Genomic DNA, 57671 nt, shown 5'->3' on the forward strand with positions numbered 1-57671 from the left:
CTAAGGAAAAAGTGCGTCAGATTGCCGCCGAGCATATCGAAGCCATCAAACATTCGGATAAGCGGGATTTCCGCTTCTGAGGAAGTGCTTGTATTTGCTGGGCAAACCTGCTAGAATGGACATTGGATTTCCCTCGTGGGACAAAACAAATAAATAGAACGGGAGCTCGCAGACGGGCTGAGAGGAAGTTGGGCACTTCGACCGCACCTGATTTGGATAATGCCAACGTAGGGAAGATTTTATAGACCGGGAAGGACTTTATTCAAAGTTCTTCCTGGTTTTTATTTTGCAGGAGGGAAGAAAATGAGCAAGACTTACACAACACAGATGGATGCAGCCCGCAAGGGGATTATTACGCAGGAGATGGAAATTGTCGCCCGTAAGGAAAAGATGGCATCCGAAAAACTGCGTCAGCTATTAGCAATGGGACAGGTGGTTATTTGTGCCAATAAGCGGCATAAGGCGTTAGACCCTGAGGGCGTAGGCAGTATGCTGCGAACCAAAATCAATGTGAATCTGGGGGTATCCAGGGATTGTAAGGACTATGATTTGGAAATGCAGAAGGTCATGAGTGCCGTGGATTTGGGCGCCGAATCCATTATGGATTTATCCAGTCATGGTAACACCCAGCCCTTCCGAAAAAAATTGGTGGTCGAATGTCCCGCGATGATTGGTACAGTGCCCATCTACGATAGTGTCATACACTATCAGCGGGATTTGGCAGAACTTACGGCGCAGGATTTTCTTGATGTCATTCGTCTGCATGCCGAGGATGGTGTAGACTTTGTGACCTTGCATTGCGGCATTACGCGGGACACGGTGCGGCAGATTCGGAATCAGTCGCGCAAGATGAATATCGTCAGCCGTGGAGGAAGTCTGGTTTTTGCCTGGATGAGTATGACCGGGGAGGAAAATCCCTTCTATGAATATTTCGATGCGATATTGGATATTTGCGCAGAATATGATGTGACGATATCATTAGGTGATGCCTGTCGTCCCGGATGTCTGGCTGATGCCACGGATAACTGTCAGATTGATGAACTCTCTCGTCTCGGAGAACTTGTGGAGCGGGCTTGGAAGCGCAATGTGCAGGTGATGGTAGAAGGTCCGGGGCATGTGCCGCTCCATCAGATTGCTGCGAATATGGAAATCCAAAAGACACTTTGTCATGGTGCGCCGTTCTATGTGCTAGGGCCGTTGGTTACCGATATTGCACCGGGCTATGACCATATTACCGCAGCCATTGGCGGGGCGGTGGCCGCTATGCATGGCGCGGCCTTCCTTTGTTATGTGACGCCAGCAGAACACTTGGCACTGCCCAATCTTGAGGATGTGCGGCAGGGGATTATCGCCAGCAAAATTGCCGCCCATGCTGCCGATATTGCCAAAGGCTTGCCGGGGGCCAGAGAACAGGATGACAAAATGGCAGCTGCCCGCCGGAGACTGGATTGGGAGGCGCAGTTTGCCTGTGCGTTGGATGTGGAAACCGCACAACACATTCGTCAGAGTCGTCTGCCGGAGGAGGGGCATAGCGAAACCTGCAGCATGTGTGGCAAGTTCTGTGCTGTCCGCAGTATGAACAAAGCGCTAAACCATGAGTATATTGATATACTGTGATGTGTACTTTTCAATATAGTAAGTTACAATTGCGAAAAACTGTAATGACGGCAGGATTTTTTCTCGTAGTTAGCGAATTAGTGTTTGTTAATATTGTTTGCGACCCTAAGGGAGGTATTACGCATGGATTTTATTGAACTGGCGAAAAAGCGTTATTCCTGCAAGAAGTTCCAGTCGGACAAGGCCGTGGAGCAGGAGAAATTGGACAGGATTTTGCTGGCCGGCCAGCTGGCGCCTACAGCCAAGAACAGCCAGCCGCAGCATGTCTATGTGCTGAAATCGGAAGCTGCTTTGCAGCTTGTGGATGGGCTGACACCTTGCCGCTATGGTGCGCCGGTGGTGCTGGCGGTGACCTATAACAAGACGCAGTGCTTCAATTATCCCGGTGATAAATACGATTCCGGTGCGGAAGATGCTTCCATTGTGGCCACGCATATGATGCTGGCGGCCGCAGAGGCGGGCTTGGACAGCTGCTGGCTGAACTACTTTGACCCGGATAAGGCCGCAGAGGCCTTGGAATTGCCTGCAGAGGAAACGCTTGTGATGCTTTTGGATGTGGGCTATGGTGCAGAGGGGGTACGTCCGCTGCCAAACCATGAAAAGACGAAAGCAATGGAAGAATTAGTTACTTACTGCTAATCTTCATTTTGTTTTCAGAGTCAATCATCATATTTTCATTTATTTCTGTTATACTTTGTCTTGTTCAAAGGTTTGCAAGTTTGCAAGACTGGAGGAAACAAGATAATGAATCAGATGAAGAAGATTAGCAAGAACATTAGCAGTAATATGATGAACAAAATGCGTCTGCAGCAGGTTAAGGCCTCGTTGACCAAGCTCACTGCTGTGATGGTTGTGACCATGACCGTACTGGCGCAGAGCCTGATTGCCGAAGCGCAGGAGGCAGAGCCGGACATAACCAGAGATATGCGTGCGCTAGAGCAAAAAGGTGCGTATCTCACTGGCCTAAAACATCGTATCAAGGCTGAGGACAGCCTGATGCAGAAGATTTTGGCCGATGCAGTGAAGGATAATGTGAATCTAGGACAGGCCGCTGACGGTATCAGCGATGTTCTGCGCTATACCCTGGTCATCAAGGACAAGGATTACAGCCGCCGAGTGCCGCAGGCGATGAAGAAACTCACGGACAGCGGTTATGAAGTGGTGAAATTTCATAATGCCTGGGGTGGTAAATTCTATCAGGGGATTAATGTGCAGCTGTTAAGCCCCACGGGCGTCAAGACGGAATTGCAGTTCCACACGCCGCAGTCCTATGCGATTAAGCAGGCATCCCATGGCGTATACGAAATCCGTAGAAATCCCGAATCTACGCCGGAGGAAGTGGCTGATGCTACGGTCAAGAGCATTGCCTATAACAAGCAGGTAAAAATGCCTGCGGGGGCTAAGGATATTGTTTGGGAAGTAACGAAATAAATTGCCAAAAGGCTCGCTGGATAAAAACAGCGAGCCTTTTGGCGTATGGTCTTATGTATGGAGCACAGGCCGTTTAGGCACTGATGCTTTCTTTTTTCTCTCCCGGAATATCCCGGATGGCGTCGTCACCATGCTGGCCGGTGCGGATGCGGACGGCATCTTTGAGTTCGGTGACGAAAATCTTGCCGTCACCGAATTGGCCGGTACGCAGGACGCTTTCACAGGTGGCGAGCACTGTGGGTACGGGGATTTCGGAAACCACGGTTTCTACTTTTATCTTGGGCACGAGTTTTACATCGTATTTCTTGCCGCGGTAGATTTCCTGATGGCCTTTGGAGAGACCACAGCCGAAGACCTGACTCACGGTGATGCCCATGACACCGATGCGGTTGAGGGCGCGCAAGAGTTCATCGAGTTTGGAGGAACGGGTGATGATTTCGATTTTGGTCAACATGGCAATCATCCTTTCTCAGCCATATTCATCTGCATGACGGTATTGGCCAGCATTTCGCTGGAGGTTTCAAAGGAGCCTAAGAGCGGGCTGGAGGTCAGCACACCGCGGGTATAGCCGCGCTCGCCGTGCTCGATGATATCAAGGCCGGTGAGTTCTTCGGCTTCGTCGGCGCGGGTTTCCATAAAGCTGTGTACCAGCTGGTAGAGGACAAAGGAACCGCCGATAGCCAGTGCATAAGCCACGACAATGGAAATGAGCTGTGCGGTAAAGAGGTGCGTGTCACCATAGAACAGGCCGTTGGCACCAGCCGGATTGACTTCCGTGGTGGCCCAAAGCCCCGTGGCAATTGCGCCCCAGGTACCGCCGATGCCATGCACGCCGAAAGCGTCAAGGGAATCGTCATAGCCGAGTTTTTCTTTGAGAACGGCTACGGCAAAATAGCAGATTACGCCGCCAATCAGACCGATGAGTACAGCGGGCATGGGCGTTACGAACCCTGCAGCCGGGGTGATGGCCACAAGACCGGCCACACAGCCGGATACTGCGCCTAAAATGGTGGGCTTGCCATTGAACTTCCATTCCACGAGTACCCAGGAAACGGCGGCAGCGGCAGCGGCTGCCTGACTGGTGATAAAGGCATTGGCGGCAAGAGCATTAGCGCCAAGAGCACTGCCGGCGTTAAAGCCGAACCAGCCAAACCAAAGAAGCGTTGCCCCAAGAACGGTCATGGGCAGGTTATGCGGCAGCATGGCCGTGTGCTGATAGCCATGACGCTTGCCCAAGAGCAGACAGATGGTCAGCCCTGAGACGCCGGAGAGAATATGGATAACAAGACCGCCGGCAAAGTCGAGGGCACCGAGTTCGGCGAGGAAGCCGCCGCCCCATACCCAATGGGCCATGGGATTGTAGATGAAGATGGCCCACAAGAGGATAAATACGGTAAATGCGGCAAATTTCATGCGTTCAGCAAACGCACCGGTGATGAGCGCCGGCGTCAGCGCGGCAAACATGCACTGGAAAGCGACAAACGCCAGTTCGGGGATGGTGCTGCCCTCCAGAACTTTTAACCCAATGCCCGTCAGGCCGATTTTGTCGAGATTGCCGATAAAGCCGTTTACATCCGGGCCAAAGGCCATCGTGTAGCCGATAAGGATAAATTCAACCGAGATAAGCGCGAGGACAAAGAAACTCTGCATAATGGTAGTGAGTACATTCTTGCTCCGCACCATGCCGCCATAGAAGAAGGCAAGACCAGGTGTCATGATAAAAACCAAAGCGGCGCTGATGAGTACCCATGCGGTATCGCCAGTATCAATCATCATAATCAATCCTTTCCCTAACAACAAGAATAAGTCCTGCAAACAGGAAAGGCGCCCATAGCGCAGTAAACCTGCACTACGGACGCCTTTGTCCAAAACGCTATGAACGCACAAATCCCCCATCACCCGGTACCTGGTGATGGGGGACAACGTTGTCCTGTTTGCTTATGACGTCATTATAGACGCTGAAAAAGTGGTTGTCAAGAAGTTCAACACGTGTATACAGAATATTTGTAAGGACAAAAAGCTATTGTTTCCGCAGCATACCAATTTCAATAGGAGATTCTCCCGCTATGCAGTAATAGTAACGATGATTGCGAAATTCGACCACGGCTACATTGCGGATTTGTTGCAGGCGTTCCATATTCTCGGCAGATATGCCATAGAGCCTGCCAACTTCAGCCAGGGTTTGCTGAGGGAAATCTTTACGTCGTTTTTTGCGATGAAAGCGTAACCAATTGTAAAATTGCCAGAGAATTATCAGTAAAATTGATGCGATAACAACGAGTGTCATAATTGTGAGTGTGTGTAACAAACTGGCGTTTGTGTTAACATACAATTTATTGTATAGAGTGATGATGATAAAAAGCCATAAAACAATAGTAAAAGCAAGCGACAAAATATTTTCGATAATGCGGATGAGCAAATGCCGTTTATTTTTTGCTTCATATATTGGGGACTGTTGCTCGCTAATATCCATTTTCTTCAAAACCAATGAACTCCTTTGGTGGTTAATTTTTTATACCCCGGTCAGGGCTGACCCATACTGCTGTAGTGGTCATGTCGCGTTTTAGCCCCACAGGCGTTGCAACCACAGCGGACAGGGCATTGAATATCCAGTAGATAACGGGGTACCATATTACCCAAAAATAAGTTTTGAGCAGCGACCTGTCATAGCGTGAATCAATGAGAATACTGACTAAAAATTGCAACAGACAAGCCAGTGAGATGAGTGATCCCTTCCAGCTTATCAGGGGATTGCCTAAATCCGGCAGCATGGCGGCATAGCTGCTGCCGGTAAAATCAAAGAGCATACGGGCAAGCCATAGAATCCCGCAGATTACAAAGGAATAAGCCCAAAAGATGCCCAAAAAGTAATCCAGATAAATCGGCCAAATACGTCGTTCCTTGTAGTGACGCCATACGTCGATATGGGTGCGGATAACCTCGACTCCGCCTTGTGCCCAGCGTTTTCGCTGTACCCATATTCCTTTCAGGGTTTCTGGTACCAGCATCCAGCAGACCATGTTGGGTTCATAGCGGATATCCCAAAATTTAGTTTCCATTTTCCAGGTCATTTCGATATCATCGGTGATGGCGGTATTGCTCCACATCCCCGCATTGATGATGGCGGTGCGGCGCCATGCAGCCACTACGCCGGATACGGTCATGACCTTGCCGATAATGCGCTGTGTGCGCTTAATGAGTCCGATAACGCTGGCGTATTCAGCTGTCTGAATTTTGGCCAGCAGGCTGGTGCGGTTGCGTACCTTGGGATTGCCTGTAACTGCACCAACACGGGGAAAGTTATTGAAGTGCCATACAGCCCATTCAATGGCATGTTCATCAAGCATGGAATCTGCATCCAGCGTAACAATGATTTCGCCATGGCTCATGGCAAAGGCCAGATTCAGTCCATTGGCCTTGCCGAGGTTTTTTTCCATATGCAGTATTTTGAGGCTGGGATATTCATCCATTAGGCTTTCTAATACCTGTTGGGTATTGTCGGTGCTGGCATCGTTTATGACGATGACTTCGAGATTTTTGTAGTGGTTGGCAAAGATAGAGTGTACGGCATCGGCAATATCCCGTTCCTCATTATGCGCCGGAATGAAAACGGAGACTAGAGGCTTATGGGTGAGTATGGGGGGATTTTTATCCCGGCCACGTTCCCGCCGCCAGTAAAAGCAAATACCGCCAATCATCCATACAAAGCTCATAATGATGGGATAGTAGAATACAAAATCAGCCAGCCATAAAATAAATGCGTAAATCAAAATAAAATTTGTTCCTCCTTGGAAATTTTATTTCTCCCAATGAGCAAAGCCCAATGGGTAATAACCGAGATTTTTCATGCCCGCAGCTTTTAAGATATGCATCTGTCGGCTGAACGTTTTATTGTCCAGCCAGCAATGGTTATCCCAGTCGTAGGTCTGAATTTTTACCAAAGTTTTGCCGGTGCCTTGTTTGTCCTTAATAATCCGGGCAATTTTTTTCAGGTATTCATAAGGCTCGTCCTCTTTATCCATAAAGGGGTAGGCCATTACTACGGTGTAATCGTATTTGGCTAAATAATCATCATAGCTTTGGGCAAGCCAGTTTTCCGAATCTGGATAAAGCAGGGCGCCGGCGTATATATCCCGCATGATTACGGCATGCGGGTGAAGGCTTTTAAACGCATGAATTGCTCCGTCGGCAGCTTTATCCAGGGCCTCCTGTTTCCATTGGGTAAAGGCGGCAAGTTCTGCCTTGTCGGCTGTGTTTATAGCGGATAAATCTTTGCCGAATTTCTGCTGATAGGCTGTTTGCGCCGGAGTGGAGAAATCTTCGTCCTGATTGAGGTATAGGTCATCCTGCAGCAGGATGCCGTCTATTTGTGTGTTGGCAGCTAAATCATAAAATAGTTGGTTGACATGGGATAGCGCATCCTGGTCAAAAGGACTTATACGGTGGTACCATCCTTTTTCGCCACGGGATATTACGGCATTGTCGTCGTTTGCTTTGATTAAGGTCTGATAATTCAACGTGGGCAGCCAGGCTAATACCGTGATAAGCTGCTGCTGCAGGCGGTTGGCAACATCGCCCAAAATGTCTGCCCGCACAGGAATCTGGCTGTTGGCAAAATATACTTCATCCACATTGCCATCGCCGTCCGGGTCAGCGAATGCCTGCAAAGCCACAGTGTTGATGTTATTGTTGGCGAGCTGTGTAAGCAGTTCATTTACATTTTGTTGATATTTGGTTGGGTTTTCATCGTAGATATTGTCCAAATCCGCTTGTGCCATGCGGATACCGGCAGAATCCCAGGTGTCGTGATTGACAGTCAGCAGCTTTTTCAGGCGGTTGGTATCAAAATCGCTTTCCATGATGATGCGTTTGGCATAAAGCAGGGAGTCTTCGCTGGCTTCGTTAACCCCGCCGTCCAATAGGAAGGTCGCCTCCATGCCCGATTGGGCAGCGATTTCTACGGCTTCTTTGGTATAGATGCCGTAAGGCCAAACCATGGCACGCGCCTTATGGCCCAAATGCTCCTGAAAAAGCCGCTGTACTTCCTGAATATCGTTGGTTATCCGTGTATGGTACTCGGCATCGGTTTCATAGCGCCCGGCAAGGTAAAGATGGCTGCCGACAACACCGTTCCGTCCGCCCTGCGGATTAACGTCCTGCTGTTTGTGCATGGCGTGGGTGTGGGAGACTACGGTCACAAGGCCGCTATCCTCCATTTCCTTTAACTCATCCCAGGAGGCAGCATCCCGTACATCGTTGGGTTTTTCCTCATGGTTGGTCCAGGAACTGACGATAGCCAGCATGCCTGGTGCCTGATACTTTTTTAGCAGGGGATAAACTTTGGTATAAAAAGAGCGATAGCCATCATCGAAGGTGATCATCACGCTTTTGTCGGGCAGCTTGAGCTCGCCACGGCAATAGCGTATATATTCGTCAAGACTGGTGAAGTGATAGCCATCATTTTTGAGAAACTTCAGATGTTCTTCCAGACGTTTATGGCTGACCGCAAAGGCGTCTCCGGCCCGGTCTACTTCGTGATAGCAGAGAATCGTCACACTGGCAAAAGCCGCGTGTGTTGGCAGTACACAGGCAGCACACAGGCATAAAATAAGAATCAATTTTTTCAGCATCATTACCACCTCCAATTATAGCTTGCAGAAAATTGACAGCCATTATTACGGCGGTTATTATTGGTGTTTGCCTGACGAAAATACTGGTAAAAAGTCGTTCCCAGCTGCAATTGTTGGTTATGGGGGAAATCCTTGATGTATTCCAGCCGGATATGCGGTGTACATTCCATGCGGTCATCATTGTCGTGTCCCCAGCCCAGACTGGTTTCGCATAGCCAGCTGGTGGAGATTTTGGGATAATTCCATGCTCGCTGCCAGCTGAGTGTATAATCCAGCCGGCGGTTAGGGGAGTCATAAAACCATTCTTCCCGGTCGTAATTGGCATGACTGTAACCCAGGAGCAACCTGTCGCTGAAATTGCGTTTTACCTGCAGCAGCTGATTGATTTCCAGTTCGTATTCTCGGTATTTATTCTGGTCGGCAAGCGTTGCCCAGGTATAGCTGGCATTAAAAGCCGTTTGTGGCGTTAGCTGATGGTTGAGGCTGATGGTTTGGTAATGTTCGCGTATGCCGTTTTTTATCGTGCCCGCATGATTGTGCAGGCGCATACCGTATTCATAACCGATACTGGCCGCATCGCTCAAATCGAATGCGATGGCTAAATTGTAGCCATTTTTGACCTTGGCGCCATTGTAACGAATCCACTCGCCAGCAATTTCGCCCCAGGTGTATTTTTTTCGCAACCCGATAGCGTGCTGCCAATATACCGCATGGGAATCATCATCATTCAGCCAGCTGCGGCGGATTTCACGGGAAAGATAAACATTGTGTCCCCAATAGCTGTCATAGCGGATATCGGCTGACTGCTGCCGGTTGCGTTTATTGTCCAAAGACGTCTCGTAGAATGTAGTGAGACTGTGGAGTGTCTGACTTTCATATGCGTTTTGCACAGATAAAGCACTCATATCGCTGTCATCTTCAGCCAGAAGCTCTTGCAGGCTGGTGCGGGTATCGGCCAAAAGTTCGTTGTTCATTTTGTTGGCAGCCTGTGTAACTTTTGCCTCATGGGCAATTTCTGGATTTTGGCTGTGTTGGAGCTTTCGCAGGATTTTATCTGCTTCGTGGTAATAGCTGCGCTCCTTGAGTCCTTCATCCCGCCTAAAATTGAGGTCTTCATTATTTAGGTCACGACCAGCGTTTACCAGACTTTGTGCATAGAGCAGCTGATAGGATTCTTTTTCGGCTTCATCCTGCCCCAATAGGGCAAACAGTTGGCGGGCAATTCCGAGTTTACCGTCAAGGATAAAGGCCGCGGCATCGCTGACGATGATGTTGTTGTATCGGGGCGCGATATTGGCTGCCTGACGGTAGGCGGCGATAGCTTTGCCTTGCTGTCCCAGGCGTGCCAATGTGTATGCATATCCTAGTTGGACATAGGGAACATTTTCTGGTTTTTCGCGTGAAAGAATTTCTTCATAAATCTTTTTGGCCTGACGGTATTTTCGCTGCCGCAGGCAGACTGCAGCTACATTTTCCAAACCATATACCGGAAATGACCGCCAGTCTTGTACATAGGTATGAAAAGTATCCAAAACTTTTTGCGGTTCATTACACGCACGCAAGGCCTGCAGGTAATCGCTGAGCATAAATTTATCTACACCGGGTTTTATATAGGGACCTAAGATTATTACCGCGCGGCTTGGCTCATTGCTATTTATATACATGGCTGCACGCCGGGCATCCATTTCCCGCAGAAAATCCTGCTGTCCGGCGGCAATGGCTGCTGAACGTGCCTGCTGGAAATATTTTTCCGCCGCGACATAATCGTGCCGTTCAATAGCCTGTTGTCCTTCGCGATTTAGCTGGGCGTAGTCTGATGCTGCTGTGGCAGTTGTCATTTCGCTTAGTGGTGTGGCCTGTCCTGTACCATATAAACTGCTCGCCAGTAATATGCCAGCGAGCAGTTCCCTTTTTTGCCAATTTATGGTCATTGGCATCAATCCTTCCTTTGTTGAACTTAAATGGAAAGTATTTCCATAGCCAACTATTATAGGATAATAAATAGGTACTTTCAATAGGTATTAAGTCCCACCCTATTTAGTGTTGGCTTTGTGCATGTAGGGACCATAAGGTGATGTATCAGCTGCTGGAGAATAAAGGTTTATACTGCGTTAATATAGCGGGTATAGGCGTAAAAAAATGCGACGGAGAATGGCATAGTGTGACCAGCTGTACAGGTGGATATTGAATATTAAACAAAAATTATACGAAAATTAAATGAGGATTAAAAATAACGTTTTTTTATAAAATAAGAGGACTTAAAGCCTATTGAAACCACGATTTGATTAATCTATAATATCAAGTTATAAAATGCCTTCAACCCAATTCCCACATAGGAAGAATGGAGGGATTTTATAGATGATTCTTCTTTATTTATATAGGTATATAGGCCTTCATGGAAAGATAAAATTAAGAATATTTATAGTTTACATTGACAATGATATGTATAGTAAATTTTGTCTTTATGGGGAACTGGGGGCTATTTTATCTGATGGTGAAAGGATTGTAGGACAAATTGGTGAATGGTTGTAGTGGAAAAAAACATTCCCATTTGGAAGCATATGTCAAAAAGTGCTTTCTAGGGGCTGTTTTTATGGGGGTTGGATTATCTGCGTCGCCGGTTCAGGCTGCCTCGAATGATGTATGGATATACGATTCGATTATGCTGCTGGCCAAGGAAGGTTATATGGATATGCCGGAAAAGCCATTGAACGCATATTCCAAAAAAGAACTGGGGCAGATGGTCGCACAAGCATTATTGGAGTTTGAAAAGAACCGTACAGGTTCATTGGCTGATGAATATGGTCGTATATCCCGTTTGTTGGTAGTTGATGAAGTACAGCTGAAACTGGCTAAAGAACAGGAGCGGGAAGCTGAATCACGGATTAAGAGCGCACGCAGCAAAGCGGCAAAAGATACGGAAATGTATGTCCGCCGCTCGATGCAGGGGCAAAATCGCTTGGAAGTTATGCAGCCGTTAAAAGAAAAAAGCGATAGTTCACTGAGAAAAATAGAGCAAGCATCTAGAGATTATGCTCAAGCCAAAAGCCGTGTTGAGCAGCGGGCTAAAATGTTGGATTATGTCCGCAAAAGACAGCAGGATTTGTTGACTGGCCTGAGCGGTACAGGACAGACAAGTGGTTCAGATGTTCAGATAAGTGCGACTAGCGGGTACGGAGAAAGTACTGTAGCAGGCGGCTATAATGGTTCTGTGGTGCCCTCTTCGGTGTTGGATACTGTGGGCAGGCTTAGAGCAGAATTCCTGCCTGAGTTGGAAGAAAACGGCAGCTTGGATAGCATGAATGCCCGTCAGCAATTAGAATCCAACATGCCAGTAGAAGATGTACCGGATCAGCAATTGAAGCTGGATGCGGAAGTGCGTTATGATGTCCGCTATGCTCGCGGTGCTTATGATAGCGGCAACAAACAGCGTGCTCGTGTCCGTTTATACCCGGATTATAACATCGACAACAACTGGCATGCTATTGGTATGTTGGAATGGGAAAAAGCCTTTACTGGTAATAAAGATGATAAAGATGGCAGATTAAAACTGGATCGTTATTATTTGAGCGGTAATGTTGGGCTCGTACACATGGATTTTGGCGCCTTTGGCAGCACGATGGCGGAAGGCAATATCTATGACAGCAAGTTTATGGGGGGGCGCTTACAAGCTGGTAATCCCGTTAAATACACTTTGGAATATGGCAAGGCCGCTGTTGATGGAATGGATAAATCGTATGACTTTACCATTTCTTATCAAGATGCAGTTTATGGTGTCGATGGTGGATATTATCATTTCAAGTATAAAGACGGAAAAAATCAAAATATCTATATGGCCAATTATCATCATAATATAGGCTTGTTGGATGTAGGCGCGATGCTTTTGCATGGCAGGGACAGCGGCCATAGCGGAAAAACAGGTTATGTATTCACACTGGGCTACACGCCGCAAAACAGCTGGCAGCCATATACGTTTAGCAGCTGGCTCAAATACTATTATCAACCTCAATCGACTTATATCCGGCATACCATGAACGGTATGGCGGATGTTATGCAGCCTTATGGCGGCTTTAAGGGTTGGGGAATTGGTATAAATTATAGTCTGCCGGATGCCTGGACTTTGGGGTTGGAATTTTATCGTTTACAGGATCTTGATTATGGCAGACGCAGCAATACCATTTGGTTTGCGGTAACCAAGTCGTTCCAAAATTATCATGAATAAGTGTAGTTGGGGTAATAGGATATAAATACAAGGAATGAAAGGATGATTTAATTTAATCATGAATGTACTGGGGAAACTGAGTATTGGGCAAACAAAACTGGCCGTAGTGGGGTTGGGGTATGTAGGAATGCCACTAGCGGTAGCTTTTGCAGAGAAATTTTCGGTTATCGGTTATGACTGCAATGCGGAGAAAGTTGCTGCTTATAAACGCGGTTATGACGTTACGGCGGAATTAGGCAATGAAGTGCTGAAGTCCGTCAATATTGATTTTACGACCGATCCACAGCGCCTATCCGAGGCATCTGTTATTATTATCGCTGTGCCTACGCCTATAAATGGGGATAAGACACCAGATTTACTTCCCGTAAAGGGAGCTACGGAGATTGTAGCCAAACATATCCAAAAAGGTACAATAGTGGTGTATGAATCAACGGTTTATCCTGGGGTTACAGAAGAAATTTGCCGTCCTTTGCTGGAAGAGATTTCTGGATTGCAGGGGGGACGTGATTTTAAAATTGGGTATTCACCAGAGCGCATAAATCCAGGCGATAAGAAAAATCGTTTAAAGAGCATCACCAAAATTGTTTCCGGTGAGGATACCGAAACATGCAAGGAAATTGCAGATGTATATGGGGCGATAATTGATACGATTTATGAGGCTTCTTCAATCAAGGTAGCAGAGGCTGCGAAATTGGTCGAGAATACTCAACGGGATATCAACATTGCGTTTATGAATGAACTGGCGATGGTGTTTCATCAAATGGGGATTGATACAGATGAGGTTGCTGCTGCGATGGATACCAAGTGGAATGCCTTGAAATTTCGTCCCGGTCTGGTGGGCGGGCATTGCATTGGCGTAGATCCGTATTATTTTATCTATAAGGCAGAAAATTTGGATCAGTATTCCCAATTGATTTCAGCCGGACGGCGCATCAATAATGATATGAGTAAATTCGTGGCTAATGAAATCGTGAAAGTAATGTTGAAGTCGGGACTGGATGCTTCCCATGCGAAAATTTACTTAATGGGCATGACGTTTAAGGAAAATTGTCCTGATACGCGCAATTCCCGTGCTGTTGATGTTTATCATCATTTGCAGGAATACGGCCTGCAGGTTTATGCCTCCGACCCGATAGCAGATAAGCGGGATTTTCAGCGGGAGTATGGGATTGAGTTAATAGATGAAGAGTCGATAAGTAATGCGGACTGCTTGGTGTTCGTAGTGGCACATGATTGTTATGCGAAGCAGCCTTTGACCGAATGGCACCATTTTTATCGCAGTGGTCATAAAAATCCCTCGGTGCTTATTGATGTTAAAAATATATATGGGCGCAAAGCCGCGGAAAAGGAAGGATATATCTACTGGAGTTTGTAAGCGGAGAGGAGGATTATATTCAGCGTGAATTTTAAGAAACTAGGTCTTATGGTAGCGATTTGTATTGCGGTGATTATTGGGGCGCTTATATTTATTCGGGATTATCTGATTGAAAAAACAGAATTTATTCCCGATATAACGGATTTGACGCATAACTACCTGGCTGAGGATGAAATTCGTGAAGCAATGGCAAAGCGACAGGCTGCGGATATCAAACCTGCTGAAGTGATTACCACCTTGCAAGATGGAACCCCGCGTATAGCACTGGTGTTTGATGGCATGCCGGATAGGCCGCTGGCTGCGCGTTTGTTGGATGTTTTAGCAAAACATAAGGCTGAGGCCGTGTTCTTCGTTGAGGGGGATAATGTGGCTGATGAGCCGGAAACGATGAAGTTAATTCGCAGTGCAGGACAGGAAGTGGGGAATTATACTTATGTGGGTCTGGCTGCTATGGAAAAATGTTCTGTTGAAGAACAGGTAAAGGAGTTATGCCGCACCCAAAAAGCGATTACCATGCATGATCCGCTGACCCCGAATTTGTTTCGGGCACCACGGACGATTTATGGTGATGATTTATTGAAATCTGTACGTGCAGCAGGTCTGGAATATGCGGTTAAGGAAAACGTGCGCTTTCAGCCAGGAAATATCCATAATCAAACGGAAGCGGACCGCTATGCAACTTCCATTATAAATGGCAGTATTATTGCCATTCCTGTGAATCCTTATGTGGAACAAAAGGTAAACGATGTTGCTGTTCGGGAAGAAAAGCCGATAATGGATAAGAAACCCACCATAAAAGATGATAATTCAGCGGCAGTTCCACCTACTGTTGATTTGGCAACGGAGTTGGATTTGCTGCTTACCGCTTTTGAGGCAAGGGGCGTGCAGGCTGTGTTTGTGAATCAATTCCGCAAAATACATTATATACCGGCTAATCTACCGATATTCAATCAAGATAAACAAGGAGACGTTAAATGATAACCGTAAAGAACAATCCCGTGGGAAATACGGATTCCGGTGCAGAAACACAGGATGTTCTTCTAGCAGAAAAGCCTGACCGGCGCATGCTTTCCTATGTTCCCAATGAGGATGGTCTGAGAAGTAACCATGACCGCCGGGGCGCATTGGAAGATGATGAAAACAGGCCAATTGATTATAAATTGTATCAGCAGGAGGACAAGCGCGGAAAGCGTTATTTGGTAGATTACGAGGTCACGGTTAAGATTGCTGATCAGGCAGGAAAAAGGACTTTTGTGGGAAGAGCCGTAGATATCAGCGCGACGGGAATGTTATTAAAATTTCCCCGTGAAGATACGGAATATATTCATAAGGCGGAACAGGTTCAGTTGAACTTTGTCATCACACCAGGATCTATGCCTGAAGGCTATGAGATGAAAATCAAGAACTTAAAGGCGCGCTGTGTACGTTTTGTAAAAAAGGAAGATGGTACATTACTTTGCGGCTTGGAATTTATGGATACGTTGGCGCAGTATGCTACACGTAAACGGCAAAATTATCTGTTGGGAGCTGCAGCATTTTGTTTGTGCATTATCACGTTTGTCATCATTATGATGCGGGCGGAATCTGTAGTATACTTTCGCTTTAATCGGTGGTTGTATTTGTACAGTATTATTGCGGCAACATTCCTTTTATCACGTTATTTTTTTGCTATTTTTTACAGGCCGGTGCCTATAGATCCGAATTATACACCTGGGGTTACGGTAATTATTCCCTGTTTCAATGAAGAAAATTGGATTAAGCGGACGATTTATAGCTGCATCAATCAGGATTATCCGGCCGATAAGTTAGAGGTTATTGTCGTGGATGACCATTCTAATGACCATTCGGTAGAGCGTATAAAAGAGGCGATTGCGGAAATCAAATCAGCGGATACAGAAAGCGGCATCTACCATACGGATACGCGCATTCGTTATATTGTGCAGCCTGTTAATAAAGGCAAACGGGATGCTATGGCGGTGGGGGCTGTGGAAGCGCAGCATGAGCTCTTGGTCTTTGTGGATTCCGATAGCTTTTTGGACCCTTTTGCGGTACGCAATATTGTTCAGCCGTTCAAGGATAAGGATATGGGCGGCGTTTCCGGCCGTACAGATGTAGCCAATACCTATACAAATGCTCTTACCCGGATGCAGTCTGTGCGTTATTACATCGCCTTTCGGGTTATGAAAGCAGCAGAGAGTTATTTTGATTCTGTCACGTGTTTATCTGGCCCGCTTTCCTGTTATCGTCGGGATTTGGTGCTGAAGTATGCCGATGCCTGGCTTAATCAAAAGTTTTTGGGACAAAGAGCCACTTTTGGTGATGACCGCAGTATGACCAATTTCATTTTGCGCCATAATCGTACCGCATATCAGGATTCGGCAGTTTGTGCTACGATTGTGCCTAATACGTATACGGTTTTTTTGAAACAGCAGATGCGGTGGAAACGCTCCTGGCTGCGGGAATCGTTAATTGCGGGGCGCTTTATTTGGCGAAAAGAACCCTTTATGTCGTTGAGCTTTTATATGGGATTGGTTGTGCCGATTGCTGCACCGGTTATCGTATTGTATAACCTGATTTATGTACCGGTAATGCATCGTGTTTTTCCGCTTACGTTTTTAGTCGGCATGCTGCTTATGGCCTTGTTGATGAGTATGGCACAGCTCTTCCTGCGTCGCAGCAGTACGTGGCTTTTCGGCATGTGGTTCTGCTTTTATTATGAAGCTGTACTTTTGTGGCAGATGCCTGTGGCCTGGTTTACCTTTTGGAAATCCACTTGGGGGACGCGGATGACCCCGGCTGATTTGGCTGAACTCGAAAAAAAGCGGCGTGAAAAAGAACAAAAGGAGGCAAAGAAAAAGCATGCTTCCCAAAAATAAAATAGATGAACGGGTCCTTGCCCTGCAGGATAGTGCTTTTACGCAGTGTAAAAACCGCAGAAAACGAGTGCGTGTAGTGGTGGAATTTGTCGTTTTGGCAATTATGATTTTTGCCATTTATAATCTCTTTTATTCGCTGAAAACGTATCAAGCATATGACCATAATGCAGTTAACGCTGGTGAGCAGGATACAGGTTTTGTTGCCTTGTCTTATTTTGGGGTGGATCACATTGGGGATACCTCCACATTAATTGGACAAAAACAGCTGTATAAGCATTTACAGGAATTAAAACGGCAGGGATTTGTAACCATCACGCAACAGGATATAAAAGATTATTATCAGCTGAATAAACCTCTGCCGCCGAAATCCTTGTATCTGATGTTTGAAGATGGGCGGCGTGATACAGCGATTTTTGCCCAATCTGTTCTCGAGGATTTGAACTTTAAAGCCACGATGATGAGTTATGGTGAAAATATCGAATCCCTTGATATGAAATTTCTGAAACCGTCGGAACTTGAAGAGTTAGAGGATTCTACTTTTTGGGAACAAGGGACCAATGGTTATCGTTTGGAATATATCAATGTTTTTGACCGTTATAACAATTATATTGGTGAAATTGATCCGCTGCGTTATGCGATGATTACACCTTATTTAGAAAGACGTTATAATCATTATCTTATGGATTACATTCGCGATAAGGATGGCGTGCCGAAGGAAAGCTATAATCATATGCAGCGCCGTATAAGTTACGATTACGAACACTTACGAGATGTTTATGCAAGGCATTTTGGTAAAGTACCTGCCATATATGTTCATATGCATGCGAACACCGGTAAATTTGCCAACAATAATGCGGTTAGTGCCGTAAATGAAAAGTGGATACGTGAGTTATTTACAATGGCTTTTAATCGGGAAGGCTATTGTTTCAATCAACGAAACAGCAGCATATATGACCTTACTCGTATGCAGCCCCAGCCGTATTGGCCTGTTAATCACCTGCTTATGCGGATAAAATACGACATCAATACGCCTATTGAGTTTGTGATGGGGGATCGTTCTCGTGCGGATAAGTGGAATTTGTTATCCGGGGCGGCAGAACTGGAAAATGAAACGTATACATTGACCACCTTGCCGGAGGGCGAAGCGTTGTCCGAAGTGCGGGAAAGCAGCAATTTGCCGGATGTAAAAATATCGACCAATTTATTAGGCAATTCCTTTGGCGCACAGCAGATTTTTCTGCGCAGCGACAATGCCCGCCAAAATTATCTTTGTGTAGAATTGGTCAACAATGAATTGCTGGTAATCGAAAAGACAAATTACAGTAAAGAGGAATTATATCGGGAAAAAATACCGGTTATCCTGGGCGAAAAAATACCTTCTGTTGAAGAAAATAAGCGGGAGGCAGAAACCCAGGAAAATATCGCGTTTGCCCGTTATGCGCCAACAGCTGAGCAGGCAGAAGAATACTATGGCCGGGCAAAACAAAGAGAAGCTATGCCGGCAGCAACTGTTGAAGATGGGGCAGAGGCATATGAACATGTGCAAAGCTTTCATCGGCGCAGCGTCCATAAGCTGGAGATTGATTTGAAGGGAAACCGCTTGTCCTTGAAACTGGATGATAAGAATATACCGCAGGATATTACCGTAGCGGAAAATGGGCAGGGCGGTGTTTTGCTGGGGGCTTCCTGGCAGGGCGAGGCATGGAGCCAGCGAAATCTTGCTGATGATGTCTATGATGCGGTTTTTGAAAAGTTTACCATTACGACCAATACAGGAAAAGATGAGGAAAAAGTACTGTTTACGACAGAACTTTCCGGCTGGGATAAGTTTGTATTCCAGGCAAAGGAAACCTGGGAAAGTATTCTTTGCTGGTTCTTGCGCAATGGGTAAATGAAGGGAGTGGTTAAGATGAAGCGATATCTTTCTTTAGTCGCATGGGGGCTGTCGGTGTTTTTCTTAACAGGCTGTGCTCAAGGAGCTGTATTGCAAAGCGGCAGTCATGCTCCGGTGGAATTATCCTCATGGGTCGCATCATGGGACAAGGATAAGGGCCTTGCCGAGTACCGTCAGTTCAAAAATCAATTATCCAGTATTGGCTGTTTTATGGCTTATTACGATAGCGAAGATAAGTTGTTCATACCAGCAGAAACTAAGGAAATCGCGGACTTTGCCCGCAAGGAAGGGCATAAGCAGCGGTATCTCACGATAACCAATGACTGGCAGGACAAAGAAGGACGGCAAAATCCCAAGGATAGGGATTTACTCAAAAGACTGTTCATCAATGATGAACGCAAAGAGGAATGTGTTCAGGAAATGTTGGCTGCAACCAAAGAGCTCGAATGTACCGGCATAGAATTGGACTACGAAGCCTTTTTTAAGGATAAGGAACTTCTGCAGGATTATTTGTCATTTACTTATAAATTGTCTATGGCTTGTATAAAAGAAAACTTAGACCTGCGTATTGTCTTAGAACCAGGGATGCCTATGGATGCAGGGCTTTGCAAGGGGCCTGAGTATGTGGTCATGTTTTATAATCTTCATGGCAAGCATAGTGGGCCGGGAGCTAAGGCGGATGTAGCGTTTATTCAAAAGACTATCGGGAAAATGGCGGCTATTCCCGGACGGAAAAGTGCAGCCTTTGCTACTGGCGGCTGTTTGTGGGAAGATTATGGTTTTTTGGGACTTAAGAAAGGCCCTGTTCGTTTTGTCGATGAAGATGAGGCAGCTGCTTTGGTGCAAAAGCATAGTCTCACGCCTGAACGTGATGCCGAAAGTGCTGCGCTGCATTGTCAATATGAGGAAAATGGGCATCATTATGAGTTATGGTATGCTGACAGCGAAACCATAAATGCCTGGATAAAACTTGCTGCCGACAATGGTATTGAACGAATCAGTTTGTGGCGCCTGGGAGGCAATACCGACATCAAGGCGGTTAAAAACCGGTAAGGAATGAAAGGAATCTGACGATATGATGGGATTGCAAAAGTTGAGCAGTTACCTGCGTAAGGGGGCAGCAGCCGTTTTTTTCAGCACAGCATTGCTTGCTTATCCAACGTACTGTGCAGCGACAGATTTTGAACAGTTAAGGCTGCAAAATGCCGGGCATTTGGCGGAGGCAAAGCGTTATTTGCCCACTACCGAAAAAGCCGTTATCCTGACTTTTGGCGGTCTGTCCAAGAAGGTGCCGCTGCAAAATATCCTGAGCTATATGGCTCAGGAACATTTGCGGGGAACGTTCTTTGTAACGGAGCGGGAATTACAGCGTAATGGTGATAATCTGCAGCTGATAAAAGCTTATGGTCAGGACTTTGCTATGGGATTAACGCCGACAAAAACGGGGACCTTTGCTGATTATTGTGCGCAAATCCAAAGGCTCGATAAAGCGTTGCAGGAACGCTATGGTGCAAAGAGCAAATTTGTCCGCATTATGACCAGCGGCGGGGACAGAGCGGCTATGGAAGAAGCCATTTCGGCTATGGGCTGTACCTTGGTCGGGCAGGGGCTGAATGTCGTTCAGTCCAAGCATAAGGATGCGCAAAATCCGCAGGAAGTAATGCCGCAGATTTTTGGCAAATGGACAACTTCTCTGAACAGGGGAGAAATAGTCTATATGCGCACAGATTTTTATACCAATGATGTTCTGGCTGCGGAAATGCTTAAAGAAATCAAGCAGAAGAAAATAGATAATATTGGCTATAAAACGGATGATAAGGGAGAGCCGAAGAAGTGTAATGATTCGGTTTACCATACAGCATCTCTGGCAGATGTGGCTGGAAACAGCGATTTTCATTACAGCTATCCGGTGAACCAAGATGATTTGCCGATAGAAATGCAGCCGGAATATGGCAATAATTGGGTGACCGATGAAAATTTCTCCAGCGCTTTTTACAGCCGTTATATTGGGGCACCGGAAGTCAGTGCCAACGATAGAATGTTGGGCTTTTCCCGCGAGGAGATGACCCGTGCGGATAAGACGGGACTGGTTAAAACAGCTCCGCCGCAAACGGTGTTTCTGACTTTTGATGACTGGGGCAATGATGATTCCATCAATAAGATTTTGTATGTATTGCGCAAACACAATGTTCATGGGACATTTTTTATCATCACGCGCAATATGCTGAACAATCCGAATCTGTTACGGGCGATTGCCATAGATGGCAATGAAATCGGCAGTCATACCAATAATCATGTTGCCATGACGGTACAGGATAAGCGCGGCCGGCAGATTCCTGTGGAATCGGAAGAAGAATACCGTGAAGATGTGACGTCTTCCTATCCCAAATTGCTTTCGGTGGTGGGGGATATGCGGCTGGCTAATGGGCGTCCGGCGCTTACCAGACTGCTTCGTCCGCCGACGCTGGCGGTCAGCCGTATGGGCGTAAAGACGATACTCAATGCAGGTTTTACATACATTGTCAATGGCTATGGCAGTACAGAGGATTATGGGGCAGTATCGATGCAGTCCTTGGTGGGCATTATGAATCATATCGTACATGACGAAAAAGGCAAGGTTCGTCAGGGGGCGATTCTCATCATGCATATGAGTGCGACGGCCCAGCGTACACCGGAGGCTTTGGATATACTCCTCACAGCAAATGACAAGCTGCCGGAAGGACATCCGGGAAAATTTAAGGTGGGACTGTTGGGGGACTATCTTATTGATGGTTATGACCAAAGACAGCCTATGAAAAAACAGGACCAATAAGACTGCAGTAAAAATCACAAGCAAAAAAAAACAAAATAGTGTATAATATGCATTAAGAGCAACCGAATAAAACTCCGAGCAAAAATATCTAAGGTTTATGATTTTGTGTGGCTATGATATTGCGCCGGGGCCCTGCTGGAAACGGCAGGACCTTCCATTTTGAAAAGGGGTATATTTTGATAGTGGTGGCTATGCCAACTGCCGGCGCAGTTGGCTGCATATCTGCGATTCCTGCAGATGTAGATGACAGTACACCAGGTGAAGACTATCCTTTTCGTATGGAAAGGATAGTCTTTTTTATTGAGGGAGAGTTTAGTTTATGAAAGAAATGCGCACTGAAGATGCGGTGGGGCAGATTCTCTGTCATGATTTAACGCAGATTATAAAGGGGGTTACCAAGGACGCCCGCTTCCGCAAGGGACATGTGATTCAGGCAGAAGATGTGCCGGTTTTGCTGTCCATGGGCAAGGACCATATTTATGTTTGGGAAAACGATGATACGGTGCTTCATGAAAATGATGCGGCCGAAATCCTGCGGCAGCTTTGTCAGAATGAATATATGACGGCATCAGAACCTAAGGAGGGGAAGATTGAGTTAACGGCGACGGTTGACGGCATATTTCAGGTGGACGAGAGCCGCTTTGATGCGGTAAATGAACTGGATGATGTGACCATTGCCACCCTGCCCCAGAATATGCCGGTCAAGGCGGGACAGAAACTGGCAGGTATGCGGGTTATCCCTTTGGTCATCAAAAAGGACAAGATGGAGCAGGTGAAAACGGTGGCTGGCAGCCAGCCGTTGCTGCGTCTGCGTCCTTATCGGCAAAATCTCAAGGTAGGCGTGGTCACTACGGGTACAGAGGTGTTTTTGGGCCGTATCGAAGATACCTTTACGCCGGTAATCGAGAACAAGTTAAACGCTTTTGGCCTGACCATCAATGAGCACCGTTTGTCCGATGATGTGGCGGAGCACACGCAAAAGCAGATTGAAGAACTTATAGGTCTGGGCATGGATATGGTTATTTGCACCGGTGGTATGAGTGTGGACCCGGATGACCGGACGCCGGCGGCCATTCGGGATGCCGGCGCGCAGATTATAACCTATGGGGCACCGACCCTGCCGGGGGCTATGTTCCTGCTGGGGTATGTGCAAAAAGGCGATAAGGAAATTCCGGTTATGGGCCTGCCCGGCTGTGTGATGTATGCGGGACGTACGATATTTGATTTGATTCTGCCTCGTATAATTACGGGGGAAAAACTGACGCGCAAGGAAATACGCCATTTTGGCATAGGGGGACTTTGCATGAACTGCAAGGTCTGTCATTATCCGGCTTGTGGATTTCAGCATTAAGGAGGGACGACATATGCAAGACCTATCTTTGGAAAAAGCTGTGGATCTTTTGCTGGCGCATTGCCAGCGGGTAACCGCAGTAGAGGAGGTGCCGCTGATTTCGGCACTGGGCCGGATTCTGGCTGAAGATTATATAGCCGCTTTTGACAATCCTCCCTTTGACCGTTCACCTTTGGACGGATATACCTTTGCAGCAGAGGAAACGGCGGGGCATGGGGCGGATAAGCCTGCTCAGTTCAAGATTATCGGCGAGGAGTGTGCGGGAGATTTCTTTGACCAGCCTGTGCCGGCTGGCTGTGCCCTGCGGATTATGACGGGCGGCGCCATTCCCAAAGGCTGCAACTGTGTGGTGCGGCAGGAAGATGTGACTGTGGACGGCGATACACTCACGGTTCCCTTCAGCCTTGAACCGTATACGAATTTCTGCTATGCCGGTGAGGACATCAAACAGGGGACGAAACTGGCGAAAAAAGGTACGAAGCTTACGGCAGCGCATATCGGCGTACTGGCCAGCATGGGCTTTGCCACAGTCAGGGTTTTGGGCAATGTGCGCATTGCCATTGCCAGCACGGGTGATGAGTTATTGCAGCCTGGCCAGCCCCTTGCTCCCGGCAAGATATACAACAGCAATCTTTATCTTTTGGCCAGTCGTTTGCAGGAGTTGGGCTTTGCTCCGGAAGTGGTAGGTATCCTGCCTGATGATGTAGAGGCGGCAGCTAAGGTTATTCAGGGGTATCGTGACCGGGTAGATGTGTTCCTGACTACAGGAGGCGTATCGGTAGGGAAAAAGGATATCATGCATGGCGTGGTAGAAAATGTAGGCAAGCGTCTTTTCTGGCGCGTGTCCATGAAACCCGGGGGGCCGGCACTGGCCTATACTATGGGCGAAACTTTGGGTATCGCCCTGTCGGGCAATCCCTTTGCTGCTTATGCTACTTTCGAACTTCTTGCTGTGCCGGTTCTTTCGCATATCAGTGGCAACGATAAGATTCTGCCCCAGCGTACGCAGGCGGTGCTGACGGATGATTTCCCCAAGGAGAGCAAGGGGCGGCGTTTTATTCGGGGGTACTATGAAAATGGCAAGGTGCGTTTGCCGGAACAGCATGCTTCCGGGAGCCTTTTTTCTATGGTAGGCTGCAATGCCTTTGTGGATATTCCGGCAGGTACGGGGAAACTGGCGAAGGAAACAGAAGTGGACATTGTGCGCCTGTATCGTGTGAAGTAAAGGATTGGATTTTATGCAAGACCAATATGAGAGAAAAATTGAATATGTGCGCATCTCGCTCACGGACCGCTGCAATCTGCGGTGCCGCTATTGCATGCCGGAATTGGGCGTAGAAAAAATGCGTCATGAAGATATTCTGACCTTTACGGAAATCCTGCGCATTGTGCAGGGAATGGCTGCTTTGGGGGTGAAAAAAGTACGCCTGACCGGGGGCGAACCCTTGGTCAGGCGCGATATTGCTGAACTGATTTTTGCTCTGCGGCAGATTCCCGGCATTGAACAGGTGGCGTTGACCACCAATGGCGTATTGCTTTCGGAGTTGGGCGAGGATTTGATGCGTGCAGGACTTACAGGGCTGAACATCAGCCTGGATACCTTGCGGGCAGAGACTTTTACGGAAATCACCCGCCGTCCATTGTTTACGCAGGTGCAGGCCGGTGCAGCAAAGATGCTGTCCTTGGGCATGGAGAACATCAAGTTCAACTGTGTGCCCATATATGAGGTCAATGATGGTGAAATTCCGGCGCTTGCGGCACTGGCTAAAGCATATCCCGTTAAGGTGCGGTTTATCGAGCTTATGCCCATAGGCTGTGCTTATGCATCGGGGTATCGGGGCGTGCTTATGGCAGACGTGCAGAGACGGCTGGAAAAAGCCTATGGCAGGCTGCGCCCTGTGCGAAATAAGCAGGATGCGTTGCAGGGGCCTGCCGAGTATTATCGGCTTGCCGGATTTGCGGGGCAGGTTGGTTTCATTGACGCAATGGAGCATAAATTCTGCGCTGACTGCAATCGTGTGCGGTTGACGGCGGAAGGCTTTTTGAAACTTTGTCTGAATCAGAAAAACGGACTGGATCTGCGGGCGTTGCTTCGGCAGGGCATCAGTGACGATAATCTGAAACTGGCATTGCGGCAGGCCATTTTCCGCAAGCCGGCAGAACATTTATTCAAGGACAGTCAAAATACAGCGCGGGACAGCCGCGCCATGTATCAAGTGGGAGGTTAATTTTTGATGGGGAAGATTCATGCACTGTGCACCAGCGAGAAAAAAGGGACGCTCAAAACCCAGCAGGATAAAGTGGTTTTTGTCACAGAATGGGGCATTAAAGGCGATGCTCATGCTGGCAAATGGCATCGGCAGGTGAGTTTTTTAGGCCTGCAGGAGATAGAGGATTTTCGTAAGTTAGGTGTAAAGGTGGAGTTTGGTGCCTTTGGCGAAAATATTGTGGCTGAGGGCTTTCGCTTTAAGGAACTGCCTGTTGGCACTCGGCTGCGAGTTGGCGAAGTCTGGTTTGAAATCACCCAGATTGGCAAGGAGTGTCACAAGGGCTGTGCCATTCGTCAGCAGGTAGGTGATTGCATTATGCCCCGCGAAGGGATTTTTGGCCGGGTGCTGCATGGCGGCGAAGTCAAAGTGGGGGACGAATTGGAACTTGTCCCCAATGGAGAAAAAATGCCGCTTGAAGCGGCAGTCATCACAGCCAGCGACAAGGGCAGCCGTGGTGAGCGTGTAGATGAAAGCGGCGCAAAGGTGGCGGAAATCCTTACGGTGGGCGGTTACACTGTAGTCGAAAAAATAATCCTGCCCGATGAGCAGGAACAGTTGGAAAATAAGCTGCTGGAATTGGCTGAACGCGGCATAGCGCTTATCGCCACCACTGGTGGTACAGGCTTTTCCCCGCGCGACATTACACCCGAAGCCACGCTGGCGGTCTGTGAGCGCTTGGCCCCCGGCATTCCTGAAGCCATGCGGGCCATGTCGCTGAAAATCACCGACAGAGCCATGCTCAGCCGTGCCCAGGCAGGCATTTGCCGCCGCAGCCTGATTGTGAACCTGCCCGGCAGCAAAAAGGCCGTAGAAGAATGTTTGGGCTTTATTTTGCCGCTACTCAAACATGGGATTGATATTCTGCGGGGAGAAACGGGAGAGTGCGGGCGGTTACAATGATATACTAAGGCGCCCGCGGGACTGGCAATATGTTTCTTTCGCTTAGACAGGCTTGTCAAACGCTACGGAAACATACAGCCAGTCCCGCGGGCTTAGTGCGTGCATTACAGCTATATGCAAAGGCGCCGCGGTGGCTGGTAATATTTTTCCTTCGCCATAGACAGGCTTGTCAAAAGCTACGGAAAAACATCACCAGCCACCGCGGCTTTGTGCGATATGTATGTGGTTTATATCAGCTTGTTATGGTGCCTGATAATCAACTGAAAAATTGAATGCCAAAAGAACCGTCATAAGCTGTGACGGTTCTTTTGGCATTTAATTATGTTGTTCGCCAACGACTTCGCTGTGTTCCAGTGCGAAATCCAAAAGCATACCAATTAATTCGTTGCGTGTACGTCCCGTGTCCTCTGCTAGTGCGTTAATTCGTTCCAAGGTATCGGTTTTTAATCTTACGGAGAAGACCCGGTAGCCATCATCGCCACGCAGTTTCTTTGTGATGAGAAGCTTGCTACTCATGTTATAAAGAAAATACACAGGCTTCTGAATCGGTTATTCGAGATGCAGACATGGCTAAAGAAATGATGGGGTATGTGAAGTATAATATTCTGACGCAATCATCACAGGCCATGCTGGCACAGGCGAATCAAAATGGCAGTCAGGTGCTGTCGTTGCTTCAGTAACAAACGAAAAGGACAAAAACACTTCTGCAATAACAGGTCTTGCAGAAGTGTTTTTGTCTATTAATTATTGTTTGCATATATGTTATACTGATGATAAATGAAGCTGTAGACTCTGGTGGAGGTGGTATAACATGTTGGCAGAGATGATTGATACTAAGGAAGAATTGATTGCAGGGCAAATTGTGATGATGGCCCCGGCTGGAACAGGGCACAACACGATAGCGCATAATCTTCATCTCGTAATAGGAAACTATCTTTATGGTAAGCGTTGCCGCATGTTTGGAGAGATATATGTATTCTTAGATGAGGAAAATCATTTTATTCCGGATTTGATGGTGGTATGTGAGCCATCGCAGATAAAGCCCAATTATATTGAAGGGGCGCCTGATTTGGTGATTGAGATTTTGTCTGCCAGTACGAAGAAACGGGATATCGGGGTAAAAAAGAAAGCCTATGAGCGTTTTGGGGTGAAGGAATATTGGATAATCAATCCGGTCGACCGTTCGGTGGAAGTATATCATCTTCGTGATGGTGTATTTGAATTGGATGATGTTTATTATGATTATTCACAGGAGGATTGGGAAGGCTTGACGGCAAGGGACAGACAGGAGGCAAAGTTATCGTTGAAGGTGTCTCTTTATGATGATTTGGAAATTCCCGTCAAACGTATCTTTGCTGATGTCTAAGAATTACCGCTGAGGAAACAGCAAAAATTTTATTGAATGGATAAAATTGTGACTTGACAGGGTTATCCACAAATGGCTTGTAGATAACCCTGTGGATTCTGTGGATAACCTGTGTCAAAACAAGCAAGTTATCCACATTAATCCACAGTTTTCTGTGTACAAAGTGAATAACGTAAAAAGACCGCTTTTCCTGTTCGTAATTCCGACAGATGAAAAGCGGTCTTTGGTTATTGCGTTTGTTTTCCCGTTAACATGATGGATAGAAGAACGGCGCAGGCTAAAAAGAAGGGGTAGAACAGGCAGGGGATAATGCTCAGGCTGGTGATGCCGGCCAGTGCGGAAGCGATGAGCAGCTGTGCGCCGTAGGGGATAATCCCTTGGGCGATACAGGAGAAGGTGTCCAAAAGTGAGGCGCTGTCCCTTGGCTCGATGTCGTATTCTTCGCTGATGGTTTTGGCGATGGGGCCGGCAACGACGATGGCAACGGTGTTGTTGGCCGTGGCAATATCCATGAGGATGGTCATCAGGCCGATGCCCAAACGGCCACCGCGGGTGCCTTTGAAATAACGGCGGACGAAGTTCAGCAGGGCTTCAAAGCCGCCGCCGTCCCGCATAATCGCACTGATGGAGGCCGCAAGAATGGTGACAATCATGGTTTCAAACATGCCGTTCGTTCCCGCGCCCATGGCGGAGAAGGCTGTGGATAGTGTCGTGGTGCCGGCGGCGATGCCGAAGGCGAAAAACAATATAATGCCTGTTCCGAGTACGCAGAATACATTGATGCCGATAAGGGCCATGATTAAGACGATGAAGTAAGGCAGGGCCAGCAGCAGGGAATAATCAAAGGTGCCCAAATCAACTGCTGCAGATTGGAAGGCCATGACAAAGAGCAGGGCCAGGGTCGCCAGGGCCGCAGGCAGGGCAATTTTGAGATTGGCATAGAATTTATCCTGCATGCGCGTTCCCTGCGTGCGGGTAGCGGCAATGGTGGTGTCGGAGATAAAGGAAAGGTTATCGCCAAACATGGCGCCGCCGACCACCGTGCCAACCGTAAGCGGCAGGCTGAAGCCGGCGCTGGCGGCAACCGAAGCGGCAATCGGTACCAGTACGGTAATGGTGCCAACGCTGGTACCCATGGACATGGAAATCAGGCAGGCAATCAGAAAAAGTCCGGGGACAGCAAAGGTACCGGGCACGAAATTCAGGAGCAGATGGGCGGTACTCTCAACCCCGCCCGCTGCTTTGGCAATGCCGCCAAAGGCACCGGCCATCAGGAAGATGAACAACATAATGGTGATGTTCACATCACCGATGTTTTTGGCACAAAGCTCGATATTGCCGAGAAAATCACGCTTGCGGTTCTGAAAGAAGGCGACAATCAGCGCCAGCCCGAAGGCTACGACTACCGACATCACATAGAAGCCCATCTGTCCCTCTATCGGGGCGATGTATTCATACCATATGCCTGCTCCCAGATACAATACCAGGAAGACAAGAATGGGCAGCAGGGCCGCTGCCCGCGCCTTGGGCGGGTTATCATATTGTTTCACGAAAAATCATCCTTTATCCAAAATATCCTTTAATTTGCTGGCGACCATTTCCGGCGTGATGGCGTTCATGCAGGCATTGGTTTTATACTGACATTTTGTTTTGAGACAGCGTCTGCAGTCGTGCGGACTGATGACGAATTCGTGTCCTGCTGTCAGCGGGCCGTAAACATCCGGTTGGGTTGGCCCCCAAAGAGATAGCGTCCTGCAGCCAATGGCATCGGCGATATGCAAGGGGCCGGTGTCACAGGAGAGCAGCAGGTCAGCTGTTTTTAAGAGGGCGGCCAGTTCCAAAAGACTCGTCTGTCCGGCAATGGACAGGCTGGGACGGTTCATCTTGGCCTGTGCTTTCTTTATGAAAACTTCATCGCTGGGAGAACCGCAGAAGACGACCTGTACATGGGGCGGCAGGCTGCTTAGCGCCTGGCCGAAGTTTTCCGGTTCCCAGTTTTTGTCCGGCCAGGTGGTGCGGATCGTGACCATTAAAAGCGGCTGCTGCTGGTCGATATCATGTTCCTGCCAAAAATTTTCGGCAAAGTCCTGCAGGCTTTCGGGCAGATTCAGCGTCAGTCCCGGTTTGAAGGATGACAGTTCAAAGCCTAAGGGCAGCAGGGCGCTCAAATAGCGGTGTACCTTGTGGGAACTTTCGATATTGGGGGCCATTTCGCTCATAAAGAGGGGATTGCCTTCGTGGCGTTCGTGAATGCCGATACGGCGCTTGGCACCGGAAAGCCGTGCCAGAATTCCGGTCAGGAACAACCCCTGAATATCCAGTACCAAATCAAAGTGCCGCGCCTTCAATAGAGCGCGGGCTTTTTTCAGTTCGCGGTAAGCTGCGGGCAGGTCAAAGTGGGCAAAGGCTTTGTCCAGCGGGCGTCTGTCCCAGACGAGAACTTCGTCAATATGAGGATTTTCTGCCAATAGTTTATCTGCCGGCGGGCTGACCAGCCAGGTGATGTGCGCGTTTGGCTGAAGTTTTTTCAATTCCCGTGCCACAGGGGTGGCGTGGAGTACATCCCCAATGGCGGAGAGCCGCAGAATAAGAATTTTTTGCGGAAGTTTATTTTCCATAAATATTGGTTTTGCCTTTCGTTCATAGTACAATAAAATGATAGACTTATATTAGCATAGTAACGGGAGATTGTCCAAAATGTTAAAGGATATTACGATAAAATCGCTGGCCAGCGATACGGTGTATAAGCGGGGGCGCAATTACTATCGGGCGGGCGAGGTGGAAGACCTTGCGGCCTTGAATGAAGCGCAGACGCGCTGGAGTGCCGTGGTTATGGGAACGGAACCCTATGAAGTAGAAGTGCGGCTCGACAAAAGCGGCAACAATGTGGAGGGCTATAGCTGTGACTGCCCGGCAGCAGCGCAGTATTTGGGGGCTTGCAAGCATGTGGTGGCAACACTTATGGCCATTCAGGATGAGCAGGAGCTGAATAAAGTCACGGGGGGCAAGATAAAAGATAATTTTGCCCGCTTGGGCATCTCTACCGCCCGCGACCTGCTGGAACATACGCAAAGGAAAAAAGAGCAGGAACAAAGCCTGGCCAGTCAGCGAATGTTTTCTTTTTTTCAGGAAGCGGCGCAGGCAGACAAGGTATCGTACAGCATTGGTGCGGCCCAGTTCGGTCATTTGGAGCCGCGTCTGTTCATTGATGAATACTATGGCAGCTACAAAAGGTGGCTGGAATTCCGTTTTGGCTTAGATAAACTCTATGTGGTGAAAAATGCCGGTTCCTTTGTCGAGTCCATGGAAAACGGCAAGGATTGGCAGCTGGGCACGAGGAATGTGGTAAACCTTGCTCAGGTGCGTTGGGGCGATGAACAGTCGGCCAAAATCTATGCGCTGCTGAAAAAATACTTCCGTGCCGAGCAGGGCATGTTTGCGGCCGGTTCGACCAATCGTTACTATTATATGAGCTACCATTCCTATCTCTTTGACCAAAAGCAGTTCCGCCTGTCCGAAGATGCCTTTGCTGAGTTTTTGGAAATCATGGGCGACAGCCCCTTTGAATTGCGCCTGAACGGGGCAGAAACGGAAACTGTGCGGGCGGTGCCGGGCAATCCGCATATCGAACTGGAGCTTCGGGAAAATAAGGGCAGCGGTGAACTGGTGGTGCAGGAAACCGATATGGTTCCCCTGGATGACGAGTGCCGTTTTATCTATCAGGAGGGGCGGATTTTCCAGACGGAGAAAAAATTTGCCCAGGGCTTAAAGCCGCTGCTGCGCACCTTTGAGGCGGCCGATTCGGTAAAAATCCGGCCGCAGGATATGGCGGCGTTCTTTGGCAAGGTTCTGCCGCAGATGGAAAAAGCGGCAGAGGTGAAAATCGCACCGAAATTTATGGAAGAATATGTGGTGCACCCCTTGTCGGCAGAACTCTATATTGACTACGAAGGGGACGGCATTGCAGTGCGGCCCAAGTTCGCCTATGGGGATGCGGTATTCAATCCGCTCGTGGAAGCAGAGCCGCCTTTGCGGGATGGCCGCAAATTGGTGCGGGACGAGAATAAGGAGCAGGAAATCATCATGCGGCTGATGCATTATGGTTTCGGCAAAAAGCGTGACCAGCTGGTACAGCGGGATGAAGAGCGCAGCTACGAATTTTTGACCGAGGAACTGCCGAACCTGCCCGACTGGGTTGATGTTTTCTATTCCGATGCCTTTGCCAATCGCCCAGTGCGTTCCATGCCCAAGGTGACGGCAGGGGTCAGTGTCAACGATTCGAACCTGCTTGAAGTCAGTTTTAATGCCAAGGATTTGGACTTCAATGAACTCATGGAAATCCTCGACTCCTATCGGCAGAAACGGCGCTATCACCGCTTGAAGGATAAGACGTTTATCACCCTGGGCGACCAGCAGATGCAGGCTATTGCCGATTTCGTGGACAATACGGGGATTGCCAAAGCCAAGGCTGATGGCATGAAGGTGGAATTGCCCATGAGTCAGGCCATGTATCTGGACGAACTGGCGCGGGAAGACGAGGCCCTGCGGTTAGAGCGCAGCCGGGCGTTTCGTGCCATTGTGCGCGATATCCGCCATCCGGAGGAAAGTGCGGCAGAAGTGCCGGAGAGCCTTAAAGGCGTACTGCGTGACTATCAGGTGACGGGCTTTAACTGGCTGTCGAATCTTTCCGCCTATCATTTGGGCGGGATACTGGCAGATGATATGGGCTTGGGCAAAACCCTGCAGGTTATTGCCTTCCTGCTTTCCAAGCAGAATTACCAGGAGCCTCCGTCGCTCGTTATTGCGCCCACTTCGCTGATGTACAACTGGCTAGAGGAGATAAGCCGCTTTGCGCCGGGACTCAAAGCCGCAGCTGTAGCAGGCACAAAGGCCGAACGGGAAACGATTCTCGCGGAGGCCGATGCCAGCTTCGATGTGCTGATTACGACCTATAATATGTTAAAACGCGATATTGCCATGTATGAAAAACGGCGTTTCCGCTATGCTTTCCTTGATGAAGCTCAGCATATCAAAAATCCCATCACGCAGAACGCGCGGGCGGTGAAAAAGCTCAAGACCAGCGGTTATTTCGCCCTGACGGGTACGCCGATTGAAAATACGCTGACGGAACTTTGGTCGATTTTTGACTTTTTGATGCCAGGCTATCTGCTTTCCCATAAAAAATTCAAAGACCGCTATGAAACGCCCATCGTGCGGGAACAGGACGAGCGCAGCTTAAAAGACCTCAAGCGCCATGTCATGCCCTTTATCCTGCGGCGCATGAAAAAGGACGTGCTTACGGAACTGCCAGACAAGGTGGAGCGCAAGCTGGTAAGTTCCATGACGCCCAAGCAGGAAAAAGTCTATCAGGGCTGGTTCCTCAAGAGTCAGAAGGAATTTGCCCAGCAGATGGCGGCAGGAGATGACAGCCGCATCAAAATACTCGCCATTCTCACGCGCCTGCGGCAGATTGCCTGCGACCCGGCGATGTTCCTCGAAGGGTATACAGGTGGTTCTGGCAAGCTCGACCAGCTTGAAGAAGTGGTCAGCGATGCTGTGGAGGGGGGGCATCGCATCTTGATTTTCTCCCAGTTTACCACCATGCTTTCCCATATTGGCGAACGGCTCAAACAGCAGGGCATTGCCTATTATTACTTGGATGGCTCTACGCCGTCCTTGGAGCGCATTCGCTTGGTCAAGGCCTTTAATGAAGGCGCGACGCCGGTATTTTTGATTTCCCTGAAAGCGGGCGGTACAGGACTAAACCTCACCGGCGCCGATATGGTTATCCACTTCGACCCGTGGTGGAATCCTGCTGTGGAAGACCAGGCTACTGACCGTGCCTATCGTTTGGGGCAGAAAAATAATGTGCAGGTAATCAGGCTCCTGGCCAAAGGCACGGTTGAGGAAAAAATCTATGAACTGCAACAGAAGAAAAAATCATTAATAGACCAGATGATACAGCCGGGCGAAAACTTCCTGTCCAAACTTACGGATGAGGAGATTCGGGAGCTGTTTCAGACTGACCAACGCTTTTCGCATGGGCAGCATCTACATGCAGAATAAGCTGGAACAAGTTTGCGAAGGCTTTTCCAAGAACACCTACTATCGCTTCCTAAAGAATCCGCGCATCAACGGGCTCTGCCTATGAAAAAATACAAACTGTAGCCGTTGTCCGTGGATAGACCACAGGCAACGGCTTTTATAATGGAGAAAATCACAAAAAGGCGATTCACTGTCTCTTCTGAGTCAGCGAATCGCCTTTGCTGTTAGGGGCGCGGCTATTATTTCGCAGTCCCTTTTACAATACCGCAAGCGGTAGTAAAGGCCTGTCAACGTTATAACGAGCCATCTGATAAGGAAGTAGATAAGCTTGTTGCAATACCGCAAGCGGTAGTAAAGGCTTGTCAACCTCAATCGTATGATTGGGTTCCTCGATTATTCGGGGTTACAATACCGCAAGCGGTAGTAAAGGCCTGTCAACAGTGACGCTCAGAAGCCGCGTGGTTCCTGGTCTCTAAACCCTGTTTTTGAAAAGGTTCGCCATTTTTTGCCAAAATCCTGCTGGCTGGAAAATTTTTTGTTCCGAAAATGCATGATTTTTTGCCTCTATCCCTTGCCAATGAAAAGAAGCTGCAACAAATATTTTCACAATTTGTTGCAGCTTCGTTATTTCACAGTGGCGGAGTGGGAGGGATTCGAACCCTCGCACCAGTTACCCGGCCTAACGATTTAGCAAACCGTCCTCTTCAGCCTCTTGAGTACCACTCCATATGGCGGAGAGGGTGGGATTCGAACCCACGCACCCTTTCGAGCCTACCGGTTTTCAAGACCGGACTCTTCAACCACTTGAGTACCTCTCCGTAATTAACAGTAATATTATAGCAGGTTATCCGTGAACTTGTCAAATGGCGGGGATTGCGCTATACTATCATACGTTGCTAAATATTAAAGTAAGAATTTGCAAGTGCAGGAGTTGAGGGCGTTGAAAATTGCCTTTTTTGATTCCGGTATGGGGGGACTTTCGGTTCTGCATCATGCCATGAAGGTTCTGCCCCATGAGGAGTTTATATTCTATGCCGATGAGGATAATGTCCCTTATGGCACGAAAAGTACCGCGCAGGTGCAAAAGTTTGTGGGGGAGGCCTTTGATTTCCTGCTCAAGCAGGATGTAAAGGCCATTGTGGTGGCCTGCAATACGGCAACCTCGGTGGCGGTAGCGGAGATGCGCCGTCGTTATGATTTGCCCATTATCGGCATGGAGCCGGCGGCCAAGAAAGCGCTGGACATGGACGGCACGAAACGTGTGCTGGTGACGGCGACGCCGATTACGGTCAAAGGCCGCAAGATGGAACTTTTGATTGAAAAGGTGGATAAGGACCATTTGGTGGATCGTCTGGCTCTGCCGGAATTGGTGACCTTTGCCGAGCGTATGGAGTTTAACTCGCAGGCCGTGACGGATTATCTGCAGGAGCAGCTTCAGCCCTTTGATTTGTCGAAGTATTCTTCGCTGGTGCTGGGCTGTACGCATTTTAATTATTTCAAGGACACCCTGCGGGAGATTCTGCCGGAGAATGTGCAGTTCGTGGACGGCAATGAAGGCACTGTGCGGGAACTTATCCGCCGCCTTAAAGAACGCAATCAGTTGGAGCATAACGCGCAGTCGGTAACGTATTTTTATTCCGGCCGTCAGGTGACAGACCCCATGGAATTGGAACGACTGCAAAAATGCCTTGCGCGGCTGGAAAAGATGTACCGGATTTGACTTGACTTTACTGGTCTTTTGTTCTAGTCTATACAATGTGCGTAAAGTGTTAAGGAGGGTTTTTATGCCAGTAAATATTGAACATCATGTAAACTTCTACGACACGGACGCTATGGCGGTGGTACACCATGCCAATTATATCCGCTGGTTTGAAATCGGGCGGGTGGCTTATTTGCGCTCCATCGGTATTACCCTTACGGAAATGATGGACGATGGCTATGTGTTCCCCATTACGGACATCAGTGCCAAGTACGTTTCGCCGGGTAAGTTTGATGATGAATTGATTATCGAAACCACGGCGACGGCGCTTACGAAGGTGAAGATGTGCTTTAAGTATCGCATTTTGCGCAAGGATACCGGAGAGCTGCTGGTGACCGGCAAATCACAGAATGTCTATACCAGCAAGGAAACCGGACATATCACCCGCCTGCCGGAAAAATATCTTACGCGTTTGCAGGCGGCGATGGCGAAGGAAAAAGCCGTGGCAGAGGCGCAAAATAGAGAAAAATAAACAGGGAATTTTAGGGAGGAATTATAGTGGATTGTTTAACCTTAGTGTTATTAGTTATCCTGGCTGTGATTTGCATGACGAAATTATTCTTGGCCTATTTGGGGACGGAAGATATCCGGGTAGATGCAAGCAGCCCGGTGGAGCTGGAGTCCAAGGACGAGAACAGTCTGGTGCTCTCCAAGAAACTGCGCTTTTATAATGAAGGCAAACAGTGTGCCACCATTATGGATGCCATCTGCCGCAGCCAGCTGCCCTATGAGCAGTATGATGGCATTGAAGTGCGTCCGAAAGCTGAACGTGAAGGCGAAGTCCGTGAGGACGATTACTTCGAAGCAGTGATTATTCAGAAGAAGGGCTACAAGGGCGGCGAAGACAGCCTGAACATCTTTGCCAAAATCAAGCTTACGCCGCGCAAGGGCATGAGCCTTAATGAAGCGCTGTCCCACATGGTTGACCTGCCGGTGGACTTCATCTGGCAGGAAACGGGCCGTACGGTTCAGCATTACAAGAAACTGCGTATTGAAATCACGGCTGATGAAATCGCCAAACTCGCTGGCGTTCAGCTGGTAAAGGATTAAGGAGGGCATAGATATGGCTGAAGAAATGAAACTTATCCCGGTGCCCACGCGCATCTTAACGGAAAAAGATGATATTGTAGATGCCATCGAGCATTACACGAAAGATAAAATCGGGGAAAACGATCTGCTCTGCTGTGCGGAATCCGTAGTGGCTATCACCCAGGGGCGTTTCGTGCGTCCGGAGGATCTTGAAATCTCCGACCTGGCGAAATTCTGCTGCCGTTTTATCCCGGATTACGGCTCGCTGGCTTCGCCGCATGGCATGCAGTCCCTGATGGACGTAGAAGGCAAGTGGCGGGTAGCCTTTGCCCTGTTTGCCGGCTTCATCGCTAAAATCTTTGGCAAGAGCGGTATGTTCTACGTTTGGGGTGGCAAGGAAACGGCCATGATTGATGATGTTACGGGTACGATGCCTCCGTTTGATAAATGTATCGTTTATGGGCCGGGTGAACCGTACGAAGTCGTAAAACGCATCAAAGAGCGTCTGGGCTGCTTCGGTGCGATGATTGCTGACGTTAATGACCTCAAACGCAGCCGCGTGGTCGGTATTACCGATGGGGTAGACGGCGAAATTGCCCGCAACCTGCTCATTGATAATCCGTTCGGCAACGCTTCGCAGAAGACGCCAATCTGCATTATCAAGAATTATAAGCAGTATCAGGAAAGCAAATAAGTGATTGTAAGGAGAGCTGTGCTAGTTCACGGCTCTTTTTTAGGAGTGATGATATGGAGCGTTTCAGGCATCGCGCTGCCGACGAGCTGCGCCCCTGCAAAATTCACCGCAAGTTTCAAAAATACCCTGCAGGGTCTGTGCTCATCGAGATGGGCAATACCAAGGTAATCTGCGCCGCAACAGTGGAAGAACGAGTGCCTTTCTTTTTGAAGGGCACAGGTGAAGGCTGGATTACCGCAGAGTATTCGCTGCTGCCAAGTGCCACTGGTACACGCACTCAGCGGGAGGCAGTCAAGGGCAAGCAGTCTGGCCGCACGCAGGAAATCGAACGGCTGATTGGCCGTTCTTTGCGCTCCGTGGTGGATACCAAGGCTTTAGGGGAACGCACCATCATGATTGACTGCGATGTGATTCAGGCCGACGGCGGCACGCGTACAGCTTCCATCACGGGAGCTTTTGTCGCATTAGTGGAGGCGTGTTCGACCTTTTATCAGAAGGGAAATGTCTTTCCGGTGAAGGACTTTCTTGCTGCCATCAGTGTGGGCATAAATAAGGATAATGAACCAATCCTTGACCTCTGTTACGAGGAAGACTCAACGGCCATGGTGGATATGAACGTGGTCATGACGGGCTTTGGCAAGTTTGTCGAAGTGCAGGGGACTGGTGAGGGACGGCCTTTTGACCATCAGGAACTCACGCGTCTGTTGGCTTTGGGGGAAAAGGGCTGTCAGGAACTTATTTCCTATGAAAAGGATATTTTAGGCGGCCAGCTCGTGTGGTTAGTGGGCCGTGTTGGTTGATTTTAGGGGAGTTTTTACATGAAGAAGATTGTCATTGCCACGAAAAATGCAGGCAAGGTACGGGAATTGAAAGATGCTTTTGCCCATCTGCCGGTAGAAGTGGTGGCTTTGTCGGATTTTGGGCCATTGCCGAATGCGATTGAAGATGGGGAAACCTTTGCGGAAAATGCAGCCATTAAGGCACAGTTTTATCGGGATAAGACTGGCTGTGCCTGCCTGGCTGATGATTCCGGTTTGGAAGTGGCTGTGTTGGGCGGGCGCCCTGGTGTCTATTCCTCCCGTTATGCCGGTTATAATGCGGAAGACTGGGCCAACAATCAGAAGATGCTCGAAGAACTCTGTATTGCCGATGTGGAAGAATCTCCGGCGAATTACCGTTGCAGCCTGTGCTTTGTGGATACAGATGGTACGATACTGACTGCTGATGGGCGCTGTGATGGTGTGGTCAGGAAGATTCCCCGCGGGAAAAATGGTTTTGGTTATGACCCCTATTTCTACACCAACGAGTATGCTGGGCGTACCATGGCTGAATTGACTATGGAAGAAAAGTCCCGTATCAGCCATCGGGGGCGGGCTTTGCGTAAATTGACACAGAAGTTAGAGGAGCATCTGGCATGAAAATCGGCATTGTCAGTGACAGCCACGGCAGTTATCAGGCTATAGATTCGATGCTGGCACATAAGGAGGCACAGGGAGTGGCTCTGTGGCTCTTTGCTGGTGACATTGCCATGGATGCCGATTATTTGGCTATGGTAACGGACAAAGAGGTCATTCGGGTAGCTGGAAATAACGACTGGCCCGGTGGCCATTTGCCCGACTATGAAACAGCCGATATCGCTGGACATACCATCTTATTGACGCATGGACACTTGTTCGGGGTGAATTTTGGCTTGAACAACCTGCAGCAGGCGGCGCTGGCTGTTGGAGCGGATATCGCTGTATATGGACATACCCATGTTGCGGTGCAGGAGATTATCGATAATGTACTGATTGTAAATCCTGGCAGCGTTGCCCGTCCACGCGATGCAGCCAATGGTTCGTTTATGGTGATGGATTTACAGCCGGGGAAATCTCCCCTTGTAAAGCTGATAAGAATATAAACAAATTTAATTTTATAATCATTATCAAATGGAAAAGTTTTATATTTTTTTCTAAAAAAGTCCTGCTTTTAGCAGGATTTTTTTTGCGAATATCTAATATAAATATTGATGTGATAGAAGTCACTATTAGTGGTAACCAAGGTACATAAAAGTGAATTCGATTCACTATTTATGCGGCTCAGGCACAGCTTCCGAATGCTTGAAAATCAATAGGAAATGTGTTATTATGGGCCTGCTGATGTGTGATAAAGTGTATTTATGGGAGGGATTACTTTGCGAGAAATTGACGCAAAACAAATCACGGAAACCGTGGCACAGATGTGCAAAGAAGCGGCCTATTACCTTCCGGATGACGTGTACAACGCCATGAAGAAGGCAAGAGAAACGGAGACTTCTCCGGTAGGTCAGAACGTTCTCGACCAGATTATTCGCAATGCGGAAATCGCCAAGGCTGAAGACCGTCCTTACTGCCAGGATACGGGCATGACCATTGTATTCCTGGAAGTCGGTCAGGACCTGCACATTACGGGCGGCCTCTTGGAAGATGCGGTAAATGCCGGTATTTCCAAAGGGTACATCGAAGGTTATCTGCGTAAATCCGTGGTCGGCGAACCGCTCTTCAATCGTGTGAACACCAAGGACAACACGCCGGGTGTCATCTACACGAAGATTGTCGCTGGTGACAAGCTCAAAATCACCGTGGCTCCGAAGGGTTTTGGTTCCGAGAACAAGTCCGGCGTTAAGATGCTGGTGCCGGCTGATGGCGTGGAAGGCGTAAAGAAAGCCGTTATGGACATCATTCTCCATGCCAGCATGAATCCGTGCCCGCCGATGGTTGTCGGTGTTGGTATCGGTGGTACTATGGACAGAGCAGCCCTCCTTTCCAAACTGGCGCTTACGCGTTCTGTTGATGAACGCAATCCGATGCCGGAATATGCCAAACTGGAAGGCGAACTCCTCGAACTCATCAATCAGACAGGCATTGGCCCCCAGCTGGGCGGCAATACCTCGGCGCTGGCTGTAAACGTAGAGTGGGGCCCCACGCATATCGCGGGTCTGCCGGTAGCAGTAACCATTTGCTGCCACGCTATGCGCCATAAACAGCGTGTACTTTGATGGAAGACGGGAGGAAATATAAATGGCTGAACAGATTCGGATTCAGACTCCGTTTACGGAAGAAATGAGCCGCAAGCTTAAAGCAGGCGATGCGGTACTGATCTCGGGCGAAATCATCGCTGCCCGTGACGCTGCTCACAAGGCAATGACGGAAGCGCTTGCCCGTGGTGAAAAACTGCCGGTTGACTGGCAGAATCAGATGGTTTATTACCTCGGCCCGACGCCGGCAAAACCGGGTGACCCCATCGGCTCCTGTGGCCCGACGACTTCCGGCCGTATGGATGCTTATACCCCGACCATGCTCGAACAGGGCATCAAGGGCATGATTGGCAAGGGCTCCCGCTCCAAAGAAGTGGTCGAGTCCATGAAGAAGAACGGCGTAACCTATTTTGCAGCCGTTGGCGGTGCAGCAGCACTGATTGCCAAATCCGTCAAGAAATATGAAGTTCTTGCGTACCCGGAACTGGGCCCTGAGGCTGTAGCACGTCTTACCGTTGAGGATTTCCCGGCTATCGTGGTTATTGACTGCGAAGGCAACAATCTCTACGAAACGAATCAGGCTAAGTATCGTACGCTGAAAGATTATTGATAATCAAAGTATGGTGGAACAAGGCGGGCACGAGATTCTGCCCGCTATTCCAGGAATTATTTTAGGAGGTATAGAATGTTTCACACAACTTTTTACGTGCGTCGTCTGCATTCATTAGTAGGCCTCTTGGCGCTTGGTATGGTGCTCTTTGAGCATATCTTCACCAACTCCATGGCCCTGGGCGGCGCTCCTGCACTTAACGGAGCCCTCGCAATGATGGAGCTCATCCCAAAACCGATTTTCCTCGGTCTGGAAATTGGTGCAATCGCTGCACCGCTTCTCTTCCATGCCATCTATGGCATCTACATCTGCCTGCAGGCTAAGAACAACCCGGGCCGCTATGGCTATGTCCGCAACTGGCAGTTTGCCCTGCAGCGCTGGACGGCTTGGTTCCTCGTTGTGTTCCTCGTATGGCACATCTTCTATCTGCGTATCTTCACGAAAGGTATCGCTGGTACGCCGATTTCCTATGAACTCCTGCAGAGCTATTTCGTGTCCAATCCCGTATATGCTCTCTTGTACATCCTTGGCATGTTTGCTGCCATCTTCCATTTCTGCAATGGTATCACCACCTTCTGCATGACCTGGGGTATTGCGAAAGGTCCCCGCATTCAGAACGTAATCAGCCTCATGAGCATGGGCCTTTGTGCTGTGCTGTGCCTGGTGACGCTGGCATTTATGGGCAGCTACTTTGTGATGTAATTGCCTTGTGTATGGCAAAGTAAAGGAGAATTTCAATGGCTAATAAACCTGAAAAAAAGATTATTGTCGTAGGCGGCGGCCTTTCCGGCCTCATGGCTACGCTGAAAATCTGCGAAGACGGTGGTAAGGTTGACCTGTTCTCTTACTGCCCGGTAAAACGCTCCCATTCCCTGTGCGCACAGGGCGGCATGAACGCCTGCATGGACACCAAGGGTGAGCATGACTCCATCTATGAACATTTCGATGATACCGTATACGGCGGTGACTTCCTGGCTGACCAGCTGGCTGTTAAAGGCATGGTTGAAGCAGCTCCGAAGCTCGTGCATATGTTCGACCGCATGGGCGTGCCCTTCACGCGTACGCCGGAAGGTGTGCTTGACCTCCGTAACTTCGGTGGCCAGAAGAACAAACGTACCGTATTTGCCGGCTCCACGACGGGCCAGCAGCTCCTCTATGCTCTCGACGAGCAGGTTCGCCGTTGGGAAGTCAAGGGCGGCGTAAAGAAATATGAATTCTGGGAATTCATCAAAATCATCAAGAACAAAGACGGTGTTTGCCGTGGTATCGTTGCGCAGAACATGAACTCCAACGAAATCCAGGCATTCCCCGCTGATGTCGTAATCCTTGCTACTGGTGGCCCTGGCCAGGTATATGGCCGTTGCACGGCTTCCACCATTTGCAATGGTTCCGCAGTATCCGCTGTTTACCAGCAGGGCGCAGAAATCGGCAACCCCGAATTCCTGCAGATCCATCCGACGGCTATTCCGGGTTCTGACAAGAACCGTCTGATGTCCGAAGCCTGCCGTGGTGAAGGCGGCCGTGTCTGGGTATATCGCAAGAACCCCCAGACGGGCGAAAAAGAACGCTGGTACTTCCTCGAAGATATGTATCCGGCATACGGCAACCTCGTACCGCGTGACGTTGCTTCCCGTGCAATCTACAAGGTTGTTGTGCACATGGGCCTTGGCATGACCAACCCGAACCGCGTATACCTCGACCTCTCCCATATTCCGGCTGATTATCTGGAACATAAACTGGGCGGTATCCTCGAAATGTACGATGATTTCGTAGGTCAGGATCCGCGTAAAGTGCCGATGGAAATCTTCCCGTCCATCCATTACTCCATGGGTGGTATCTGGGTAGACCGCGAACACCACACGAATATCCCGGGCCTGATGGCTTCCGGCGAATGCGACTACCAGTACCATGGTGCAAACCGTCTGGGTGCAAACTCCCTGCTGTCTGCAACGTACTCCGGTACCATCTCCGGTCCGGAAGCTCTGCGCCTTGCCCGCAGCGGCAAGCTTGGTGACGCGCTTACCAGCGAAGAACTGGAAGCAGCCCGCAAAGAGTGCGTAGAAGAATTTGACAAGATCCGCAATATGAACGGTGCGGAAAATGCACATCAGATGCACCATGAACTCGGTGACATCATGTACAAATACGTATCCATCGAACGCGATAACAACGGCCTCAAACAGTGCATGAAAGAACTCCATGCCCTCCTGAAACGTTGGGATAACATCGGCGTTACGGACCATGGCAACTGGGCTAACCAGGAAGCAATGTTCGTTCGTCAGCTCCGCAACATGATCATCTACGCTATGGCTATCACGAAGTCCGCTCTGCAGCGTGACGAAAGCCGCGGCGCTCATGCTAAGATTGTCCTCAAATCCGACTATGATAGCTGGGATGCAGCCAAGAAAAAGGCTTTCGATGAGAAAAATGGCAAATACCATTTCGATGCCGCAACTGGCCGTGCTATGACGGATGATGGTAACGATGATCTGCTGTTCTTTGGCCGTGATGATGAGAAATTCATGCGTACCACGGTAGTATCCTTTGACGCTGCCAACAATGAACCGGAAGTTACCTATCGTGAATTTGAACACTCTCTCATTAAGCCGCGTCTGCGTAACTACGCTGTAGCTAAGAAAGAGTAAGAGGGAGGACAAACAAAATGGCAGAACAGAAAAAAGTCAGATTCGTAATCGAGCGTCAGGATGGCCCTGATTCGGCCCCCTATACGCAAGAATTCGATGTAGATTACCGTCCGGGCCTGAACGTTGTTGCCGCCCTGATGGAAATTCAGAAGAACCCCGTCACCGTTGACGGCAAGAAGGTTGCTCCTGTTGTTTGGGAATGCAACTGCCTGGAAAAAGTTTGCGGTGCCTGCATGATGGTGATTAACGGCAAAGCCCGTCAGGCTTGCTGCTCCCTGGTTGACAACCTGGAACAGCCCATCCGCCTGCAGCCGGCTCGTACGTTCCCGGTTATCCGTGACCTCTTAATCGACCGCTCTGTTATGTTTGAAAGCCTCAAACGCATTCAGGGCTGGGTGGAAGTTGACGGTTCCTGGGATGTTAAAGATGCGCCGATTCAGAACCCGTACACCGCAGAGACGGCTTACGAGATTTCGCACTGCATGACCTGCGGCTGCTGCATGGAAGCATGCCCGAACGTTGGCCCGCAGTCCGACTTCATTGGCCCGTCCCCGACGGTTCAGGCATATCTCTTCAACCTGCATCCGCTGGGAAAATTCGACGCTCCGAAGCGCTTGAATGCCCTGATGGAAAAAGGCGGCATCACCAGCTGCGGCAACAGCCAGAACTGTGTGCAGGCCTGCCCGAAGAACATCAAGCTCACGACTTATCTCGCACAGCTTAACCGCGATGTGAATAAGCAGGCGTTGAAGAATATCTTCAACCATTAATTGCATAGGCAATAAGCGATACGGCCCTCGCCATTTGGCGGGGGCTTTTGTCCGTCCTTTTTCTTGTTTTCGCTTGCTTATTGCCCCTGTTTAGGTATAAAATATTAATAAGTGGGTATGTTGCCCTAAGGATGATAATCGGCAATATAGGATGATAATTATGAGAAAAAATAATCGTATTCCCTTAAGCCCGTGTTTACGCCGTTTCCGGTTCTATTTTGATTTGCTGGGCAAGACGGCCAGAGACTATTTGTTCTTCACCGATTTACAGGAAAATCTGGTGATGGTATCGCCGAATATGGTCAATGATTTTGACCTGCCCGGTGAAATTATGCATGATTTTGACCAATACTGGGTACCATTGGTACACCCTGAGGAAAGGGGCGCCTATCAGGCATCCATCAGCAAGGTTATGGCTTCGAAGGTTCCTTGTGAGCATAATATGGAGTATAGGGTCAAGAATCGTAAAGGCGAGTATGTATGGATTTGCTGCCGTGGCCGGGTGGGGCTTGACCGGGACGGTAATCCCTATATGTTTGTGGGCACGATGTCGCGCATGGCTCAGCGCAATCAGGCAGATGAAGTGACCGGCCTCTTAAATAAATATCAGTTTGAACATGCAGTAAAAATGGCTCTGGCTCAATATCGGGCTACTGGAGAAGGCGGGGCTATTATGGTTTTCGGGCTGGATAATTTCAAGATTGTCAATGAAACCCACAACCGTATGACCGGAGATTTGGTTCTGAAACGGGTGGCTGATGTGATTGGCAATGTCATTCCGTCAGAGCTTACTTTGTTCAAACTGGATGGGGACGAGTATGCCCTGATTTATCCTGGTGCCAAGGTGGATGAGGTTGCGGATATTTTTGCCAGTGTGCAAAGTGCGCTGTCACGTCCACAGGACATTGATGGTCATCAGTATTTCTGTACGGCTTCCTGTGGGACCGTGTTCTACCCGGAGGCCGGCAAGGATTATCTGGTGCTGCATAAACATGCAGAAGCGGCTATGGACATTGCCAAGCGGGAAGGAAAAAATCGCAATGTGTTGTTCAGCAAAGAACAGTACAATCGCTGGGTACGCTCCATTTCCATGCGTGACAGCATTTGGGAGAGCGTGGAAAATGGCTGTGTGGGCTTCAGTCTGTTCTTCCAGCCACAGGTAAGTGCTGTAGACCAGCAGCTCATTGGGGCCGAAGCCCTGCTGCGCTGGAAAAATCCCAAGGGGCGTATGGTTGCACCAATGGAATTTATTCCCATTTTGGAAGAAACCAAGCTCATTATTCCTGTTGGCAAGTGGATTGCTGAAGAGGCTATCAAGACTTGTAAGCGGTGGCGGCGCTTTGTGCCGGACTTCCGTGTCAGCATCAATATGAGTTATGAGCAGATTAAGGACTTGTCCTTCAAGAACTTTGTGGAGGATTGTCTGGAACGCTACGATATGCCGCCGGATTCGATTATTTTGGAACTTACCGAAAGCAAAATCGTGGCGGATTGGAGCTTTATCAACAAGCAGTTTGATTCTTTTCGTCATTTGGGCATAGCCGTGGCCATGGACGATTTTGGTACGGGCTATTCCTCGCTGGCATCTTTGAAGAACCTTTCCTGCGATATTGTAAAGATTGACCGGGAGTTTGTGAAAAAGATTTTGGAAAATGACTTTGACCGCCGTTTGGTGCAGTATGTGGTTGACCTTTGCCATAGCATTGGTATTTCCTGCTGTATCGAAGGCGTGGAGGAAGAAGCGGAGTATGAGCTTCTTACCAAGGAATGCAAGGCGGATTCGATACAGGGATATTTATTTGGTCATCCGGAAAGCGTGCCCGATTTTGAAGAAAAATTCCTGCAAAGCTAAGATTGGAGAAAGAAACATTATGTCAAGAAACAAAGAACAGGAAGATATTTCGCTGTTAGGCAATAAGAAGGTTAAATACCATTATGACTATTGCCCGGAGATTTTGGAAACGTTCCAGAATAAGCACCCGGAAAATGATTATTGGGTAAAGTTCAACTGTCCGGAATTTACGGCGCTTTGCCCGATTACAGGACAGCCGGATTACGCGACAATCTACATCAGCTATGTACCGAATGAAGAGATGGTGGAGAGCAAGTCGTTGAAACTCTATCTGGTGAGTTTCCGCAATCATGGTGATTTTCATGAGGATGTGGTGAACGTCATCATGAAGGATCTCGTCAAGCTGATGGAGCCTAAGTATATTGAAGTTTGGGGCAAATTCCTGCCCCGTGGCGGCATTTCTATTGACCCTTATGCCAACTATGGCCAGCCGGGTACGAAGTTCGAGGAACTGGCATGGCGCCGTTTTGCAGAGCACGATATGGTCGCGATGGATAAGGTGGACAACCGCTAATAGTATTCCGGGAGGAGAGAGTCCTTGCTAAGACGTCAAAAACGCATTGCCCTAATCAACGATATAACTGGTTTTGGCCGTTGTTCGGTGGCGGTGGAACTGCCGCTGATTTCGGCCATGAAGATTCAGGCCTGTCCAATGCCTACGGCGATACTGTCGGTACATACAGGCTTTGAACACCACTATCTGGACGACTATACAGCGCGGATGAAGCCCTATATGGACAGCTGGGAGAAAAACCAGCTGTCCTTTGATGGTATTTGTACAGGCTTTTTGGGCTCTGTGCAGCAGATTGCCATTGTGGAAGAATTTATCCGCCGCTTCAAACAGCCGGCCACAAGAGTGATGGTTGACCCGGTAATGGGGGATAACGGCAAACTATACAGTTCCTATACCATGGAGATGTGTGCGGAAATGCGGCGTCTGCTGGCTCATGCGGATTTGGTGACACCTAATCTTACTGAGGCCTGTATCCTGCTCGATATTCCCTATCCGAAGGATGGGCTGGTCAGCAATGAAGATTTGGAATATATGGCCAGCGAATTGTCTGCACAGGGGCCTTCTCAGGTCATCATTACCGGGCTGCATGGACAGGATACGTTGCGCAATTTCATCTACGAAGCCGGACGGGGCAAGGTGCTGACGGTGGAGAAAATCGGCGGCGACCGGTCGGGAACAGGCGATGCCTTTGCGGCGATTGTGGCAGGGAGTCTCATCAATGGAGAAACCTTGGAACAGGCGGCGGTCAAGGCGGCTGAGTTTATCAATAAATGCCTGCAATATGCGGAAAAACTGGATTTGCCGTGGAATTATGGCATGCCATTTGAAGAATATCTTAGGGAGCTGAAATAAATGTTAGTTTATGCAACCCATAAGGGGGGCAGATACTTGCCTTTGGAGGAAAGTCTTCGCGAACAGCCGGAAGGCAAGCGGAATCTTTATGTGAATATCACCAACGAGTGTAACTGTGCCTGCACCTTTTGCCTGCGCAATATGAAAAAGATGGCCGAAGAATCCAGCTTGTGGTTGAAAAAACGGCCCACCGTAGAAGAACTGAAAGCCGCGCTGGCTGCAGTTCCCTGGGAATATATCAAAGAAGTCGTGTTCTGCGGCTTTGGCGAACCGACCATGCAGCTGGCTGTGCTTACGGAACTTCTCCATTATGTAAAGGAACAGCATCCGGAACTACCGACCCGCTTGAATACCAATGGTTTGGGTGAACTGGAATACGGCCGGGAAATTGCCGAGGATTTTCAGGGGATTCTCGATACCATCTCCATCAGCCTTAACGCCTCCAATGCGGAGCGTTATTACGAGCTGACCAGGGCAAAATACGGCCTGAAATCCTATGAGGCTATGCTGGATTTTGCCGAACACAGCAAGAAATATGTGCCTAATGTGGTACTGACCATTGTGGACAAGGTCGAAGGACCTGAGGAAATTGCCAAATGTCAGGCCATTTGCGACGCCCGGGGACTGACATTGCGGGTGCGTCCTTACGAAGACAGCTGATATGGTAAATTAAAGGAGCGGTACAACCTTTTCTGCAGCGTTTGACAAGCCTGTCAAAGCGAAAGAAAAGGTTATACCGCTCCTTTTGTGTATAGTCGTTACCGTATTTTATCAGTCATCACTCATATTGCTGATGGTCAACAGCAAGTCAATGCAGCGTACATAGAGCCAGACGAGCGTAATCAGCAGGGAGAAGGCACAGTACCATTCATAATCCTTGGGCAGTCCCTGTGCAACAGCCTCCTGAATCTGATGGTAGTCGATAAAGAGGCAGGCCGTAGCAATGCCGATGATCAGCAGGTTGATGCCAATGCCAATCAGGCCGCCATCCATAAAACCGAAATCCACGCTGAAGAAGTAGGACATCACAAAGCGCAGCAGATAGGCCAGCAGCAGCCCCATTAAGGCAATGGTAACGCCCTTGGTGAACTTGCCATCTACTGTAATCCAGCCCTGGCTGAACACCAGCGCAGCCGCAATGGCGATGGTAAAGGTGAGCAGTACAGCCTGAATGACGACACCGGGCAGGAACGCCTCAGCAATCATGGAGAGCATGGCAATGGAGGCACCTTCAAAGATGGCAAAAAGCGGTGAGATAAAACCGGCGGTCTGCGGCTTGAAGCTGACGATAAAGGTCATAATCAGACAGCCTACACAAGCAACGCCCGTAGTAACCATCGTGGCATAGCCGCTGACAATGGTGGCGATTGCTGAACCAGCGACCAACAGCACCATCAGGATTTCCTTCATCGCAATGCCGGAATAACTGGCCGCTTCCGACATGAACGCCCCATGGCTGAGGTCTTGTACTTTACCGAGCATAGGATTTTCCATAATAACATCCCCTATCCTAAAAGATTTATAACTACATCATTATTTTAACATAAATCTGAAAAATTTACTAATTGTTTAGCGACAATATAAGCAAGCCGGCACGCATCGCGTACCGGCTTTATTTATGGATATTCATAGATATTAACGTATCCTTCTCATATTCATTTGTCGGCGAGGATTTCCTCTCGAGCAGAAATCCAAGCGCAGTGTTCCATAATATATGGATGCTTAGCTAAACACTTTTGAATACACAGAGTCATTCATTCGTTGTGCGCACTTAATCTCCCATTCGATAACAATAGGTTTACTACGGTTTCGATGCTCATAGAGACTTGTAAAGAATTACCCGGGGTAGCAGTTCCTGCTGCTTTTAACCTAAGCGTTGTGCTCCTGACTTCCAATCGCTTTTGAGTACGTCTGGCGGCCTAGCCATCATCACGTCTCTTTTTCGCCTATTGGATATTCTTGTACTTCACCAATGCACTTGCTAGCTAGGTTGCAAAAGCGCTCCTGCTAAGTGATTTCTTCAATAAACACTCACATCCTTTCGTAATAACAAGTATGCAAGGTTCTGAAGAGAGCCTGTTTCGGCTAGATACCACCTGCCAAAATTTCAAACGACTGAATTACTTTTCTGGTGGTTTGTATATCCATCTCCTCTTTACAAGTACATAATAACATACTTATCAGATAATTGCAATGCTTTTGAATAATAAATTTAAAATTTTGAGAGAAATTATCGCGAAACAAGCCGTCCATTATATAGTATAATGGATATAATATGATATTCGTATAGAATAAGGATAAGGAGCATAGGCAATGAAACATTTGGTTATTGTGCGGGGCGGCGGAGAACTGGCCAGCGGCACGATTCATGCGTTATATCGGGCTGGGTTCAAAGTGCTGGTACTGGAGCAGAAAGAACCGTCTGCTACCCGGCGCAGGGTAGCTTTTTCCGAAGCCATGTATCGTGGTGAGTCCAAGGTGGAGCGTATTGTCTGTCATAAGGCCAAGAATCTCATTGAAGCCAAGGAAAGGCTGAAAAAAGGTGAGCTGGTCATGTTGGAAGACCCGGAGGCCCGCTGTGTGAAGGAATTAAAACCGCAGGTGCTTGTGGATGCGATTCTTTCCCATACGACTAATGGCACTACGCGGGATATGGCGGAGCATACCATTGCCTTAGGGCCGGGGTTTTGTGCCGGACGGGATGTGGATGTCGTGGTGGAGACCATGCGCGGCCATAATCTGGGGCGCTTGATCTATGAGGGGTACTCTGCCCGCAGTCAGGATATTTTCAGCAGCACAGTAGGGGCAAGTGCCAATATGGAACATTTGATTTTTGCTCCGGAAGAAGGGACTGTTGATCTTCTAAGCACCATTTCCCTGATGGTCAAAAAAGATGAGCCGCTGGCCCGGCTGCATACAACCGATGGCCGTACCATTGAAATAAAGGCGACGATTGATGGCGTTCTGCGTGGTGCGCTCCATAAGGGCAGCTGGGTGAAAAAAGACCAAAAGATTGCCGACATTCACCCGACTATGGGACAGGAGGAGTGCTTTACCATTTCCGATAAAGCCCGCTGTGTGGCTGGCTCGGTGCTGGAAGCCGTGATGGTCTGGGAGCACAAACGCCCCAAACGGAGATTCTTTGGCCGTGGTTGATTTTTGGGAAACACTGCTTGATTTTGTCTTTCCACCCCATTGTCCGCTGTGCCATGCTTATGTAGAGGAGCGCGGCTGTTGGTGCCCGCAGTGTCTGGCCAAGGCGTTGCAGCCGCATCGCCTGCCTCTTTCTGTGCCCATGCAGGCTGTACTTGCCGATGCATGGGCATTTGGCGTTTACAAGGGAAGTCTGCGGGATTTGATCCGTCAGTTGAAATATCAGGGCAGGCGCAGCAATCTGTCCTATATCAATACGTTGCTAACTGAAGCCGGTAACCTGCCGCAGGTAAGGAAAATGTTATCCGGCATAGATTTTGCCGTGCCGGTGCCCTTGTACCCCAAAAAGGAAAAACAGCGGGGCTTCAATCAGGCCGAACTGATATTTGGCGATTTCCTGAGCCGGCAGCATATACCTGTACAGCGCCTGCTGGCGCGTACACGTGCCACTCGTCCGATGTATGAACTAAGTGAAAGGGAACGGGCTGTAAATCTAAATAATGCTTTTGCCGTAACAAGGGCAGAGATGCTGGCGGGGAAAAAGGTCTTATTGTTTGACGATATTTTCACTACCGGAGCAACGATGGTGGAATGTGCAAATGCCTTGATGAAGGCTGGTGCGCATGCTGTGATTGGCATAGTGCTGGCAAGTGACCATGGCAATAAGTTTAATTAAGAGTAGGTATAAAAATCATTTATACCTACTCTTTTTGTCTATAAATGGCAACTTGTCATGAACAAATTTCTTTGCTAACATGACAGTGTCAGAAGGACGTATTCACGAAAAAAGGAGAAAGGACAATGGAACCACGCTGGGACGAATGTGAGATGATGGCTGTACGCCGTTTTATGGCGGCAGAGGGGCAGTGGGTAGAGGATACAAAGCCCACTTCTATCGAGCAGCTGCTCAGAATAGAGCTGAATGGGGAAATCATCGGTGAAAGTCTGTGTTCACCAGGGGACAGGCTGGATTTGGCTGTAGGCCAGCTGGCGCAGCGTGGGCTTCTGCAGCGGGCGGCAGATATTGTCCGTTTGCAAGTGGCTGATGGCACAGTCAGGGTGGAAACCACAGCCTGGGCAAAGGCTCGTGCGCGGCGGGCAGGGAAAGACCCTCGCTTTTACAGCCTTTCCCGCTTGCGAACCTGGCAGGGACGGGCAGAGGCGGCAGATACAGTGCATGTGGAAGCCGTGAAGGCCCTGCAGACTGCCAATATGCTCCTGGGGGAAATGGCGGCCACACATGAAGGCACTAATGGTGTGCACAGCGGCGTGATCTATGACCCGGGGAGGGACAGAATCCTGGTGTTTCGGGAGGATGTCGGCCGTCATAATGTCTTTGACAAGCTCTATGGCTGGGCTGTCCGTCAGGACATCATGCTGGCGGATAAACTGATTGTTTTCAGTGGCCGCTGCTCTACGGAGATGATGTTGAAGCTTTGGCGCATGGACTGCCGAATGGTGCTGGCCAAGTCTGTGCCGACCACGTTGTCTCTGGAGCTGGCAGACAAACTGGGCATAACGTTGATGGCCCGGCTGACTCGTGATGGATTTTCTGTTTATACGCATTCGGAGCGGGTATTGTAAAAAAAAATTATCCGTTTCCGATACTTTTTTTAAATAAAATCATAAACAGTTTTTATCGAGAATAGCTGCTACAATTTTTGAAGTTGATATAAGCATTATGAACTGGGTATGACTTTATATAAACCTAATATGTATGGTAAGAGGGAGGAAGTTTGGATGGATTTAACGAGACGTGACTTCTTAAAAGCCACCGGGCTTACTGGTATAGGACTGGCTTTGGCGGGGCTGGGGCTGGATATGCCCAAGGTTAAAGCTGCTGCCAAGGAGTTCAAATTGAAGGGGGCACGGGAGTTTACTTCTATTTGCCATTTCTGTGCCTGTGGTTGTGGTGTGATTGGCTATGTAAAGGACGATAAGCTGATTAATCTCGAAGGAGCCACGGATAATCCGGTGAATCGTGGTGCGCTGTGTTCCAAGGGGCTGGGATATGGCCAGATTCCCAATTCTGACCAGCGGGCCAAGACACCGTTGTATCGTGCCCCTGGCAGCGATCATTGGGAGGAAATCAGCTGGGATGACGCCATCGACAAGGCCGCCCGGGCGCTGAAAAAAGCCCGCGATGAGAATTGGAAACAGACGGAAGTAATCGATGGGCAGACGGTAGATGTACATCGTACGGATGCCATTGGCTTTATTGGCGGTTCTCAGATCAACAATGAGGAATGTTATCAGAATATCAAGATGGCTCGCGCTTTGGGTGTGACCTATATCGACAATCAGACCCGTGTCTGCCATGCAACAACGCCGCCGGCATTGAATGCTGCTTTTGGCCGCGGGGCTATGACCAATCATTGGGGCGATTTAAAACATTCCAAACTCATTTGGATTGAAGGCTCCAATATTGCAGAATGTCATCCTATGGGCCTTAAGAATGTCATGAAGGCGAAGAATAATGGTGCAAAAATCGTGCATGTGGATGTGCGCTACACCAGAACGTCAAAGATTGCTGACCATTTCTTCCGGCTGCGTCCCGGGACGGATATTGCCTTTTTGGGTTACATCATCAGCCATATCATTGAAAACAAAAAGTATAACGAAGATTATCTTCGCCGCAATACCAATGCGTATTGTATCCTGCGTGATGATTACCGCTTTGATGAAGGTATTTTTTCTGGTTATGATGCCGAAAAACATAAATACAACATGGAAACCTGGGGTTATGCCTTAGGCACAGATGGCAAGCCGCAGAAGGCAAATGACCTTTTTGCACCGAATACGGTTATGAGCCGTATGAAGGAGCATTTTTCCCGCTATACACTGGACAAGGTTTCCGGTATTACGGGAATGAAGAAAGAAGACATTGAACTAGCCGCAAAGATATTCTGTGAAAATTCGCCTACGGTGATGATGTATGCTTTGGGCATGACACAGCATACTGTAGGGGTGGAAAATATCCGCTGCTTTACCGTTCTGCAGCTTCTGCGGGGCAATATCGGCATTCCGGGGGGCGGCATCGATGCTATGCGCGGCCAGCCCAATGTACAGGCATCTACGGATTTTGGCATTATGTTCCAGTATTTCCCGGGATATCTGTCCTTCCCCACGGAAAAGACCAATACTTTGGCGAAGTGGACGAAGGCCTCGGGGACGTTCCGGGCAAAGTGGCTTAAAAATATGCTCAAAGCCTGGTTTGGCGACTATGCAACGCCGGAAAATGATTTTGGTTTTAATCTGATTGGTGTGCGCAACAGCAGTCATAACGATTCGATTTATGGTCTGTTTGAAGATGCTTATCGTGGCAAGGTGAAGTGTCTCTATCTTTGCGGTCAGAATCCGCAGGTGACGAATGCTAATCTTACGATGGTGCATGATGGTCTTTGCAAAATGGAAACGGTGATTGCACAGGATATTTTCGTCAATGAAACGGCAGAGTTCTGGAACCGTCCTGGCGATAATCCGGCAGATATTCAGACGGAGGTCATATTCCTGCCTGCCTGCTCGTATTTGGAACGGCGGGGGACCATCACCAATTCCATGCGTATGATTCAGTGGCGCATGGAAGGGCCAAAACCATTGGGCGATTCCAAGCCGGATTACGCAATCAACAATCTCCTGTGGCGGAAGATCCGCGAACTTTACAAGGATTCTACTGATCCCAAGGACGAAATCATCAAGCGTATGACCTGGAATTATTCTGATGATCAGACGGTAGAAGACATTTTGAAGGAAATCAACGGCTATGATTTGACTACGGGCGAACTGGTAACCGGTATCGGCAAACTCAAGGACGATGGTACGACCAGTTCCGGCTTGTGGATTTATGCAGGTGTTTATGGCGGCGGCAAGCATATGGCCCAGCGCCGTGGGCAGGAAGATGAAGGCGGTCTGGGCATTTATCCCAATTTCGGTTGGACGTGGCCCGATAACATTCATCTTCTCTATAACCGCGCTTCCTGTGATGAAAACGGCCAGCCTGTAGATCCGGAACACAAGATTGTTTGGTGGGATGCAGGGAAGAATCGTTGGGAAGGTTACGATGTCCCTGATGTAGGCAATCGCAGTGCTGCACCGGGAACTCCGGACGGCAATAAGCCTTTCCGCATGACCGGTGAAGGTTATGCCCGTCTCTTTGCTGCTGAATACAGTGACCCCAATCCGGACGGCATGACACGCGACCATTCCTATACGCCGGTGGACGGCCCCTTGCCGGAATTCTACGAGCCGGTGGAAAGTCCCACGAAAAATGCTTTGCACAGTGATGAACGTGCACAGTTCAACCCCTGTGTGGTTTATCCCCGTCTGCCTGAGAAACAGCGTATCGGTACGAAGGACGAATTCCCTTATGTGCTCTGCAGCTCCGGTATCGCTGAACATTGGTGTTCTGGTTCAGTTACCCGCAATGTCCCCTGGCTCAATGAGCTGGTGAAGGAGCCTTTTGTGGAAATGAGTCATAAGCTGGCTGACAAATTGGGCGTGAAACTGGGAGATAAGGTGAAGGTAAATTCTGCCCGCGGTGAAGTTACGGTCAAAGCCATGGTGACGGACAGAGCACAGCCTTTAACCATCAACGGGGAAGAAACGCATATGGTCTGGATGCCCTATAGCTGGGGCTTTAAGGGCTTAAGCAAAGGCCCATCGACCAATTACCTTACGATTGACGCTTTGGACCCCAATGTACAGGAACAGGAATTCAAGGCCTGTCTGGTCAATATCACCAAAGCATAACAGGAGAGAAAAATGAACCGAGCAGATCAAAAGATGCAGGAATATTTGGACAAACACCCTTTTTTACAGGAAACGGCAGCTGTACAGCAGGGCATGGCACAGGCTGTACACAATGTGGCAGGGCCTGTAGAATTTCCTGCACAGGATGAAATAAAAGCCCTTACGCAGACGGGGATTCCCTTGCTGCAAAATAAAGAAATACAGGAAAAAATTAGCGCAGCCGCTGTAAGTTTCCTGCCCCCGGTACTCATGGAACTTTTGGGCGTCGCTGTGCCGGAAGCTTTGGCAGCAGCCTTGCAGAGATTTGCCAAGTGGGCGGGTGAGCAGGAGCCGGATAAGCGCCGGGAGCTCATTCGGCTGGTTATCACGCAGGATGATGAAAATCTGAATGCTTTTTTGCAGGCAGAGAGTCTGCAAGGGGCAGTAGTCCGCGCCGTGATATGGCAGATTGTGGATGCGCTTGTTCCCGCAAAGCTCAAGAATCATGAATTCTGGCAGAAACTTGGCTGGGTGCGCAATTATTGTCCGGTATGCGGGCGGCAGGCCATCATGGCCCATCTGCGCAAGGAAAAAGAAGGTCGGGCAAGATTCCTGGTCTGTGATGGCTGTCATACGGAATGGCCCTTTGCAAGAGTAGGTTGTGTTTATTGTGGCAACGAGGATTTGACGAAGATGCATATTCTTGAGCCGGAGGGGCAAAGTGCTATTCGGCTGGATGTATGCGACGAGTGCCATGCTTATCTCAAAACCTACAATGAGGAGGGCGAGGAAGGGATTTACCTTCAGGATTGGGCAACTCTTCACTTTGATATGCTGGGCGAAGAACAGAACTTCATAAAAAAAGGAAGCGTTTTGCTGGAGAGCAAATAACGAAAGGAGAGTACAACGATGGCTCAAGAAATGGCTATGCTCCATGATGTGGTACGGTGCAGTGCCTGCCGCGCCTGTATGGTAGCTTGCAAACAATGGCATGATTTGCCGGCTGATATGTCCACGCCTTTTGAAGGACAGTATCAGTCGCATAAGGATTTAACTTCTCATACCTGGAATCTCATTCAGATGCAGGAACGTACCGATAAGAACGGAAATTTTCACTGGGACTTTTTCAAGAAACAGTGTATGCACTGTGAAAATCCTGGCTGCATGAACGGCTGTCCGGAAGGTGCTATAGAAAAGAAAGAATCCGGGGCTGTGGTCATTGATACGGAAAAGTGCGTGGGCTGCGGCTATTGCACAACCAATTGTCCTTTTGGCATCCCCAAGGTAGATGCAGAAAAGAATGTTTCCACCAAATGTGATATGTGTTTTGACCGTATTGAGGAAGGTATGACACCAGCTTGTGCCAAAACCTGTACAGCGGATGCCATTCTCTTTGGCACGAAGCAGGAAATGCTCAAAAAGGCGGAAGAACGTCTGGCCATGATTAAGGATACTCATCCCGATGCCAATATCTACAATCCTGCCGGAGTGGGCGGTGTACATATGCTCTATGTGCTGCCGGAAAAGCCGGAGGTCTATGGGCTGCCGGTAAATCCGCAGGTTTCGGATTCCATCAATCTTTGGAAAGATTTGGTACGTCCGTTGGGGAAAATGGCCGCTGGTGGAACCATCGCTGGCGTGCTGGGCCTTACTGCGCTTACCTCATGGCAAAGAAAGGGGGATAAATAAGATGGTGAATGAAAAATACGTCAAACGCCATACCAAGGGCTTTGTTTATTTGCATTGGATCAATGCCATCTGCTTTTTTATGCTGTTTTTGACCGCTTTGCCTCTTTATGCAGACACATTTGGTTTCCTTTACCAGATATTCGGTGCGAAAACTTTGCAATATGGTCATCGTTTTTTTGCGGTGCTCTTTGTACTTAATCCCATCATCGGGCTTATTACAGCAAGGGAGGGCATTTGGCGGATGTTCTCGGAAATTTTTAAGTTCAATGGCAAGGACATTACCTTCCTGATCAAATTTCCGTTGGAACTTATTGGCAAGCATCCCGATATGCCTAAGCAGGGCTTTTATAATGGCGGCGAGCGTATGAATATTGCCTTTCAGCTGGCTGCCTGGGCGGTGCTGGTCGTTTCTGGTGCCTTGTTATGGTTTGGTGACGGCTTTATCGACAATAGCATTCGCGCATGGATGATTCCCGTGCACAGTCTTTGTGCGGCTATCAGTTTTGCCGGAGCTATCGGTCATATCTATCTGGCGGTAGTGGTCAATCCGGATTCTGTACACGGTATGCAGGACGGCACGGTCAAAATGGAT

The 57671-nt window shown here is 48.7% G+C and carries 50 protein-coding genes, 2 tRNA genes, 1 pseudogene and 1 riboswitch (2 of these 54 running past the window's edge); of the genes and pseudogenes, 41 read left to right on the plus strand and 12 right to left on the minus strand.

Annotation, left to right across the window (positions count from 1 at the left end):
- The 4 genes from hydG to G598_RS0100305 all read left to right on the plus strand — a co-directional run.
- A protein-coding gene (gene hydG / locus G598_RS0100290) for a [FeFe] hydrogenase H-cluster radical SAM maturase HydG (RefSeq protein ID WP_026765241.1) crosses the window boundary here: on the plus strand, window positions 1-80 show its final stretch. It extends 1369 nt beyond the left edge of the window; only the last 80 of its 1449 coding nucleotides appear in the window; its start codon lies off the left edge, out of view; its stop codon occupies window positions 78-80.
- A 223-nt stretch (window positions 81-303) separates the two neighbouring features.
- Complete coding sequence (gene thiC / locus G598_RS0100295; protein ID WP_026765242.1) at window positions 304-1617, plus strand: phosphomethylpyrimidine synthase ThiC; 1314 nt, start codon at window positions 304-306, stop codon at window positions 1615-1617.
- A gap of 123 nt (window positions 1618-1740) precedes the next feature.
- The gene (locus G598_RS0100300) at window positions 1741-2256 is read left to right on the plus strand and encodes a nitroreductase family protein (protein WP_026765243.1); all 516 of its coding nucleotides are present in this window, start codon (window positions 1741-1743) and stop codon (window positions 2254-2256) included.
- A gap of 105 nt (window positions 2257-2361) precedes the next feature.
- Entirely contained in the window at window positions 2362-3048 is a 687-nt protein-coding gene (locus G598_RS0100305; RefSeq protein ID WP_026765244.1) for a hypothetical protein, read from the plus strand.
- Between the two features lie 73 nt (window positions 3049-3121).
- On the opposite strand, the gene G598_RS0100310 is transcribed toward G598_RS0100305, so the two are convergent.
- The 6 genes from G598_RS0100310 to G598_RS0100335 form a co-directional block, all read right to left on the minus strand.
- Window positions 3122-3511 (minus strand): P-II family nitrogen regulator, encoded by a 390-nt coding sequence (locus G598_RS0100310; protein WP_102012066.1) that lies wholly within the window; start codon window positions 3509-3511, stop codon window positions 3122-3124.
- A complete protein-coding gene (locus tag G598_RS0100315) occupies window positions 3508-4821 on the minus strand; it encodes an ammonium transporter (RefSeq protein WP_026765246.1) in 1314 nt (437 codons plus the stop codon). Before G598_RS0100315 ends, G598_RS0100310 begins: the two co-directional genes overlap by 4 nt.
- 247 nt (window positions 4822-5068) lie before the next feature.
- Window positions 5069-5521 (minus strand): poly-beta-1,6-N-acetyl-D-glucosamine biosynthesis protein PgaD, encoded by a 453-nt coding sequence (pgaD, locus tag G598_RS0100320; RefSeq protein ID WP_245582718.1) that lies wholly within the window; start codon window positions 5519-5521, stop codon window positions 5069-5071.
- Window positions 5522-5552: 31 nt separating this feature from the next.
- On the minus strand, window positions 5553-6818 hold the full coding sequence (pgaC, locus tag G598_RS0100325) for a poly-beta-1,6-N-acetyl-D-glucosamine synthase (protein ID WP_245582712.1): 1266 nt from the start codon (window positions 6816-6818) through the stop codon (window positions 5553-5555).
- 27 nt (window positions 6819-6845) lie between these two features.
- Window positions 6846-8681, minus strand: a complete 1836-nt coding sequence (gene pgaB / locus G598_RS0100330) for a poly-beta-1,6-N-acetyl-D-glucosamine N-deacetylase PgaB (protein ID WP_026765249.1) — start codon at window positions 8679-8681, stop codon at window positions 6846-6848.
- Window positions 8681-10609 (minus strand): tetratricopeptide repeat protein, encoded by a 1929-nt coding sequence (locus G598_RS0100335; protein ID WP_026765250.1) that lies wholly within the window; start codon window positions 10607-10609, stop codon window positions 8681-8683. Before G598_RS0100335 ends, pgaB begins: the two co-directional genes overlap by 1 nt.
- Before the next feature lie 662 nt (window positions 10610-11271).
- Here G598_RS0100335 and G598_RS16550 point away from each other — a divergent pair.
- From G598_RS16550 to G598_RS0100400, 11 genes are all read left to right on the plus strand, one after another.
- Window positions 11272-12900: a porin family protein gene (locus tag G598_RS16550; protein ID WP_051179717.1), complete on the plus strand. Its 1629-nt coding sequence runs from the start codon at window positions 11272-11274 to the stop codon at window positions 12898-12900.
- A 58-nt stretch (window positions 12901-12958) separates the two neighbouring features.
- The gene (locus G598_RS0100350; RefSeq protein ID WP_026765251.1) at window positions 12959-14275 is read left to right on the plus strand and encodes a nucleotide sugar dehydrogenase; all 1317 of its coding nucleotides are present in this window, start codon (window positions 12959-12961) and stop codon (window positions 14273-14275) included.
- A 24-nt stretch (window positions 14276-14299) separates the two neighbouring features.
- On the plus strand, window positions 14300-15253 hold the full coding sequence (locus G598_RS16555) for a polysaccharide deacetylase family protein (protein ID WP_071837924.1): 954 nt from the start codon (window positions 14300-14302) through the stop codon (window positions 15251-15253).
- On the plus strand, window positions 15250-17151 hold the full coding sequence (locus G598_RS0100360) for a glycosyltransferase (RefSeq protein ID WP_051179719.1): 1902 nt from the start codon (window positions 15250-15252) through the stop codon (window positions 17149-17151). Before G598_RS16555 ends, G598_RS0100360 begins: the two co-directional genes overlap by 4 nt.
- Complete coding sequence (locus G598_RS0100365) at window positions 17135-19042, plus strand: polysaccharide deacetylase family protein (RefSeq protein WP_026765253.1); 1908 nt, start codon at window positions 17135-17137, stop codon at window positions 19040-19042. Before G598_RS0100360 ends, G598_RS0100365 begins: the two co-directional genes overlap by 17 nt.
- 18 nt (window positions 19043-19060) lie before the next feature.
- Window positions 19061-20098 (plus strand): glycoside hydrolase family 18 protein, encoded by a 1038-nt coding sequence (locus tag G598_RS0100370; RefSeq protein ID WP_051179722.1) that lies wholly within the window; start codon window positions 19061-19063, stop codon window positions 20096-20098.
- 22 nt (window positions 20099-20120) lie between these two features.
- On the plus strand, window positions 20121-21857 hold the full coding sequence (locus tag G598_RS16560; protein ID WP_245582713.1) for a polysaccharide deacetylase family protein: 1737 nt from the start codon (window positions 20121-20123) through the stop codon (window positions 21855-21857).
- A gap of 60 nt (window positions 21858-21917) precedes the next feature.
- Window positions 21918-22043: riboswitch (molybdenum cofactor riboswitch) on the plus strand.
- 133 nt (window positions 22044-22176) lie between these two features.
- Window positions 22177-23208 (plus strand): molybdopterin-binding protein, encoded by a 1032-nt coding sequence (locus tag G598_RS0100385; RefSeq protein WP_026765255.1) that lies wholly within the window; start codon window positions 22177-22179, stop codon window positions 23206-23208.
- Window positions 23209-23221: 13 nt separating this feature from the next.
- Window positions 23222-24433 carry a molybdopterin molybdotransferase MoeA gene (locus G598_RS0100390; protein ID WP_026765256.1) on the plus strand — a complete coding sequence of 404 codons (1212 nt, stop codon included), beginning with the start codon at window positions 23222-23224 and terminating at the stop codon, window positions 24431-24433.
- A 13-nt stretch (window positions 24434-24446) separates the two neighbouring features.
- A complete protein-coding gene (moaA, locus tag G598_RS0100395; RefSeq protein WP_026765257.1) occupies window positions 24447-25436 on the plus strand; it encodes a GTP 3',8-cyclase MoaA in 990 nt (329 codons plus the stop codon).
- Window positions 25437-25442: 6 nt separating this feature from the next.
- Window positions 25443-26378, plus strand: coding sequence for an MOSC domain-containing protein (locus G598_RS0100400; RefSeq protein WP_026765258.1), 936 nt, complete (start codon window positions 25443-25445; stop codon window positions 26376-26378).
- 315 nt (window positions 26379-26693) lie between these two features.
- On the opposite strand, the gene G598_RS18855 is transcribed toward G598_RS0100400, so the two are convergent.
- On the minus strand, window positions 26694-26894 hold the full coding sequence (locus tag G598_RS18855) for a ribbon-helix-helix protein, CopG family (protein ID WP_071837925.1): 201 nt from the start codon (window positions 26892-26894) through the stop codon (window positions 26694-26696).
- A gap of 8 nt (window positions 26895-26902) precedes the next feature.
- On the opposite strand from G598_RS18855, the pseudogene G598_RS18860 reads away from it, so the two are divergent.
- Together G598_RS18860 and G598_RS16565 are read left to right on the plus strand one after the other, a co-directional pair.
- Window positions 26903-27058, plus strand: a pseudogene (locus tag G598_RS18860) (flagellin); the annotation flags it as partial.
- A 131-nt stretch (window positions 27059-27189) separates the two neighbouring features.
- Window positions 27190-27744 carry a Uma2 family endonuclease gene (locus tag G598_RS16565; protein ID WP_051179724.1) on the plus strand — a complete coding sequence of 185 codons (555 nt, stop codon included), beginning with the start codon at window positions 27190-27192 and terminating at the stop codon, window positions 27742-27744.
- A 227-nt stretch (window positions 27745-27971) separates the two neighbouring features.
- Here the strand turns inward: G598_RS16565 and G598_RS0100415 are convergent, their stop codons facing one another.
- Entirely contained in the window at window positions 27972-29294 is a 1323-nt protein-coding gene (locus G598_RS0100415; protein ID WP_026765259.1) for a Na+/H+ antiporter NhaC family protein, read from the minus strand.
- Window positions 29295-29300: 6 nt separating this feature from the next.
- The gene (locus tag G598_RS0100420) at window positions 29301-30362 is read right to left on the minus strand and encodes a glycosyltransferase family 9 protein (protein ID WP_026765260.1); all 1062 of its coding nucleotides are present in this window, start codon (window positions 30360-30362) and stop codon (window positions 29301-29303) included.
- Window positions 30363-30441: 79 nt separating this feature from the next.
- Here G598_RS0100420 and G598_RS16570 point away from each other — a divergent pair, with 79 nt between their 5' ends.
- The gene (locus tag G598_RS16570) at window positions 30442-33810 is read left to right on the plus strand and encodes a DEAD/DEAH box helicase (protein ID WP_051179726.1); all 3369 of its coding nucleotides are present in this window, start codon (window positions 30442-30444) and stop codon (window positions 33808-33810) included.
- A gap of 614 nt (window positions 33811-34424) precedes the next feature.
- Here G598_RS16570 and G598_RS0100430 read toward each other — a convergent pair.
- Window positions 34425-34515 (minus strand) — tRNA-Ser (locus tag G598_RS0100430).
- A 3-nt stretch (window positions 34516-34518) separates the two neighbouring features.
- A tRNA-Ser gene (locus G598_RS0100435) sits at window positions 34519-34607 on the minus strand.
- Between the two features lie 122 nt (window positions 34608-34729).
- On the opposite strand from G598_RS0100435, the gene murI reads away from it, so the two are divergent.
- The 16 genes from murI to G598_RS0100515 all read left to right on the plus strand — a co-directional run bounded on the left by murI (window position 34730) and on the right by G598_RS0100515 (window position 48169).
- Window positions 34730-35509, plus strand: coding sequence for a glutamate racemase (murI, locus tag G598_RS0100440; protein ID WP_026765261.1), 780 nt, complete (start codon window positions 34730-34732; stop codon window positions 35507-35509).
- A 64-nt stretch (window positions 35510-35573) separates the two neighbouring features.
- The gene (locus G598_RS0100445; protein WP_026765262.1) at window positions 35574-36020 is read left to right on the plus strand and encodes an acyl-CoA thioesterase; all 447 of its coding nucleotides are present in this window, start codon (window positions 35574-35576) and stop codon (window positions 36018-36020) included.
- Window positions 36021-36046: 26 nt separating this feature from the next.
- Window positions 36047-36598, plus strand: coding sequence for a hypothetical protein (locus tag G598_RS0100450; protein ID WP_026765263.1), 552 nt, complete (start codon window positions 36047-36049; stop codon window positions 36596-36598).
- Window positions 36599-36611: 13 nt separating this feature from the next.
- Window positions 36612-37271: a coenzyme F420-0:L-glutamate ligase gene (locus G598_RS0100455; RefSeq protein ID WP_026765264.1), complete on the plus strand. Its 660-nt coding sequence runs from the start codon at window positions 36612-36614 to the stop codon at window positions 37269-37271.
- A 53-nt stretch (window positions 37272-37324) separates the two neighbouring features.
- Window positions 37325-38071, plus strand: coding sequence for a ribonuclease PH (gene rph, locus G598_RS0100460; protein WP_026765265.1), 747 nt, complete (start codon window positions 37325-37327; stop codon window positions 38069-38071).
- Between the two features lie 18 nt (window positions 38072-38089).
- Entirely contained in the window at window positions 38090-38689 is a 600-nt protein-coding gene (locus tag G598_RS0100465) for an XTP/dITP diphosphatase (RefSeq protein WP_026765266.1), read from the plus strand.
- Window positions 38686-39171, plus strand: a complete 486-nt coding sequence (locus G598_RS0100470) for a metallophosphoesterase family protein (protein ID WP_026765267.1) — start codon at window positions 38686-38688, stop codon at window positions 39169-39171. The genes G598_RS0100465 and G598_RS0100470 overlap by 4 nt, the downstream gene beginning before the upstream one ends.
- Before the next feature lie 273 nt (window positions 39172-39444).
- Entirely contained in the window at window positions 39445-40287 is an 843-nt protein-coding gene (locus tag G598_RS0100475) for a fumarate hydratase (RefSeq protein WP_026765268.1), read from the plus strand.
- A gap of 22 nt (window positions 40288-40309) precedes the next feature.
- Window positions 40310-40876 carry a Fe-S-containing hydro-lyase gene (locus G598_RS0100480; protein WP_026765269.1) on the plus strand — a complete coding sequence of 189 codons (567 nt, stop codon included), beginning with the start codon at window positions 40310-40312 and terminating at the stop codon, window positions 40874-40876.
- A gap of 75 nt (window positions 40877-40951) precedes the next feature.
- Window positions 40952-41578, plus strand: a complete 627-nt coding sequence (locus G598_RS0100485) for a succinate dehydrogenase/fumarate reductase transmembrane subunit (RefSeq protein ID WP_026765270.1) — start codon at window positions 40952-40954, stop codon at window positions 41576-41578.
- A gap of 35 nt (window positions 41579-41613) precedes the next feature.
- Window positions 41614-43521, plus strand: a complete 1908-nt coding sequence (gene sdhA / locus G598_RS0100490; RefSeq protein WP_026765271.1) for a succinate dehydrogenase flavoprotein subunit — start codon at window positions 41614-41616, stop codon at window positions 43519-43521.
- 17 nt (window positions 43522-43538) lie between these two features.
- On the plus strand, window positions 43539-44291 hold the full coding sequence (gene sdhB, locus G598_RS0100495) for a succinate dehydrogenase iron-sulfur subunit (RefSeq protein WP_026765272.1): 753 nt from the start codon (window positions 43539-43541) through the stop codon (window positions 44289-44291).
- Between the two features lie 160 nt (window positions 44292-44451).
- Window positions 44452-46143 (plus strand): bifunctional diguanylate cyclase/phosphodiesterase, encoded by a 1692-nt coding sequence (locus G598_RS0100500; RefSeq protein WP_026765273.1) that lies wholly within the window; start codon window positions 44452-44454, stop codon window positions 46141-46143.
- A gap of 19 nt (window positions 46144-46162) precedes the next feature.
- On the plus strand, window positions 46163-46657 hold the full coding sequence (gene queF / locus G598_RS0100505) for a preQ(1) synthase (RefSeq protein ID WP_026765274.1): 495 nt from the start codon (window positions 46163-46165) through the stop codon (window positions 46655-46657).
- A gap of 24 nt (window positions 46658-46681) precedes the next feature.
- Complete coding sequence (locus G598_RS0100510) at window positions 46682-47509, plus strand: pyridoxamine kinase (RefSeq protein ID WP_026765275.1); 828 nt, start codon at window positions 46682-46684, stop codon at window positions 47507-47509.
- A complete protein-coding gene (locus G598_RS0100515) occupies window positions 47510-48169 on the plus strand; it encodes a TatD family nuclease-associated radical SAM protein (RefSeq protein ID WP_026765276.1) in 660 nt (219 codons plus the stop codon).
- A 111-nt stretch (window positions 48170-48280) separates the two neighbouring features.
- Here G598_RS0100515 and G598_RS0100520 read toward each other — a convergent pair whose 3' ends face one another.
- The gene (locus G598_RS0100520) at window positions 48281-49003 is read right to left on the minus strand and encodes a Bax inhibitor-1/YccA family membrane protein (protein ID WP_026765277.1); all 723 of its coding nucleotides are present in this window, start codon (window positions 49001-49003) and stop codon (window positions 48281-48283) included.
- An 819-nt stretch (window positions 49004-49822) separates the two neighbouring features.
- Here G598_RS0100520 and yqeB point away from each other — a divergent pair.
- From yqeB to G598_RS16575, 7 genes are all read left to right on the plus strand, one after another.
- Window positions 49823-50665 carry a selenium-dependent molybdenum cofactor biosynthesis protein YqeB gene (gene yqeB, locus G598_RS0100525; protein WP_026765278.1) on the plus strand — a complete coding sequence of 281 codons (843 nt, stop codon included), beginning with the start codon at window positions 49823-49825 and terminating at the stop codon, window positions 50663-50665.
- On the plus strand, window positions 50658-51338 hold the full coding sequence (locus tag G598_RS0100530) for an amidophosphoribosyltransferase (protein ID WP_026765279.1): 681 nt from the start codon (window positions 50658-50660) through the stop codon (window positions 51336-51338). The genes yqeB and G598_RS0100530 overlap by 8 nt, the downstream gene beginning before the upstream one ends.
- Before the next feature lie 125 nt (window positions 51339-51463).
- A complete protein-coding gene (locus G598_RS0100535) occupies window positions 51464-52246 on the plus strand; it encodes a formate dehydrogenase accessory sulfurtransferase FdhD (protein WP_026765280.1) in 783 nt (260 codons plus the stop codon).
- 156 nt (window positions 52247-52402) lie between these two features.
- On the plus strand, window positions 52403-55411 hold the full coding sequence (gene fdnG, locus G598_RS0100540; RefSeq protein WP_026765281.1) for a formate dehydrogenase-N subunit alpha: 3009 nt from the start codon (window positions 52403-52405) through the stop codon (window positions 55409-55411).
- A gap of 12 nt (window positions 55412-55423) precedes the next feature.
- A complete protein-coding gene (locus G598_RS0100545; RefSeq protein WP_026765282.1) occupies window positions 55424-56281 on the plus strand; it encodes a formate dehydrogenase accessory protein FdhE in 858 nt (285 codons plus the stop codon).
- 18 nt (window positions 56282-56299) lie between these two features.
- Window positions 56300-57079 carry a 4Fe-4S dicluster domain-containing protein gene (locus tag G598_RS0100550; protein ID WP_026765283.1) on the plus strand — a complete coding sequence of 260 codons (780 nt, stop codon included), beginning with the start codon at window positions 56300-56302 and terminating at the stop codon, window positions 57077-57079.
- A gap of 1 nt (window position 57080) precedes the next feature.
- Window positions 57081-57671 carry the 5' portion of a formate dehydrogenase subunit gamma gene (locus G598_RS16575; RefSeq protein WP_051179732.1) on the plus strand. 96 nt of this gene lie beyond the right edge of the window, so 591 of the gene's 687 nt are visible here — the first part of the coding sequence; its start codon is at window positions 57081-57083; its stop codon lies beyond the right edge, outside the window.

The sequence above is a fragment of the Selenomonas ruminantium subsp. ruminantium ATCC 12561 genome, assembly GCF_000424065.1.
Taxonomy (GTDB): domain Bacteria; phylum Bacillota; class Negativicutes; order Selenomonadales; family Selenomonadaceae; genus Selenomonas_A; species Selenomonas_A ruminantium.

What these genes read in the sequence shown, in the direction of transcription:
- G598_RS0100315 (WP_026765246.1), bottom strand. Translation starts at nt 4,821, where the DNA reads ATGATTGATACTGGCGATACCGCATGGGTACTCATCAGCGCCGCTTTG.
- sdhA (WP_026765271.1), top strand. Translation starts at nt 41,614, where the DNA reads ATGGCTAATAAACCTGAAAAAAAGATTATTGTCGTAGGCGGCGGCCTT.
- G598_RS0100455 (WP_026765264.1), top strand. Translation starts at nt 36,612, where the DNA reads ATGGCTGAAGAAATGAAACTTATCCCGGTGCCCACGCGCATCTTAACG.
- G598_RS16565 (WP_051179724.1), top strand. Translation starts at nt 27,190, where the DNA reads ATGTTGGCAGAGATGATTGATACTAAGGAAGAATTGATTGCAGGGCAA.
- pgaB (WP_026765249.1), bottom strand. Translation starts at nt 8,681, where the DNA reads ATGATGCTGAAAAAATTGATTCTTATTTTATGCCTGTGTGCTGCCTGT.
- G598_RS0100390 (WP_026765256.1), top strand. Translation starts at nt 23,222, where the DNA reads ATGCAAGACCTATCTTTGGAAAAAGCTGTGGATCTTTTGCTGGCGCAT.
- pgaD (WP_245582718.1), bottom strand. Translation starts at nt 5,521, where the DNA reads ATGGATATTAGCGAGCAACAGTCCCCAATATATGAAGCAAAAAATAAA.
- G598_RS16550 (WP_051179717.1), top strand. Translation starts at nt 11,272, where the DNA reads ATGGGGGTTGGATTATCTGCGTCGCCGGTTCAGGCTGCCTCGAATGAT.
- G598_RS0100370 (WP_051179722.1), top strand. Translation starts at nt 19,061, where the DNA reads ATGAAGCGATATCTTTCTTTAGTCGCATGGGGGCTGTCGGTGTTTTTC.
- G598_RS0100535 (WP_026765280.1), top strand. Translation starts at nt 51,464, where the DNA reads ATGGAACCACGCTGGGACGAATGTGAGATGATGGCTGTACGCCGTTTT.
- fdnG (WP_026765281.1), top strand. Translation starts at nt 52,403, where the DNA reads ATGGATTTAACGAGACGTGACTTCTTAAAAGCCACCGGGCTTACTGGT.
- G598_RS0100365 (WP_026765253.1), top strand. Translation starts at nt 17,135, where the DNA reads ATGCTTCCCAAAAATAAAATAGATGAACGGGTCCTTGCCCTGCAGGAT.
- G598_RS0100465 (WP_026765266.1), top strand. Translation starts at nt 38,090, where the DNA reads ATGAAGAAGATTGTCATTGCCACGAAAAATGCAGGCAAGGTACGGGAA.
- G598_RS0100305 (WP_026765244.1), top strand. Translation starts at nt 2,362, where the DNA reads ATGAATCAGATGAAGAAGATTAGCAAGAACATTAGCAGTAATATGATG.
- G598_RS16570 (WP_051179726.1), top strand. Translation starts at nt 30,442, where the DNA reads ATGTTAAAGGATATTACGATAAAATCGCTGGCCAGCGATACGGTGTAT.
- G598_RS0100470 (WP_026765267.1), top strand. Translation starts at nt 38,686, where the DNA reads ATGAAAATCGGCATTGTCAGTGACAGCCACGGCAGTTATCAGGCTATA.
- G598_RS0100520 (WP_026765277.1), bottom strand. Translation starts at nt 49,003, where the DNA reads ATGGAAAATCCTATGCTCGGTAAAGTACAAGACCTCAGCCATGGGGCG.
- sdhB (WP_026765272.1), top strand. Translation starts at nt 43,539, where the DNA reads ATGGCAGAACAGAAAAAAGTCAGATTCGTAATCGAGCGTCAGGATGGC.
- G598_RS0100480 (WP_026765269.1), top strand. Translation starts at nt 40,310, where the DNA reads ATGGCTGAACAGATTCGGATTCAGACTCCGTTTACGGAAGAAATGAGC.
- G598_RS0100350 (WP_026765251.1), top strand. Translation starts at nt 12,959, where the DNA reads ATGAATGTACTGGGGAAACTGAGTATTGGGCAAACAAAACTGGCCGTA.
- G598_RS0100385 (WP_026765255.1), top strand. Translation starts at nt 22,177, where the DNA reads ATGAAAGAAATGCGCACTGAAGATGCGGTGGGGCAGATTCTCTGTCAT.
- G598_RS0100485 (WP_026765270.1), top strand. Translation starts at nt 40,952, where the DNA reads ATGTTTCACACAACTTTTTACGTGCGTCGTCTGCATTCATTAGTAGGC.
- rph (WP_026765265.1), top strand. Translation starts at nt 37,325, where the DNA reads ATGGAGCGTTTCAGGCATCGCGCTGCCGACGAGCTGCGCCCCTGCAAA.
- G598_RS0100335 (WP_026765250.1), bottom strand. Translation starts at nt 10,609, where the DNA reads ATGACCATAAATTGGCAAAAAAGGGAACTGCTCGCTGGCATATTACTG.
- moaA (WP_026765257.1), top strand. Translation starts at nt 24,447, where the DNA reads ATGCAAGACCAATATGAGAGAAAAATTGAATATGTGCGCATCTCGCTC.
- G598_RS0100310 (WP_102012066.1), bottom strand. Translation starts at nt 3,511, where the DNA reads ATGATTGCCATGTTGACCAAAATCGAAATCATCACCCGTTCCTCCAAA.
- G598_RS0100300 (WP_026765243.1), top strand. Translation starts at nt 1,741, where the DNA reads ATGGATTTTATTGAACTGGCGAAAAAGCGTTATTCCTGCAAGAAGTTC.
- G598_RS16560 (WP_245582713.1), top strand. Translation starts at nt 20,121, where the DNA reads ATGATGGGATTGCAAAAGTTGAGCAGTTACCTGCGTAAGGGGGCAGCA.
- G598_RS0100420 (WP_026765260.1), bottom strand. Translation starts at nt 30,362, where the DNA reads ATGGAAAATAAACTTCCGCAAAAAATTCTTATTCTGCGGCTCTCCGCC.
- yqeB (WP_026765278.1), top strand. Translation starts at nt 49,823, where the DNA reads ATGAAACATTTGGTTATTGTGCGGGGCGGCGGAGAACTGGCCAGCGGC.
- thiC (WP_026765242.1), top strand. Translation starts at nt 304, where the DNA reads ATGAGCAAGACTTACACAACACAGATGGATGCAGCCCGCAAGGGGATT.
- G598_RS18855 (WP_071837925.1), bottom strand. Translation starts at nt 26,894, where the DNA reads ATGAGTAGCAAGCTTCTCATCACAAAGAAACTGCGTGGCGATGATGGC.
- G598_RS0100515 (WP_026765276.1), top strand. Translation starts at nt 47,510, where the DNA reads ATGTTAGTTTATGCAACCCATAAGGGGGGCAGATACTTGCCTTTGGAG.
- G598_RS0100360 (WP_051179719.1), top strand. Translation starts at nt 15,250, where the DNA reads ATGATAACCGTAAAGAACAATCCCGTGGGAAATACGGATTCCGGTGCA.
- G598_RS0100545 (WP_026765282.1), top strand. Translation starts at nt 55,424, where the DNA reads ATGAACCGAGCAGATCAAAAGATGCAGGAATATTTGGACAAACACCCT.
- queF (WP_026765274.1), top strand. Translation starts at nt 46,163, where the DNA reads ATGTCAAGAAACAAAGAACAGGAAGATATTTCGCTGTTAGGCAATAAG.
- G598_RS0100550 (WP_026765283.1), top strand. Translation starts at nt 56,300, where the DNA reads ATGGCTCAAGAAATGGCTATGCTCCATGATGTGGTACGGTGCAGTGCC.
- G598_RS0100445 (WP_026765262.1), top strand. Translation starts at nt 35,574, where the DNA reads ATGCCAGTAAATATTGAACATCATGTAAACTTCTACGACACGGACGCT.
- G598_RS0100400 (WP_026765258.1), top strand. Translation starts at nt 25,443, where the DNA reads ATGGGGAAGATTCATGCACTGTGCACCAGCGAGAAAAAAGGGACGCTC.
- G598_RS0100500 (WP_026765273.1), top strand. Translation starts at nt 44,452, where the DNA reads ATGAGAAAAAATAATCGTATTCCCTTAAGCCCGTGTTTACGCCGTTTC.